Annotated in this window: 56 protein-coding genes, 1 tRNA gene and 1 pseudogene (2 of these 58 only partly in view); 25 read left to right on the top strand and 33 right to left on the bottom strand. The window is 70.2% G+C overall.

Annotated features, from left to right (window positions below; all coding sequences use genetic code 11):
* The 4 genes from AAFF41_RS41055 to AAFF41_RS41040 all read left to right on the top strand — a co-directional run.
* On the top strand, positions 1-107 hold the final stretch of the coding sequence (locus tag AAFF41_RS41055) for an IS4 family transposase (RefSeq protein WP_343326434.1). 1,006 nt of this gene lie to the left of the window's left edge; 107 of the gene's 1,113 nt are visible here — the last part of the coding sequence; its start codon lies off the left edge, out of view; its stop codon occupies positions 105-107.
* A gap of 231 nt (positions 108-338) precedes the next feature.
* Positions 339-1,022, top strand: a complete 684-nt coding sequence (locus AAFF41_RS41050; protein ID WP_343325633.1) for a DUF6192 family protein — start codon at positions 339-341, stop codon at positions 1,020-1,022.
* Between the two features lie 403 nt (positions 1,023-1,425).
* Positions 1,426-1,917, top strand: coding sequence for a DUF6193 family natural product biosynthesis protein (locus tag AAFF41_RS41045; RefSeq protein ID WP_343325632.1), 492 nt, complete (start codon positions 1,426-1,428; stop codon positions 1,915-1,917).
* Between the two features lie 34 nt (positions 1,918-1,951).
* Positions 1,952-2,371, top strand: a complete 420-nt coding sequence (locus AAFF41_RS41040) for a DUF6924 domain-containing protein (protein WP_343325631.1) — start codon at positions 1,952-1,954, stop codon at positions 2,369-2,371.
* Positions 2,372-2,399: 28 nt separating this feature from the next.
* Here the strand turns inward: AAFF41_RS41040 and AAFF41_RS41035 are convergent, their stop codons facing one another.
* Both AAFF41_RS41035 and AAFF41_RS41030 read right to left on the bottom strand, forming a co-directional pair.
* A complete protein-coding gene (locus AAFF41_RS41035; protein WP_343325630.1) occupies positions 2,400-4,778 on the bottom strand; it encodes a tyrosine-type recombinase/integrase in 2,379 nt (792 codons plus the stop codon).
* A 65-nt stretch (positions 4,779-4,843) separates the two neighbouring features.
* Positions 4,844-6,088, bottom strand: a complete 1,245-nt coding sequence (locus AAFF41_RS41030; RefSeq protein ID WP_343325629.1) for a tyrosine-type recombinase/integrase — start codon at positions 6,086-6,088, stop codon at positions 4,844-4,846.
* A 72-nt stretch (positions 6,089-6,160) separates the two neighbouring features.
* Between AAFF41_RS41030 and AAFF41_RS41025 the strand changes: the two genes are divergently transcribed.
* From AAFF41_RS41025 to AAFF41_RS40990, 8 genes are all read left to right on the top strand, one after another.
* A complete protein-coding gene (locus AAFF41_RS41025; RefSeq protein ID WP_343325628.1) occupies positions 6,161-6,490 on the top strand; it encodes a DUF6192 family protein in 330 nt (109 codons plus the stop codon).
* An 82-nt stretch (positions 6,491-6,572) separates the two neighbouring features.
* On the top strand, positions 6,573-7,304 hold the full coding sequence (locus AAFF41_RS41020) for a hypothetical protein (RefSeq protein WP_319752119.1): 732 nt from the start codon (positions 6,573-6,575) through the stop codon (positions 7,302-7,304).
* A gap of 108 nt (positions 7,305-7,412) precedes the next feature.
* On the top strand, positions 7,413-8,546 hold the full coding sequence (locus AAFF41_RS41015) for an acyl-CoA dehydrogenase family protein (RefSeq protein ID WP_319752118.1): 1,134 nt from the start codon (positions 7,413-7,415) through the stop codon (positions 8,544-8,546).
* A gap of 205 nt (positions 8,547-8,751) precedes the next feature.
* Positions 8,752-9,906, top strand: coding sequence for an SDR family oxidoreductase (locus AAFF41_RS41010; protein ID WP_319752117.1), 1,155 nt, complete (start codon positions 8,752-8,754; stop codon positions 9,904-9,906).
* Positions 9,903-11,264, top strand: coding sequence for an aspartate aminotransferase family protein (locus AAFF41_RS41005; RefSeq protein ID WP_343325627.1), 1,362 nt, complete (start codon positions 9,903-9,905; stop codon positions 11,262-11,264). The genes AAFF41_RS41010 and AAFF41_RS41005 overlap by 4 nt, the downstream gene beginning before the upstream one ends.
* Positions 11,265-11,315: 51 nt before the next feature.
* Positions 11,316-11,798: a type II toxin-antitoxin system RatA family toxin gene (locus tag AAFF41_RS41000; protein WP_319752115.1), complete on the top strand. Its 483-nt coding sequence runs from the start codon at positions 11,316-11,318 to the stop codon at positions 11,796-11,798.
* Positions 11,791-12,363 (top strand): flavin reductase family protein, encoded by a 573-nt coding sequence (locus tag AAFF41_RS40995; RefSeq protein WP_319752114.1) that lies wholly within the window; start codon positions 11,791-11,793, stop codon positions 12,361-12,363. Before AAFF41_RS41000 ends, AAFF41_RS40995 begins: the two co-directional genes overlap by 8 nt.
* Positions 12,364-12,467: 104 nt before the next feature.
* Positions 12,468-13,337, top strand: coding sequence for an esterase/lipase family protein (locus tag AAFF41_RS40990; RefSeq protein WP_343325626.1), 870 nt, complete (start codon positions 12,468-12,470; stop codon positions 13,335-13,337).
* A 105-nt stretch (positions 13,338-13,442) separates the two neighbouring features.
* Here AAFF41_RS40990 and AAFF41_RS40985 read toward each other — a convergent pair whose 3' ends face one another.
* The 9 genes from AAFF41_RS40985 to AAFF41_RS40945 all read right to left on the bottom strand — a co-directional run bounded on the left by AAFF41_RS40985 (position 13,443) and on the right by AAFF41_RS40945 (position 21,532).
* Complete coding sequence (locus AAFF41_RS40985) at positions 13,443-14,045, bottom strand: hypothetical protein (protein WP_319752112.1); 603 nt, start codon at positions 14,043-14,045, stop codon at positions 13,443-13,445.
* Positions 14,046-14,064: 19 nt separating this feature from the next.
* Positions 14,065-15,117, bottom strand: a complete 1,053-nt coding sequence (locus AAFF41_RS40980) for a fatty acid desaturase family protein (RefSeq protein WP_319752111.1) — start codon at positions 15,115-15,117, stop codon at positions 14,065-14,067.
* A gap of 63 nt (positions 15,118-15,180) precedes the next feature.
* Positions 15,181-16,140 carry a ferritin family protein gene (locus AAFF41_RS40975; protein WP_343325625.1) on the bottom strand — a complete coding sequence of 320 codons (960 nt, stop codon included), beginning with the start codon at positions 16,138-16,140 and terminating at the stop codon, positions 15,181-15,183.
* A gap of 45 nt (positions 16,141-16,185) precedes the next feature.
* The gene (locus tag AAFF41_RS40970; protein WP_319752109.1) at positions 16,186-17,202 is read right to left on the bottom strand and encodes a DUF2156 domain-containing protein; all 1,017 of its coding nucleotides are present in this window, start codon (positions 17,200-17,202) and stop codon (positions 16,186-16,188) included.
* Complete coding sequence (locus AAFF41_RS40965) at positions 17,199-17,666, bottom strand: hypothetical protein (protein WP_060896278.1); 468 nt, start codon at positions 17,664-17,666, stop codon at positions 17,199-17,201. The genes AAFF41_RS40970 and AAFF41_RS40965 overlap by 4 nt, the downstream gene beginning before the upstream one ends.
* A 2-nt stretch (positions 17,667-17,668) precedes the next feature.
* The gene (locus AAFF41_RS40960) at positions 17,669-18,583 is read right to left on the bottom strand and encodes an SAM-dependent methyltransferase (RefSeq protein ID WP_343325624.1); all 915 of its coding nucleotides are present in this window, start codon (positions 18,581-18,583) and stop codon (positions 17,669-17,671) included.
* A gap of 79 nt (positions 18,584-18,662) precedes the next feature.
* Positions 18,663-20,234 (bottom strand): ABC1 kinase family protein, encoded by a 1,572-nt coding sequence (locus AAFF41_RS40955; RefSeq protein WP_343325623.1) that lies wholly within the window; start codon positions 20,232-20,234, stop codon positions 18,663-18,665.
* 133 nt (positions 20,235-20,367) lie between these two features.
* Positions 20,368-20,982, bottom strand: coding sequence for a hypothetical protein (locus tag AAFF41_RS40950; protein ID WP_319752106.1), 615 nt, complete (start codon positions 20,980-20,982; stop codon positions 20,368-20,370).
* Positions 20,983-21,001: 19 nt separating this feature from the next.
* Positions 21,002-21,532 (bottom strand): RNA polymerase sigma factor, encoded by a 531-nt coding sequence (locus AAFF41_RS40945; protein WP_343325622.1) that lies wholly within the window; start codon positions 21,530-21,532, stop codon positions 21,002-21,004.
* Between the two features lie 759 nt (positions 21,533-22,291).
* On the opposite strand from AAFF41_RS40945, the gene AAFF41_RS40940 reads away from it, so the two are divergent.
* Entirely contained in the window at positions 22,292-22,558 is a 267-nt protein-coding gene (locus AAFF41_RS40940; RefSeq protein WP_319752128.1) for a metal-sensitive transcriptional regulator, read from the top strand.
* A 158-nt stretch (positions 22,559-22,716) separates the two neighbouring features.
* On the opposite strand, the gene AAFF41_RS40935 is transcribed toward AAFF41_RS40940, so the two are convergent.
* On the bottom strand, positions 22,717-25,113 hold the full coding sequence (locus tag AAFF41_RS40935; RefSeq protein ID WP_343325621.1) for a M4 family metallopeptidase: 2,397 nt from the start codon (positions 25,111-25,113) through the stop codon (positions 22,717-22,719).
* Positions 25,114-25,945: 832 nt separating this feature from the next.
* Here AAFF41_RS40935 and AAFF41_RS40930 point away from each other — a divergent pair.
* Genes AAFF41_RS40930 through AAFF41_RS40920 form a run of 3 tightly spaced genes read left to right on the top strand, consistent with a single transcriptional unit; the run spans position 25,946 to position 27,704 of the window.
* Complete coding sequence (locus tag AAFF41_RS40930; RefSeq protein ID WP_054232688.1) at positions 25,946-26,473, top strand: NUDIX hydrolase family protein; 528 nt, start codon at positions 25,946-25,948, stop codon at positions 26,471-26,473.
* Complete coding sequence (locus tag AAFF41_RS40925; RefSeq protein WP_319752127.1) at positions 26,470-27,477, top strand: protein kinase domain-containing protein; 1,008 nt, start codon at positions 26,470-26,472, stop codon at positions 27,475-27,477. The genes AAFF41_RS40930 and AAFF41_RS40925 overlap by 4 nt, the downstream gene beginning before the upstream one ends.
* Positions 27,474-27,704 carry a hypothetical protein gene (locus tag AAFF41_RS40920; protein WP_343325620.1) on the top strand — a complete coding sequence of 77 codons (231 nt, stop codon included), beginning with the start codon at positions 27,474-27,476 and terminating at the stop codon, positions 27,702-27,704. The genes AAFF41_RS40925 and AAFF41_RS40920 overlap by 4 nt, the downstream gene beginning before the upstream one ends.
* Before the next feature lie 89 nt (positions 27,705-27,793).
* Here the strand turns inward: AAFF41_RS40920 and AAFF41_RS40915 are convergent, their stop codons facing one another.
* The 8 genes and pseudogenes from AAFF41_RS40915 to AAFF41_RS40880 all read right to left on the bottom strand — a co-directional run bounded on the left by AAFF41_RS40915 (position 27,794) and on the right by AAFF41_RS40880 (position 36,737).
* Entirely contained in the window at positions 27,794-29,161 is a 1,368-nt protein-coding gene (locus AAFF41_RS40915) for a tryptophanase (protein ID WP_343325619.1), read from the bottom strand.
* 328 nt (positions 29,162-29,489) lie between these two features.
* A pseudogene (locus tag AAFF41_RS40910) lies at positions 29,490-30,386 on the bottom strand (tryptophan dimethylallyltransferase family protein); the annotation flags it as partial.
* 298 nt (positions 30,387-30,684) lie between these two features.
* Positions 30,685-32,031, bottom strand: a complete 1,347-nt coding sequence (locus AAFF41_RS40905) for a cytochrome P450 (RefSeq protein WP_319752102.1) — start codon at positions 32,029-32,031, stop codon at positions 30,685-30,687.
* A gap of 8 nt (positions 32,032-32,039) precedes the next feature.
* Positions 32,040-32,633 carry a GTP-binding protein gene (locus tag AAFF41_RS40900; RefSeq protein ID WP_095851307.1) on the bottom strand — a complete coding sequence of 198 codons (594 nt, stop codon included), beginning with the start codon at positions 32,631-32,633 and terminating at the stop codon, positions 32,040-32,042.
* The gene (locus AAFF41_RS40895; protein WP_054232691.1) at positions 32,608-32,985 is read right to left on the bottom strand and encodes a DUF742 domain-containing protein; all 378 of its coding nucleotides are present in this window, start codon (positions 32,983-32,985) and stop codon (positions 32,608-32,610) included. The genes AAFF41_RS40900 and AAFF41_RS40895 overlap by 26 nt, the downstream gene beginning before the upstream one ends.
* A complete protein-coding gene (locus AAFF41_RS40890; protein WP_054232692.1) occupies positions 32,982-33,383 on the bottom strand; it encodes a roadblock/LC7 domain-containing protein in 402 nt (133 codons plus the stop codon). Before AAFF41_RS40890 ends, AAFF41_RS40895 begins: the two co-directional genes overlap by 4 nt.
* Complete coding sequence (locus AAFF41_RS40885) at positions 33,380-34,564, bottom strand: sensor histidine kinase (protein WP_054232693.1); 1,185 nt, start codon at positions 34,562-34,564, stop codon at positions 33,380-33,382. Before AAFF41_RS40885 ends, AAFF41_RS40890 begins: the two co-directional genes overlap by 4 nt.
* Positions 34,565-34,922: 358 nt before the next feature.
* Complete coding sequence (locus AAFF41_RS40880; RefSeq protein ID WP_319752100.1) at positions 34,923-36,737, bottom strand: ABC transporter ATP-binding protein; 1,815 nt, start codon at positions 36,735-36,737, stop codon at positions 34,923-34,925.
* A gap of 478 nt (positions 36,738-37,215) precedes the next feature.
* Here AAFF41_RS40880 and AAFF41_RS40875 point away from each other — a divergent pair, with 478 nt between their 5' ends.
* Positions 37,216-38,172, top strand: coding sequence for an MFS transporter (locus AAFF41_RS40875; RefSeq protein ID WP_343325618.1), 957 nt, complete (start codon positions 37,216-37,218; stop codon positions 38,170-38,172).
* Positions 38,166-38,714, top strand: a complete 549-nt coding sequence (locus AAFF41_RS40870) for a cytochrome P450 (protein WP_319752097.1) — start codon at positions 38,166-38,168, stop codon at positions 38,712-38,714. Before AAFF41_RS40875 ends, AAFF41_RS40870 begins: the two co-directional genes overlap by 7 nt.
* Here the strand turns inward: AAFF41_RS40870 and AAFF41_RS40865 are convergent.
* A tRNA-Pro gene (locus AAFF41_RS40865) sits at positions 38,677-38,753 on the bottom strand. The genes AAFF41_RS40870 and AAFF41_RS40865 overlap by 38 nt on opposite strands.
* 207 nt (positions 38,754-38,960) lie before the next feature.
* Here AAFF41_RS40865 and AAFF41_RS40860 point away from each other — a divergent pair.
* Together AAFF41_RS40860 and AAFF41_RS40855 are read left to right on the top strand one after the other, a co-directional pair.
* Positions 38,961-39,665 carry a transketolase gene (locus tag AAFF41_RS40860; protein ID WP_319752096.1) on the top strand — a complete coding sequence of 235 codons (705 nt, stop codon included), beginning with the start codon at positions 38,961-38,963 and terminating at the stop codon, positions 39,663-39,665.
* Between the two features lie 89 nt (positions 39,666-39,754).
* The gene (locus AAFF41_RS40855; RefSeq protein WP_319752095.1) at positions 39,755-40,672 is read left to right on the top strand and encodes a transketolase family protein; all 918 of its coding nucleotides are present in this window, start codon (positions 39,755-39,757) and stop codon (positions 40,670-40,672) included.
* 29 nt (positions 40,673-40,701) lie between these two features.
* Here the strand turns inward: AAFF41_RS40855 and AAFF41_RS40850 are convergent, their stop codons facing one another.
* Positions 40,702-41,061 carry an MmcQ/YjbR family DNA-binding protein gene (locus AAFF41_RS40850; protein WP_319752094.1) on the bottom strand — a complete coding sequence of 120 codons (360 nt, stop codon included), beginning with the start codon at positions 41,059-41,061 and terminating at the stop codon, positions 40,702-40,704.
* Between the two features lie 249 nt (positions 41,062-41,310).
* On the opposite strand from AAFF41_RS40850, the gene AAFF41_RS40845 reads away from it, so the two are divergent.
* The 3 genes from AAFF41_RS40845 to AAFF41_RS40835 all read left to right on the top strand — a co-directional run bounded on the left by AAFF41_RS40845 (position 41,311) and on the right by AAFF41_RS40835 (position 42,783).
* A complete protein-coding gene (locus tag AAFF41_RS40845; RefSeq protein WP_054232698.1) occupies positions 41,311-41,490 on the top strand; it encodes a hypothetical protein in 180 nt (59 codons plus the stop codon).
* The gene (locus AAFF41_RS40840; RefSeq protein WP_343325617.1) at positions 41,487-41,972 is read left to right on the top strand and encodes an RNA polymerase sigma factor; all 486 of its coding nucleotides are present in this window, start codon (positions 41,487-41,489) and stop codon (positions 41,970-41,972) included. Before AAFF41_RS40845 ends, AAFF41_RS40840 begins: the two co-directional genes overlap by 4 nt.
* Before the next feature lie 139 nt (positions 41,973-42,111).
* Positions 42,112-42,783, top strand: a complete 672-nt coding sequence (locus AAFF41_RS40835) for a hypothetical protein (RefSeq protein ID WP_319752091.1) — start codon at positions 42,112-42,114, stop codon at positions 42,781-42,783.
* A gap of 23 nt (positions 42,784-42,806) precedes the next feature.
* On the opposite strand, the gene AAFF41_RS40830 is transcribed toward AAFF41_RS40835, so the two are convergent.
* From AAFF41_RS40830 to AAFF41_RS40780, 11 genes are all read right to left on the bottom strand, one after another.
* A complete protein-coding gene (locus tag AAFF41_RS40830) occupies positions 42,807-43,343 on the bottom strand; it encodes a GNAT family N-acetyltransferase (RefSeq protein ID WP_343325616.1) in 537 nt (178 codons plus the stop codon).
* Complete coding sequence (locus tag AAFF41_RS40825) at positions 43,340-43,915, bottom strand: helix-turn-helix domain-containing protein (protein ID WP_054232702.1); 576 nt, start codon at positions 43,913-43,915, stop codon at positions 43,340-43,342. The genes AAFF41_RS40830 and AAFF41_RS40825 overlap by 4 nt, the downstream gene beginning before the upstream one ends.
* A gap of 67 nt (positions 43,916-43,982) precedes the next feature.
* Positions 43,983-44,888, bottom strand: coding sequence for a LysR family transcriptional regulator (locus tag AAFF41_RS40820; RefSeq protein ID WP_343325615.1), 906 nt, complete (start codon positions 44,886-44,888; stop codon positions 43,983-43,985).
* Positions 44,889-44,901: 13 nt separating this feature from the next.
* Positions 44,902-46,113: a glycine C-acetyltransferase gene (locus AAFF41_RS40815; protein ID WP_319752088.1), complete on the bottom strand. Its 1,212-nt coding sequence runs from the start codon at positions 46,111-46,113 to the stop codon at positions 44,902-44,904.
* Positions 46,114-46,162: 49 nt separating this feature from the next.
* Complete coding sequence (gene tdh, locus AAFF41_RS40810; RefSeq protein WP_343325614.1) at positions 46,163-47,191, bottom strand: L-threonine 3-dehydrogenase; 1,029 nt, start codon at positions 47,189-47,191, stop codon at positions 46,163-46,165.
* Between the two features lie 165 nt (positions 47,192-47,356).
* Positions 47,357-47,947, bottom strand: coding sequence for a GAF domain-containing protein (locus AAFF41_RS40805; protein WP_319752086.1), 591 nt, complete (start codon positions 47,945-47,947; stop codon positions 47,357-47,359).
* Positions 47,948-48,052: 105 nt separating this feature from the next.
* Positions 48,053-48,640, bottom strand: a complete 588-nt coding sequence (locus AAFF41_RS40800) for a GTP-binding protein (RefSeq protein ID WP_054232707.1) — start codon at positions 48,638-48,640, stop codon at positions 48,053-48,055.
* Positions 48,618-48,989, bottom strand: coding sequence for a DUF742 domain-containing protein (locus AAFF41_RS40795; RefSeq protein WP_054232708.1), 372 nt, complete (start codon positions 48,987-48,989; stop codon positions 48,618-48,620). Before AAFF41_RS40795 ends, AAFF41_RS40800 begins: the two co-directional genes overlap by 23 nt.
* 2 nt (positions 48,990-48,991) lie before the next feature.
* Positions 48,992-49,432 carry a roadblock/LC7 domain-containing protein gene (locus AAFF41_RS40790; protein ID WP_319752085.1) on the bottom strand — a complete coding sequence of 147 codons (441 nt, stop codon included), beginning with the start codon at positions 49,430-49,432 and terminating at the stop codon, positions 48,992-48,994.
* A gap of 92 nt (positions 49,433-49,524) precedes the next feature.
* A complete protein-coding gene (locus AAFF41_RS40785; protein ID WP_343325613.1) occupies positions 49,525-51,591 on the bottom strand; it encodes an ATP-binding protein in 2,067 nt (688 codons plus the stop codon).
* A 357-nt stretch (positions 51,592-51,948) separates the two neighbouring features.
* A complete protein-coding gene (locus AAFF41_RS40780) occupies positions 51,949-53,181 on the bottom strand; it encodes an MBL fold metallo-hydrolase (protein ID WP_319752083.1) in 1,233 nt (410 codons plus the stop codon).
* A 389-nt stretch (positions 53,182-53,570) separates the two neighbouring features.
* On the opposite strand from AAFF41_RS40780, the gene AAFF41_RS40775 reads away from it, so the two are divergent.
* Positions 53,571-55,208 (top strand): 5-guanidino-2-oxopentanoate decarboxylase, encoded by a 1,638-nt coding sequence (locus AAFF41_RS40775; protein WP_319752082.1) that lies wholly within the window; start codon positions 53,571-53,573, stop codon positions 55,206-55,208.
* Positions 55,205-55,873 carry the 5' portion of a Glu/Leu/Phe/Val dehydrogenase dimerization domain-containing protein gene (locus tag AAFF41_RS40770; protein ID WP_319752081.1) on the top strand. It continues 558 nt past the right edge of the window, so the window shows 669 of its 1,227 coding nt (coding positions 1-669); the start codon lies at positions 55,205-55,207; the stop codon falls past the right edge of the window. The genes AAFF41_RS40775 and AAFF41_RS40770 overlap by 4 nt, the downstream gene beginning before the upstream one ends.

Below are 55,873 nucleotides of genomic sequence, written 5' to 3'. Positions count from 1 at the left end.
GAACGGCTGCCACCCGTGGCCTGGACCCTGACCGGGTCATCCTTCACCGAAACCCTGCGCTCTGCCCGGCGCAGCGTGACCGTCACGCCGGGCAGATTTTCCCCTGACCTCCTGGTCAGAGCACTGGCGATGCTCGAGCAGGACCTCCTGGAACGGCTCCTGCCCGTCAGACGCCTCCGCAGCCGGCCCCGCGTGGTGAAACGCAAGATGTCCAACTACCACCTCAAGCAAACTGAACACCGTTCCTGGCCACAGCCGACCCGCACCGGCCCTCAAGCGGTCCTCATCACAAGACCCCAACCCGCAAGCCCGTAACGCAACGGCATTGCATCTAGATCATGTACTCAGCCTCGACCCATCTGTCGCGGCTTTGGCCAGCCTGCCGCCTAGCCATATTGCTGAGCGGGTCTCTCGAGACGAGCCGTGGTCAATTCGTTCGTGGACCTACGAGGACGAGACGTCGTCCTGACCTCGGCGCCATCCTGGGTGAGGATCCGGATCCGGAGGAGCTCGAACGAGGCCCGATACCTTGTCCTCCCCGCGCATGCGGAAGTAGCTCCCGAGTCGCGCCCGTTCCGCGCGCCGAGGGGCGCCGCAAGGAGGGTGTGTCGTTCACTGTTCACCGCATCCTGGCGTCGGTCGCGGACGAGGACGAGCGGTGGGCGGCGATTGAGGACGCGCCGTTCAACCCGCGCACCGGGGCTCGGCAGTGGACGCCGGACGGCGCGAAGCGGGTCGTCGGCCAGCGGGTCGACCGGCCGGTCACAGTGGATGAGAAGGTCCAGGCCGTCGCTGACCTGACCCGGGACGATGAGGTCGCAGCGCAGGTCGCCACCGACCTGCTGAAGCGTCCGACGGTCACCGAGCACGTCACCTCGGCCGAGAGGGTGCGGGTCGTCACGGAGCTGACCAGGGACGACCCCGTCGCCCAGCAGGTGACCACCGACCTGCTGCGCCGTCCGGCCGTCGCCCGCAAGACGATGCGGGACGATTATCCGGACTACGGGTTGGCTGCTGCCTGATCTCAATGAGGCCAGGTCCGCAGCGGTACGCCTGGATGGGTCGTTCTGCAGACGGGCTACTCGTGATGACTGCCTCACCGGGTCGTGTCCCGGGTCAAAGAGTGGAGCGTGTGCCTGGTCGCAACGCCCACGAGATGATCGCTGGGGCAGAATCAGATCCATGGCCACGTCAACTGATCCCGCTGCTCTGTATCCCGACGTTGCTACGGAAGGGAGCCTCGCTGCGGCGCTCCGAGCCGCCGCGCTCAAGGACGGCTTCTCGGTCCCGCTCACCGCCTCGGAATCCGACCCGCTGCGCCATGCCGCCGTCGCAAGCACCGTTCCGCAACGGACGACCTTGGAGATCACCGCGTGGGTAGCCGAACGGCGGTGGTCAATCCGCGGCTGCGAGTCATTCCAAGGCATGGCACTGATCGACGGAACCACGCAGGACCTGGCCCAGCTCGCCCGGGCGGCGCAAGCCTGGCATGACGGGGCAGCGCTGACCGACATCTCCGGAGCCGCGCCGTTCGTGCACCTCACTGGCCGCTTCGAGGTGGCCGACCACGATCCGGGGCGACTTGCCGAGTCCGAGTGGCAGCACCTGCTCACGGAGGCGGACGAGGTGGACTGGCCCGAGTACCGCGCGCTCGTGGAGGCGGCATACGCCGAGCCGGCACTGCGGAAGCTCTACCCGTTCACGAGCCACTGGACCCTGCGATTCTCCACCAGTACCCGCCCTCGCCTCACGGTCATTCCGCTCTGCTTGGACGCGCATCGGGACAGCCGCTACACCCTCAGTGCCAGCTTCATGGGTGAGGTCCTTGTCGATACGACCACGGTGGCGGACGCCGTGTCGACAGCCGTGCGCCATCTGCCCTCCGGCCTTGGACCTGTCACTTCTGGAGCCGCCTGAGAAGCGCCTGGTCTCGGGTGGAAGGATGACGTGCATGCACTTGCCTCAACCTGATGATCTGACCTCGCTGGTCCTTCGCACCGACTTCAGCAGCGAGGCGGCATGGGAAACGGTGCAAGCAGCGATTGATGGCTCGGGCTACCGCAATGCGACCTTCGTCAGTGACTCCTCCTTCACCGATGTCAGTGTTCAAGCGCTGGTCGACGCGGATGCCGCCGCTGATGACGACGACAAGCTGTGCTACGTGTTCCTCGCTGACGCGACCACCATGACCGGCGAGGAGCATCCACTCCTGGCCGTCGACCTGTATGACGAACCCGGCCGGACATTCCGGGTTCCACCCCGTTGGTACGCCGATGTCTCCAACAACCTGACCATCGGCAACATGGACTTCTCCGAGTTCGCCGACGCCACCAACGAATCGGACACGTACTGCGGCTTCGAGGACGGCTAAGCACGCACGGTAGGTTTCGCCCACCTCCTCAGGCAGGACCCGGCCGTGGCCTGGTAATGACGGGCATGCCGAGCTCGGTTGGACCGCCCCGACCGTTGTTGTGTGTCCGCTCCAAACTGCGGTCGAGAGCGACGAGTTTCTCCTTGGCCTTGGTGAGGCTTACTTGGAGTCCTTGGACTTCGCCGAGCCAGCCGTTTGTCCGCGCCTCCGCGATGCGTTCGGCGAGGTTGCGGATGATCTCGATGAGCCGGGGCCGCTGCCTGGGAGAAACCCGCAGCATCGGGCAGCGCAGGCATGAGTGCTCATGCTGGCATGGGGTTCCGTAGGGCCGTGCGCAGTCACCGAGCTCCAGCTTGCGGGTGTGGAAGTGTTCCTGGAACTCGCGCCATTCGTCGGTCGTGGGTTCGCGGTATTCCTCGGCGGGCCGTGTTGCCCGCCGCTGGTCGAGGAAGGCCCGGTAGGAGCGGATGAGGTCCTCCTGGAAAACGGCCAGGTACGCCTCCGTGGTACTCGTACTGGTATGGCCGAGCAAACGGGCGGCGATATGGACGGGCAGTCCGCCGGCGACAGCCTCGGTGGCGAAGATCCTGCGGAAGTCGTGCGGCGTGAAGTGCAGGGGCTCGCCCGACTGGCTGGTGAGGGCGGCTCGGGCCAGGGTGTCGTTGAGCAACTGGTAGAGCGTGTTCGTGCTGATAACGTCGCGTTTCCAGCCGATCCGGCGCTGGAAGAGGTGCGGGAGCGGCGGCCCGGTGACCAGCTCGTGGTAGTCGTAGCGCGCGACGAGAGGGATCGTGCCGGCGTTGTCCCCGCGGAGTCGGGTGATCACGGTGGCGAGGACGCTGGCAAGCTCGGGGCCGACCAGCAGGAGCCGCTCCTCGTTTCCCTTCGACGGGATGATCTGCAGCAGGGGCACGATCTCACCGGTATCGGGGAGCTGATAGGACACCAGCGCGAGGTGCGTGATCTCCAGCAGCTCCTCCAGCCGCACGCCTGTGTGCCAGAGCGTTTCGATGATGGCCCAGGCCCAGAACGCCTCGTCCTCGTCGCGGGTGACGTCGAACTGCTCCGCCGTGGCCATGTCTTCGATCAACACCATCTCAGACCGGTACTGAAAGCGCTTTTTGGTTCGGTCCTCCCGGCGGCTGATGCGGCGATATCGCCGGCCTCCGTGATCGAAGATCTCTCCGACCGAGGTGGCCTGAGCTGCGGCCAGCAGTTTGTTCTGCGTGCTGTGATGTGCCTCGGTGGTGTCCACCAACTCGGGGAGCCGGGGCAGCCGTTCGCGCACCCGCTGGTGCATCCTGGCCCGGACCTTCTTCTTGACCTTGGTGAACCCGCCGGTGTCGGCCTTGCGGACAGGACTGGGGACCGCCCAGGCCGCCCAGCTCGACTCCTCCAGTGCCCATTGCTGGATATCCAGGTAGAAGGCCCGGACTCCGGTCAGCACAGCAGTCCGGGTCTGGCGGGGAATGGGGTCCTTGCCGTCCCGGGTGATGAATCTGATCCGTTCCTTCCACGCCTCGGCGACCTCCGTGGGCAGGTCCAGGGTGTCGATGCCCGGGTGGTGCTTCTCGATGTCGGCCCAGAAAGCGCCCACCAGCCGGCTCGCCAGGTGCTGAAGCGAGGTGTAGTCGAGGCTCGGGCGGCGTTCCTCCAGATAGCGGACCAGGACATCGCGCACCGGTCGGCACTGGATGCTGTACCGGTCCACCATGGCCGCCGTGGAAAGCTGTCCCCGCGCCACTGTCCGGCGCAACGGCAACACGGCGGACAGCAGACCGGCGTCGCACATCAGGTCCCAGGCGGCGTGAAGCCCTGTGGGCGCCCTGGCGAAGGTTTCCCTGCTCCACTCGTGGTAGGCGATCAGGTCCTCGGCAGTGAGCCGGCCGAGATCGCGGCCGGTCCGGAAGGCGACCTTCACCAGGCTGTTCTCGGCCGTGCTCAGCTGGCTGGGGATCATTCCCCGGGCCAGGCCGGCCTGCCGGATCATGTCGAACTGCTCGGCACCGAACTCCTGCTTGGCGTGGCGGTAGAGCCCCGAGGTCCGGTAGCCCTGCAGGAATTCGTAGCTCGGCCGCACCACCCTGGCAAGGAGCACACAGCCCAGGCCCTCCGTCGTCATTGCCCGCCGGGGCGCCTCGGCGGACCCGTATTCGGCCGTGACGAGGTCGATCCAGCCCCAGTCAAGGCCGCTGTCAACACCGGAGACGAGCCACCGTTCCTGCCAGCCGTCCCCGGGGAAGGACAGCAGCCAGTGGAGGATTCGGGCGGTCCCGCGCGATCGATCCGCGCGCTTGCTCCTGCTGCGCCTGCTCGTTGCCGGCGGGAAGGTCGTCAGCGACGGCAACAGCTCCAGAACACCCTCGACCGGGAGACCATCGAACGGACCGCGGTCGGCAGTGAGCATCCGCTGGTGATCGAGGGAATCTCGTGGCGAGGGAGTGGAATCCGCTTGTCTGATGCTGGTCACGGTCATCTCGGAAGACCTCCGAACAGCACAGCCAGGTCGTCGGCCTCGTAACCGACGGCAACCGGTGGCGGGGCCTGCTGAGCTCGGAGTTCACGCTCGGCCAGGTGCTCGGCGACGCGGCGGATCACCGCTGCTTCGTCTTCCAGGAGGTAGACGTCCGCGGTGGTGCTCAGGTGTGCGTGACCGAGGATGGTCTGCACGTCGAGCAGCGTCAGGTTCTTGTCCCGGCTCATGCGCAGGGCGGCGGTATGTCTGAGATCGTGCATCGTGTAGTTGGTGCCCAGGACAGCGTTGATCCGGCGGAACACGGCCCGCAGGGCCTCATAGTTCATCGGCTGAAGCCGCAGTCCAGCTCCGCGGTCACGGCGTCGAAGCGTCCACCAGATCGGGTCGCTCGGCTCCAGCGGGGCAAGTTCCGCCAGGTAGAGGCGGAGCCAGACGAAGGAGTCCGGGCTGGCCGGCAGCCATTGCGCATCGTCGCTGCCCTTGCGGCTGACTTGTACCAGTTGGTCGCCCCAGTCTAGGTCGACGCCCCGGATGCCGAGTACCTCGCTGGCCCGGGTCGCGTTGCTGATGTCCAGGGAGAGGATCGCGCGGTCCCGGTTGGAGCGCAGGGCGCCGAAGAGGTCGTTCCACCGCTCGTCGGGGATCTCGCGCGGTCTGGCCTTGGGAATCTTGGGGTTGTAGCGGATCCGGCCTTCGGGCCCGAAGGGGTCCAGCGGATTGTGGTGAGCGTGCGGGCGGTTGCCCCTGCGATCGAGCGGCACCGGGTTGACCAGCGGGCCGTGCCCGGTCTCGATCCAGAACTCGTAGAAGCTGCGGACGACCGCGTTGCTGTGCCGGATCGTCCGGGGCTGGTACTGATCTCCGGGGTTCCGCTTGCGGGTGATCGGGTTGACCGTCCCCGCGGTGGACGCTGACTTCGTCCGGGGCGAGTTGCGTGGCTTGGTCGTCTGCTTCAGCCAGAGCACCAGATCCCGCACTTCCGCCGACGTGGCCCTGTCCCACTCGACCTGAACAACGCGCAGCCACCGCCACCACCGCAACAACGCGTACGCGTAACTGCGGACGGAGCCGGGCCGGTTCCGGGCGACAAAGTCTCGCAGGTACCGCTGCACGGGCTCGATCGGCACACCCTCCGGATCGACCACGAGCCAGGGCACCACGCCGTCCGACGGCACGACCTTGCCCCACCGCGGCAGCCGGATCGAACCGAGATCCCGTTCCACGTCATCCAACGACCTCACGCAGCTCTCCTCCTATATTTGCTGCCTGAGATCTACCGGTCAGCCCCTGCCCGACCCCTCCAATGCCTCGGTGTGTCGTCTGGTAGTCCGGTCAACAGAGACACCACCCGGATGCTCGTCAACCGCGCCCAGTTCGACAACTCCGCCGAGACCCGGGACCGGATCCGGGAACGCACCCCAGCCGTCCGCGCGATCCAGCACACCATCGAGTACCTCGACCTGGTCGGTTCCTGCCACAGCTTTGTGGCCACGCTCGGCCGCCTGGTCCCGCAGCTGCGTGGGCAGGAGTTCACCGAGGACGAGCGCGAGACCGTGCGCCGGCAGATCGCCGGTGAGGGGACCGCCCTTCGCCAGTTGTGCCCGGCAGTGACACGTCACCGCCGGCTCCGCCCATCCCGGTAGACCGCCGATGACCTTGAGCTTGTACCGTGCGGGCGGTGGCGACCGGGGAAGCGGGAGGCGGGCTGTGGGAGCGGATCACCGTGTGGGGGATGTCCTGTTGGTCTCGTGCCCGTACACCGACGCACGGGTCACCCGTCTCACCCGACGGGAAGTGGTCGTCGAGTGGCCGTGGTGGGAGGTGGACCCGGAGTGCGACTGGATCGAGTGGAACGGCCAGGTGGCCCTGGCCGGCGATCCTGCCTCGTACGACTGGGACCTGGAGCTGTTCCGCACCGAGCCGCCGCCCCGGCACCTCGAGGTCGGCGCGGTGTGCAAGGTCGGCATCCCTCCCACGGTGGTGCATGTGATGAGCGTCGAACGGATGGATCCACCGCTGGAGACAGGACGTCTCCCTCGTCCGGGGACGCAGGTGATGGTGCTGCGCACGGGGCAGTCGCACGATCCCGACCTGGAGTGGCAGGGCTACGGGATCGACCCCGACGACGGGATCCCGATCGCCCTCGACCTGCTGTTCCGCCCGTACGCCTGCCTCGTGGCGGGTGACGAGGTCGCGGACGCCGCGGGGCGCGCCTGGCGGTTCGACGCGCCGTGGGACTGGCATCCGTTCGACGGTCAGGAGCCCTCCGAACCCGCCTGGCCGCTCAGTCTCCTGACCCGCGACGGCCACCCCGACGACGCGGCGGCGACCGTCGTGGCGCGGGCGACGCGCAGCGGTTCGCACGAGCAGGAGCTCGCCCGCTGGGTGGAACTGACCCAGGCCAGACCCACCCGCCTTGTCGTCGTACGGGACTCGGTCCGGCAGCCGAACCGCTGACCGTCGATCGTTCCAACATCCCTTTTGCCCCGAGGGGTTCCGCCGGTTCGCGCGTAAACAGAAACGACGCTGCCGGCGACACCCGAGGATCAAGGAGCAGGGGACGACATGAGATTCCTGGAGCGTGAGCGCGCGGCCCTCGCCAAACTGCTGCCCGGTCTCGACGAGAGTCTGAGGGCCGTACCGCTGATGACACTGGAGGGACCGAAGAGCCCCGGCATCGGGTTGTTCCGGGAGGCGGGCGGGCCGGGTCTGCTGGCCCCGACCGCCTTCCAGGGCCGGGGTGCCACCGCGTTGGAGACCCTGCGGGTGCAGCGCGCGCTGGGCAGTCGTTCGCCCTCGCTCGCGGTGGCGACGACGATGCACCACTTCTCGATGGCCACGCTGGTCGGACTGAGCGACTCCGGCGAGGGGCTGGAGTGGATGCTCGTGCAGGGCGTCGCGTCCGAGAACCGGCTGATGGCGTCCGGCTTCGCCGAGGGGCGCAGCGGCACCGGCATCCTGTCGCCCTCCATGTCCGCCACGGTGACGCCCGAAGGGGTGCGGATCACCGGCGTGAAACGGCCGTGCAGCCTCGCCCGTTCCATGGATCTGCTCACCGCCAGCGTGATGGTGCCGTGCGAGGAGGGCGAAGGGGAGGAACTGGCCGTGGCGCTGGTGCCCGCCGAGAGCGCGGGGCTGAGCGTCAGCGGCTTCTGGTCGAGCACCTTCCTGGCGGGCGCCGAGAGCGACCAGGTGACGTTGGACAACGTACTGGTCCCGAAGGAACTCCTGGTGCGCACGGCCTCGCCGGCCGGGGCCCGCCTCGACGAGGTGCAGACCGCCGGTCTGGTCTGGTTCGAGCTGCTGATGACCGGCAGCTACCTGGGCGCCGCGAGCGCCCTCGTCGAGCGGGTGCTGCTCAACGACCGGGTGCCCGACGCCGAACGGGTCCGGCTACTGGTGGAGATCGAGGGCGCGACGGCGGCGGTCGAGGGCCTCGCCCGCCGCGTGGACGAGGGCGCGCCCGACGAGTCCGCGCTCGCCGACTCGCTCTACGCGCGGTACACCGTGCAGGACGCCCTCGCCCGGCTCGTGCCCCGGTCCGTCGAACTGCTCGGCGGCCTCAACTTCATGACCTCGGACGAGGTCGGATACCTCGCCGCCTGCGCCAACGGCCTCTCCCTGCACCCGCCGTCGCGCTCACGGATGACCGGCCCGCTGTCCGCGTACCTCGCCGACGAGCCACTGACCATCGCGTGACCCCGGCCGGCCCGAGCGCCCCGACGGGGGCGCGAGGAACGGCGCGACCAGTCGCGAACACCCCGCAGTCGCCGTCGAACAACAAGAACCGAGCTCATAGGCGCCCGGCGCGCGCAATACCCCAGCACCCGAACACCCACCCGCCCGGACACCCGCCCGCCCGTCCGGCAGGACCTACGCTCACTCGACCGAGGGGATCACCGCCATGCCTCTGTCCCGGCCCCGGCCCAGCGCTCCGACCAGCCCGCAACCGCCCGCGAAACGCCCCACGATTCTGCTCACCGGCGGCGCCGGGGTACTCGGCAGAGCCCTGATCGAGGAACTGTCGCCCGATTTCGGAATCGTCTGCCTGCGCCATCGCACGCCGGTGAACGACCACCGGGTCCGTGAGGTCCGCGCCGATCTGCTGGAACCCGGACTCGGCTTGACCCAGGCGGACTTCACCCAACTCGTCGCCGAAGTGGACCTGGTGGTGCACTCCGCCGCCGCCACCAACTGGAAGGCGGAGCCGGACCGGATCCAGCGGGCCAACCTCGACGGCACGATCGCGATGCTCGACCTCGCCGCTCGTGCCGAGGCTCCGTTCTTCCACATGAGCACCGCCTTCGTCGCCAACCCGCTGGCGCCGGAGGAGCAGGAGCGCTTCCCGGGTGCCGCCGCGTACCTCGCCTCCAAGACGGCGGCCGAACTGGTCGTGCGCGACGCCCCGGTGCCGGGCGTGATCATGCGCCCGTCGGTGGTGATGGGTGACTCCGTCACCGGCCGGATCGCCGGGATGCAGGGGCTGACGCGGGCACTGGGCGCCATCGTGAAGGGGCAGGTGCCGGTGCTGCCGGGAGCGCCGGACGCACGGATCGACATGGTTCCCCAGGACATCGTCGCGCGCGCGGTGGGTGACCTGGTGCGGGCCGGTGTCACAAGCGGCGAGTACTGGCTGACGGCCGGCACCGAGGCGCTGCTCCAGCGTGAAGTGGTGGACACCTGCCTGGAGTTCGCCGACCAGTGGGGACCGAGGCCGCATCCGCCCCGGCTCATCCCGCTGGAGTCGGTGCACCGGCTGCTGCTGCCGCTGATCGAGGGCCCCACGTTCCCGGAGTCGCTGCGCCGCCGCTTCCAGACGTACGCGGAACTGCTGCTGGTCTTCCAACGGGCCCTCCCCTTCGAATCGTCCCTCGGGTCGTCGCACTGCGGCACGGCCCTCTCGAAGGACGACCTCCGGCGGGCGCTCGTCCGCAACCTGGCCGCCTGGTCCACCGGGCGCGGCGGTATGCGCACCCGCCTGCGTACGGGGCCCGCGCAGGACACGGCGGCGAGGTCCCAGCCCTCGCAGGCCACCCACACCCGGGAACTGGCCTCATGACCGCGGCCCCCGCCCCCGTCGAGGCGCCGGACACCGGAACCGTGAAACCGGCCGAGGGATCCTCGGCGCCCGCCACCGGATGCGTGACATCGGTCGCCGACCCCGCCACGGACCGTGCGCACATCGCCCGGCTCTACCGCGAGCACCTCTCCTCCGGCCGCTCCGTCCTCGGCACGGTGCTCGGCGGCATGCTGGAGACGGCGTCCGACGGCGCGTGGGTGTTCACCGAGGACGGCCGCCGCTACCTCGACTTCGGCGGTTACGGGGTCTTCATCCTCGGTCACCGGCATCCCCACGTGACCGCGGCCGTGCACCGCCAGGTCGACACCCATCCGCTGGCCGGGCGGGTCTTCCTGGAGCCCGTCGCGGCCCTCGCCGCCGAGGCACTGGCCGCACGGACCCCACCGGGCCTCGACCACGTCCACTTCGTGAACTCCGGCGCCGAGGCCACCGAGGCCGGTATGAAACTGGCCCGGGCGCACGGCCACACCGCCCTCGTCTCCACCATCGGCGGCTACCACGGCAAGACCCTGGGCGCGCTGACCGCCACCGCCAACCCCAAGTACCAACAGCCCTTCCAGCCGCTGCTGCCGGACAGCACGGCGATCCCGTACGGGGACACGGCCGCGCTGGAAGCGACGCTCGCCGAACTCGGCCGCCGGGCCTGCGTGATCGTCGAGCCGGTGCAGGGCGAGGGAGGTGTACGCATTCCACCGCCGGGCCATCTGGCGGAGGTGAGCCGACTGTGCCGGACGTACGGGGCCTTCCTGATCGTCGACGAGATCCAGACGGGCCTGGGCCGACTGGGCGCGTGGTGGGGCATGGACGCCGACGCCGCGAGCGGCCTGCCCCCACAGGCCGACGTACTGCTCGTCGGAAAGGGACTGAGCGGCGGTGTCGTGCCCGTCGCGGCGATGGTCGCGACCGCGGCGGCCTACGGGCCGTTCTCCCGCGACCCCTATCTGCACACCTCCACCTTCGCGGCCTCCCCGATCGCCTGCGCCGCCGCGCTCGCCGCGGTCGAGGCCCTGGACCGGGAGGGCGTCGTCCCGCGTGCCAAGGCCCTGGGCGAGCGGCTGCTCGCGGGCGTCCGGGCCGCCTGCGCCCCCTACACCGGCGGCCTCGTGCGCGAGGTCCGCGGGCGGGGGCTGCTGATCGGCCTGGAGTTCACCGAGGAGCAGGCCGTGGGTGAACTGATCCTCGAGCTGGTCGGGCGCGGCGTCCTCGTGAACCACTCCCTCAACGCCACCCGGGTGCTGCGGCTGACACCGCCCGCGATCGTCGGCGAGGAGGAGGTACGGCTGTTCCTCACCGCGCTGACCGAGGCACTGCGCGTGGTCGCGACCCATATCGGCTGACCCGTCCAGCTACCGCCGACCCGTCCCTCCCGTGGAAAGGCAACACCTCCCATGCGTCACGTGACCGTACGGCTGACCGCCCACGACGTCGACCCCGAGACCGCCTACCAGCGGATCCGTGATTTCCGCCGGTATCCCGAAGTCACCGAGACCGTCCGCGAGGTCGTGGTCCATCCACCCCATGACGACGGCACGGTGGTGTCGGACTGGACCGTGCGCTTCAGGAACGGTCTGATGCGCTGGTCGGAGCGGGACGCGTTCTTCCCGACGACGCGGACCATCGGTTTCACCCAGCTCACGGGCGACTTCGAGCTGTTCGAGGGCACCTGGCGGTGCGCGTCCGGCGAGGACGGTACGGCGGTCACCTTCGACGCCGTCTTCGACCTGGGGATCCCCACGCTGGCGGAACTCCTCGACCCCGTCGCCGACTCGACGCTGCGCAGCAATATCGAACGCATCCTGCGCGGGCTGCTCGGCAGGGTCACGCCCGCCCCGGCCCAGCTCGCCGACAGCGTCGCCCCCGCGCATGGCTGACCTCACCCTCGTGCCCCGCCGGGCCCGTCCCGACGGCCCGGCCGCCGCGGGCTGGGACACCCTGCGGGACGAGCCCGGCCCCGACACGGTCCGCTGTCTCGGTCTCTACGCCAAGCTGACGGCCGGCGTCACGGTCGTCACGGCGCTGGACGGGGCGGGCCCGACCGGGATGACGGTCTCCGCGCTGACCTCCCTGTCGGCGCGGCCGCCGCTGATCCTTGCGTGTCTGCGCGGCAGTTCACGCACGCTCACCGCTCTGCGCGAGCAAGGCGCCTTTGCCGTCAGTCTGTTGACGGAGCATCAGAGACCGGTCGCGGAACTCTTCGCCGACGCCTCCGTGCCGCCCGCCAGGCGGTTCGAGGGCAGCCCGGTGCGCCGGGTGCTCGGCCTGCCGGTGCTCGCCGACGCGCTCGCGTGGTCGGTGTGTCTCGTCGAGGACGTACGACCGTACGGGGATCACCACGCCGTCGTCGGACGGGTGATGGCGGTGGAGGTGAACGGCGGACGGCCGCTGCTCTGGCACGACCGGGCGTTCCACGCGCTGCCCGCGGCGACCACCGACTGAACCCACCAGAAGTCAGGACGGAGGCCCGGCCGGGGTTCGCCCCGGCCGGGCCTCCCTCGTATCCACGACCACTCCGTACGCACAACCGAGGCCAAGGAGGCCCCATGTCCCTGCCCCGCATTCCCGGCGTGAACTCCGAGAGCGCCGCGGCCGAACTGCTCAGCACGCCCGAGCGGCTGGCCGGCAACACCCAGTCCACTGCGCACCGGCTGGTCGCCGGACTCGACGGCGACCCCGAGACGGACGACTGGGGCCTGCCCCCGACGCCGGAGCGTCCTCACCCGGTCGTCCTCGTGCACGGCACGCTCGGCGACCGGGAGTCCGTCTGGCGGAAACTGGCGCCCGCGCTCCGAACGGCCGGACACCGCATCTTCCGCCTCAACTACGGTGAACTGCCCACGCTCCCCCGCCTGTACGGTCTCGGCGACATGCGGAAGTCCTCCCAGGAGCTCGCGGACTTCGTGGACCGGGTGCTGGTGGACACCAAGGCGTCGAAGGTGGACCTCGTGGGCCACTCGCAGGGCGGGATGCTCCCGCACTACTACCTCAAGTACCTCGGCGGGACCCGGAAGGTGCGCCGTGTCGTCGGGATCGCGCCCAGCAACCACGGGGTCGAGGTGGCGGGCCTGACGAAGCTGGTCCGCCAGGTCCCGGGCGTCCAGGCGGTCGTGGAGGACAAGGTGCTCTTCCGGATCAGCCCGGCCTTCACCCAGCTGCTGCACGACTCGGAGTTCGTGGGTGAGCTGGTGGCACCGGGCGACACGGTGGACGGGGTCGACTACACCGTCATCTGGTCGACCCGGGACGAGCTGGTCCAGCCTCCGGAGGCCCAGCAGCTGAAGCCCGCCCGGCCGGAACACCCGGTCACCAACACCTGCCTTCAGCTCCTCGCCCCGAAGAACCGGACCACCCACCTGGCCATGCCGTACGACCCGATCGTGGTGCGGGAGACGCTCAAGGCGCTGGCCGACTGAGTCCCGTACGGCGGCGAAGCACCCGTACGACGACGGAGAGCACGAAAGAAAGGGGGTGGTGCGGGCCCGGTCGGCCCACACCACCCCCTCCTTCGCGCGGTCGGCTCAGAACGCCGTGCAGCGGCCCTTCTCACCCGGCCAGAAGCAGACCTGGCCGATGACGTCGAAGCCCGCGACCCCGTCCGGGGTGATCTTGTCGAACCGGGGGGTGGGGATCTGCAGGCCGTTGATTCCGTCGCCGGCGAGCGGGCCGCTCGTCACGGTGCGCTCGGGCACGGGGCTGCCCTGCTTGAGGTCACCCTTGAAGTAGAGACTGCCGACCTCACCCGTGTTCCAGGTGCCCACGCCGTTGCCCTCCACGGAGAAGGTCGGCGGGAACACACCGAATCTTCCGGTGCCGTCGACACCGAAGACGATGTCGGTCAGCTCCGGCGCCGCTCCGCTGGGCGAGCGGCAGTCCAGGTACCCGATGTGCCCGGTCACCTCGGCCTCCTCGACCCGCACACCGAGCGGCGGACTGAAGTTCACCTCGGCGTCGAGGCGGCACACGAGGTCGGGCACCGGTGCGGCCCGTACCCCGGCCGGTTCGGCCTGGGCCGCGGGGGCGGCCAGGGCTGTCCCCGCGAGGAGCGCGGCGGCCAGCACCGGCCTCCGGCCGAGGCGGGACAGCGGGGACATCTTCGCTTTCGCCTTCACCGAGAACGTCACTGCGTCTGATTCCTTTCCTTCACGCCGTGGTCGTGGTGCCACGGAGAACCTCGCTCGCGGAGCCCAGATGCTCGGCGAGGTCGCGGTACGACTCCAGGACGCCCGTCTCGACGTACGGGATATCCCGCTCGACGCAGAACTGCTTGACGAGCGGATAGGCGCGGCGCAGCGCCGCCCTGGGCATGCCGGGGAAGAGGTGGTGCTCGATCTGGTAGTTGAGGCCGCCGAAGAAGAAGTCGCCGATGTAGCCGGTGGGCAGGGTGCGCGCGGTGAGGACCTGGCGCTCCAGCCAGCTCCACTCCTTGCCCACGCGGGTCGGCAGGCCCTTGTGATTGACGGCGAAACCGAGGCCGAGCAGATACCCGAGGAGGACCTGGTGGACGGCGAGGAAGAGCAGGACGGACGGCCAGGGCAGGAGCACGAAGAGCGCACCGAAGAACAGCACCGCGTGCAGCACCATCAGGCCGCCCTCCAGAAGGGGCTTGCGCAGCGCCCGGCGGCGCAGCGCGATGACGCCGGCGATACGCAGCACCAGGGCTTCGAGGCCCAGCAGCGGGAAGAACAGATAACGCTGGTTGGCGGCGAGGAAGCGGGCGAATCCCTTGCGGTCCTGGGCCTGTTCGGGCGCGAAGACGGCCACGCGGCGCAGGATGTCGGGGTCGAGCTCCAGGTGGTTGGGGTGATTGTGGTGCCGGTTGTGGTGCTGCACCCACCAGCCGAAGCAGACGCCGAGCATCAGGTTCCCGTGGACCAGGCCGAGGGCCTGGATGAACCTGCGGGACCGGGTGATCTGACGGTGTCCCGCGTCGTGCACGATGAAGGCGAGCTGCTCGTGCCAGACGGCGAGCCAGACCGCCGCCAGGACCACCTTCCACCAGGTGCCGCCGGAGAAGGCCAGCGCGGCCCAGCCGAGGGCGTTCATCAACCAGACCACCGCGATCCCGGTCACGTACTGGCCCGTGCGGGGCCGCATGAGCCCGGCGGCCTGGACGCGCCGGGTCAGTTCGCGGAAGTCCTCGTCCTGCGCGGCCGGTTCATACGGTGAGGAGTTGACTGCCGGGCTGTCGGTCATCGGTGTGCCCCCGACCCTTCCGTTGTTGGACGCCCGCGATGCGGGCGGGTGTGCGCGGCCTGTTCACGAGGTCAGGCCCATGTCGGTGAGGCGCGCTTCCTGGGTGACGCGCGACCATTCCGCGGCGGCGAGCATCCGTTCCTCGGCGGTGGTGTCGACCAGGCGGCGGCCCGGCCACACCTCGTAGTCGCCGACGAGGTCGCGGTGCTGGTCCAGCCCTTGCTGATAGAGCTGTTCGCGGCGGAAGGTCATCTGCTGCACCGGGAGTTCGGACCACAACCGCATCCCGCGCGCGACGAGTTCGCCGATCCGCTCCAGGTCCTCGGGGTGTTGCCGGACATGGCGGCGCACGATCGTGGTGCCCACGGACAGATGCCGGATCTCGTCGATGCCCGCGGCGCGTTCGATCTCGGCGGCGGGCGCGTCGAAGGGCCGCCATTTGCGCTCGCTCAGCTCGGCGGTGGGCGCGAGGACCCCCTCCACCAGGACGGTGAGGGTGATCACGCCGCCGATGTAGTCGCGTTCCTTCTCCATGACGGCGAGCCCGAACTCCTCCAGGGGGTTCAGGACGGCGTCCCGGTCGACCCCGGCGAGCGACTCCATGGTGGCTGCCAACTCACCCTGCGATACGCCCAGTTCGAGCAGGTGACCGCGGAAGGCGTAGGCGTGGCGGGCCTCGTCCATCAACTGGGAGCTGTAGAAGTCCATCCCGGCGAGGTCGGGGGCGTACGCGACGAGGAAGGAGATGGCGCGGGCCGCCTTCTCCTCCGCCATCGAGCGGAAGGCGAGCTCCTGCATGACGGCCTGGCGCAGCGGCCCGTCCACCATCATGTGGTCCGGCACCGGCACGTCCGGGGAGCGGCCCAGGGGATCGCCGCCGAGGGTGCCTTCCGGCACGGCCCGGAACCAGTAGCCGAGGTCGCAGCCCTCCGGTGTCAGTTCGGTGCGCAGCGCGCCTTCCAGGAGACCCGGGGCGCGGTGGCGGTCGGCCTCCACAGGGAACTTCTCGATGGATGTGGTCATTTCAGCCTTTCTGAGTCATGGGGACGGCCGGGACCCTGGAGCGGGTCAGACCGACTTGGTGAGGCGCATCAGCTGCCAGACGGCGCCGGGGCTCACCCGGCCCTGGAAGGCCAGGTACTCCGGTTCGATCAGCTGTGGGCGCCATTTGAGCTTGAAGGACTCCTGGGCGGCCGCCGGATAGATGGCGCGCCCCTTGGCCGCCAGCACCTCCACGCAGCGGTGCAGGAAGGTGCTGGTCGGGCCGGGGGCAGCCGTGTCCGGGCCGAGCTGGACGAACGGGGTGAAGCCGAGGTGCAGCCAGCCGCAGCCCTCGTCCTGGAACTGGCGCAGGGCGGTGGCGAACAGCAGTTCCACCGTGCCGGGCGGTGCGTCCGGGAGCCTCCGTGTGAGGTCGTACAGCCAGCCGGCGTGTTCACCGAAGACCGGTGAGTACGACACGTAGCCGACGGTCCGTCCCGCGTGGACGGCCGTGAACAGGCGCCGGTGCGGTGCGCCGGGGCCGCCGCGTTCGCCGATCAGGAACTCGAGTTCCTTGACGTGCCGGCCCTTGGCGCGCAGCCACGCGGCGTCCACGGCGTCGAGGGCCGCGGTGACCTTCGCGCCGTCCCGCTCCTCGGCGGGCACCTCGGCGACCGAGACCCCTTCTCTGCGGGCCCGGTTGACCATGTTGCGCACCTTGACCATGCGTTGTCCGCCGAGGCGGTACCCGTCGAGCGCGATGCTGAAGGAGGCGCCGAACTGGTTGACGACGAAGCCGTGTCCGGCGTGCAGTTCGGCCTGCGGGCGGGAGAGCTGGACGGCGGCGACCCGGCGTCGCTCACTGCCGGCCCGTGCGAGCAGCGCGGTCAGCAGGCTCGGGCCGTCCTCCACCGCGCATACGGGTCCGCCCAGTTGGAACAGGTGTCGTCGGCCGGCCTCCCGGTACGGGACGAAGCCGTCGACACCGTCCGTGTGGAAGCGGCGGTTCCCGCTGTTCATCGCGAGGAAGGCGCTGCTGTGGCTGCCGTACCGGCGCAGCATCTCGTACGCCTCCGTGTCGGCCGGCGCCTGTGCGGCGTTCACCGCACCGCCGCCTCGTGCCAGGGGACGGTGGCGAAGTCCCGCAGCGGTCCCTGCACGGCGGGGTGCGGAACCGGCTCGAAGGACACGGTGAACGACTTGGCGAAGTTGCCGAACAGCGCCCGGTCCCCGAAGAGATGGATGGGCAGGACCAGCAGCGCCCACTCCCAGCCGTGGGCCAGGACCCAGGCGCCGAGGACCGCGCCCTGCACGCTCAGGCTGTGCATGGTGTTGTACAGCACGTAGTAGACGCGGGAGACCTGCTGGTCGGGACTGCGGTGGTAGGCGAGCGCGCCCGGCAGATAGCCGATGACGTCGACGTAGACGAACAGGACGACGGCGACCCACCAGCGCACCTCGGCCAGGTGCGCGAGGAAGAACCCCGCGGCCACCAGGAGCCCGAGCAGGTATTCGAGGCGCAGCAGCCGGTAGGTGGTGGGGGTCTGGCAGAGATTGTGGCCGTCCACGGTCACCGCCCGCCGACCGGGCTCGTCCCGTCGTCCGGGCTCGTCCCGCCGTCCGGGGTCGTCGCGGTGACCAGGATCATGCTGTCCTTCTCGACCCCCGAGAACGCGGCCAGATGCGGGGCGAACCGCTCGACGGCGTACGGCAGCGCCAGCAGGTCCGCGACGCGCGCCTGCCAGCCGTAGCCGCCCCACCAGCGCTCCGCGTCCGCGAGGTGCCACACCCACGGCGTCCCCGAGCCGGACAGGGCCTCCAGCCAGGGCTTCACGAAGGGCGAGTCGGCGGTGTCGGCGTTGAGGCACTCGGCACCGAGGCTGCTGCCCGGTGCGGAGAGCGTGCTCACCGTGCCGATCAGACGCTCCACCGCCTCGGGTGCCAGATAGAAGAGCAACCCCTCGCACAGCCAGGCGGTGGGCCGGCCGGCGTCGAACCCGGCGGCGAGCAGCGCGCCGCGCCAGTCGCCCAGCAGGTCGGCGGCGACCGTGGTGCGCCGGGCGGTGTCCGGTGTACGTCCGTCGACGACCCGCGCCTTGAAGGTGTGTACGGCCGGCAGGTCGACCTCGAAGACATGGGTTCCGGCGGGCCAGTCGAGCCGGAAGGCACGGGTGTCGAGTCCCGCTCCCAGCAGGACGACCTGCGTGCGTCCCTCCCGCGTCGTGGCGAGCAGGTGGTCGTCGAAGAAACGGGTGCGGACGGCCAGCCAGTCGGGCAGCACCTTCTGCAGGACGCCGGCTCCCGGCGGGGCGCCGGCCACCCCGGCGGCGTTCAGGAACTCGCCCGCGAGCCGGTCGTCGAAGAGGGCGTCCGCCCGCGCGGATTCATGGGCCCGCATGCGGACGGTCCACAGGGCCGTCTCCGAGACCCCGTCCAGGGCGCGGGGGGCCGCTTCGCGCTGAGCGTCGTGTTGCTGCATGGGCATGGGTCATTCCTTCGTGCGTGCGGTTGACATGGGCGGTGGATGGGGCCGTTGTTGAGGGTGGATCGGATGGCGGGGTGGGTCAGCGGGGCGTGCGGCGGCGGTCGAGGAACAGGGCCGCGGCGCCCAGCGCCATGAGCCCGCGCGAGGGTGACCAGGGCCGCTGTCCGCCCATGGACGAGGGCGTGTGCGGCTCGTGGAGCTGGAGCGCGAACTGACGGTTGGCCGCGTCGGAGAGCAGCCCGCGCCACTGTTCGGGGGCGGACGCGGCGGCCGAGAGGAGGTCCATCGTGTTGCGGGCGACCTGGTCCACGGAGAAGTACTCGCGGATCAGGGCCAGGATGATCCCGCGCGCCTCCGCCTTGAAGACCTCCGCGAGGGCGATGTCCGGCGCGAGACAGCGCACCGAACCCTCCAGGTTCGCGAAGGACTTGCCGAGCAGGGAGATGGCGGGCGCCGAGCCGATGCCCCGCCGGGTCGCCTTCTCCAGGACGGTGGTCAGGGACACCCCGAAGTTGATGTCCTCCAGGGACGCGGTGGCGACCTTGGGGACCAGCGCGGCCATGTCGGCGGCGAACGCGGGCAGGTTCGACCAGGCGGTGACCCGGCCCATGTCGGCCCACGCGTGGGCGAGACCGTGGCCGTCGTTCTGCGCGATGGCCATGAGCAGGGGCAGCAGCTGGAGGCTGGTGCGCCGGTCGAGGCGGCCGACCATGCCCCAGTCGATGAGGGTGGCCGGGCCGCCGGGCAGTGCGAAGACGTTGCCCGCGTGCGGGTCGGCGTGGAACATCCGGTCGACGAAGTACCCGCGGTACATGAAGCGCAGCAGGTCCTTGCCGATGTCCGTGCGCTCCCGGTCGCTGAACGTGCGGCGGTCGAGATGGCGTACGGAGGCGCCGGGTGCCAGTGACTGGATCAGCACCTTGGGGGTGGCGTGGACGACCCGGGGCACGGAGAGCGACGGGTAGCGGCGGATGTTCTCGCGGGCCTCGTCCATGTTGCGGGCCTCGCCGGTGAAGTCCAGCTCGGGTTCCATCGCGTCGAAGATGGAGCCGAGCATCGCCTCGACGTCGATGACCTCGTTGAAGCGGGGTGCGGTACGGGCGACGATCCGGGACGCCTTGCGCATCAGGGCCATGTCCGCGCGGACGGTGTCCCGGATCCCGGGCCGCTGGATCTTCACCACGGCGGGCCGGCCGCCGGGCAGGGTCACCCGGTAGACCTGGGCCAGTGAGGCCGCCCCGAGCGGGCCGACCGTCTCGATGTCGTCGAAGCGGCGCTTCCAGTCCAGTCCCAGCTCCTCCTGGAGCACGGGCTCGAAGAGGGCGAAGGGCTGGACGTCGACCTGGTCGTGGAGGTTCTGCAGTTCGCCGATCATGGAGGCGGGCACCATGTCGGGCCGGGTGGAGAGGATCTGGCCGAGCTTCACATAGAACGGGCCGAGGCTCTCCAAGGCGTGCCGCACCGCCTTCGCACGGCGTGCCCCGTCCACGGAGTTGGTCCCGTCCCCGGCGGAGGCCTCGCCTTCCGCCGAGGAGTTCGGGTCCTGCCGGGACCGCCGGCGCTCCCGCGTCACCTGGCCGACCTCGTCGGCGACGAGGCTTCCCAGCACCTTCACAACCAGCCGGAGCCGACTGCCGAGCATGGCACCCATGTGTCACAACCTCCTGTGCCTGACGAGTTCCGTCGGTCATCCGTGCGATCGCCCACGCACGTGGGTCATGCGGCGCGATCGCTCACCCGAGGTGCGGCGGTACGCGCCCGGTGAGCCCCGGATCAGCGGCGGATCAGCCGCTCTTCCTCGCCGCCGGTGCCCGCCCGGCGCCCGCCATGGCGCCGGCCACCCCCTGGACGCCCTCCAGCACGTTCACCAGGGAGGCGACGAGCTCGGACAGCTGGGCGATCTGCCGGGGCAGCGCGGCCAGGCCCTCCGCCATGTCGGCCGCGCCCGAGACGGCCGAGGCCGCCCCGCCGGCGACCTGTCCGAGCGCGCCCAGCGGATTGGCACCGCCGAGGGCGCCGAGCGGGTTCGCGCCGCCGCCCGTGAGGGCAGCGAGTGGATGGGGCGCCCCACCGCCCAGTGCGGCCAGCGGGTTGGGGGCCGCGCCGGCGAGAGCGGCCAGCGGGTTGGCGGCGCCGAGGCCGGCCGCGGCGTTGGCGGCGTTGGCGAGTGCGGCCACGGGGTTGGCCACGCCGCCGAGGGCGGACAACGCGCTGACCGTCCGCAGCACATCGCCGGGAAGCCCGTTCAGCGCCTGATACGGATTCCCCGGGGTGAGCCAATCCGCGGAATGCGAATCATCGCCCTTCCGGTCGAGGATTTCATCGAATGCCTTCTTGGTGCTGTCGGCGATATCGCCGATGAAATCCTTGATGGTGTCCTGGGTGTTATTCTTGCTCACGGTCACTACCCTTTCCATCTCATCCGCACTCCCGGAATTCGGGAGCCGTTTTCTTCCCCACCCCCGGTCTGCGCCGGACGCGGAAGGAAGGCGGAAGTCCGTTATGCCGCGGCGCCGTCGAGGGCCCTGGCGCAGAGCAGCCGCAGCCGAGCCCGCCCCGGGTGAACGCGCCTTCGGCCGCCTTGACCGAGATCTGGTGCATGCGGGCGAATTCCAGCGTGGAGATCCCATGGGCACGGGCGAGGACCACCTGCCGCTCCCGGCCCCGCAGCAGGTGCACCTGACCGAGCAGCCAGCGTCCGAAGTCCTGGTCGCACACGCCTTCGTCCGGCAGCTCGGGCCCGCCCACGTCCGCCGCGCGGCGCAACAGCCGTCGTCTCCGCTCCAGTTCGCGGTAGTGGTCCACACAAAGACGCAGGGCGACCGAGGTCAGAAAGGGACCGATCCGGTCCTGGTCGAGATTGCCGTGGGCCGCCGCTCTGAGCATCGCTTCCTGAACGCAGTCCTCCGCGTCCTGGGCATTCGGCAACCGGCGGCGGACCAGTCTCATCAGTCGCTCCCGGTGGCTGGCGATCACATCCCAGGAGAACTCGCGCCGCACCTCTTCCTGGGATTCGCGGCTTCGATCAGTCCCTCGACCGGCGATTCCGCACTCATCTAAGTGGTCTAGCAATTCCCTGTGATTCATGGCCCCGAGCTTGATTCCCTGGTGCGAATCGGAATATTCGCACAGCCTATCCCCACCCGTCGCGAAGGTTCTTTTCCGAGTCAACGCACCAACAAACCAGGGGGAATACGGACCACTCATCCGCATGGAAAACGGAGGACCGCGTTCCGGCGCACCCCATACCGTGCTACACATTTCATGCATGCACTTGCGGCGCCTCACGTCTGCGGAAACGTCACGCCATGAGCGGGGCCGCCCCAAAAGGGGGCCGAAATCACATCCGCCTCAGCGGCGCGTGAGGCGATCGCGCCAAATTCCTCGACGGCGGACGGGCACCCGGGGACCGGCCTCGGACCATGGTGAGGGCCAGGGAACGGGCCGGGCCGCCGCGAGGGGCCACCGCCATCCCGAAAGCCGTCGCGGCCGCCTGGCTCGTTCTCGCCGCCGGGCTCGGCTCCCTCACCTCCTCGGCGTCCTCCGCCCAGCGGTCGCCCGGCCGAACCGGCCGGCGGACGATCCCGCGATAAAGAAGGTCATCGGACCGGACGGGCGGACCGGTGGAGGCGATCGGAGGGCCGCTCCACTGATACCCCAGGGGGTAAACTGAACAGCACCACCCCGAGGAGGACCCACCCCATGGCCATGTCCGTCGACGAGGAAGCCGGTACCGCGATCCTCAACCGCCTGCGCCGCGCCCAGGGGCAGCTCGCCGGCGTCATCGCCATGATCGAGGCCGGCCGCGACTGCAAGGACGTGGTCACCCAACTCGCCGCCGTCTCCCGCGCCCTCGACCGCGCCGGATTCAAGATCGTCGCCAGCGGGATGCGCCAGTGCATGACCGCGGCCGACGACGAGACGCCCCCGATGTCCGAGGCCGAACTCGAGAAGCTCTTCCTCGCCCTCGCCTGAGCCGGCACGGGAACGACGACTTCCCGGGAACCACGGACATCACGGGAACACGGACATCACGGGAACGACGACACACCGACGCGACGTGGGCCACCCTGGCGGGTGACCCACGTCGCGGCTGTTGCCGGGGAGGCGTCAGACGGTGTCGATCGGATCGATCAGCTGGTCGTGACGGCGGTGTCGTCGACGACGAAGCTGGTCTGGAGCGAGGAGTCCTCGACCCCGCTGAACTTCAGGGCGACGGTGGTACCGGCGAACGAGGACAGGTCGAAGGTCTTCTGTGTGTACCCCGTGGCCTTGTTGAGGTTGGAGTACGTCGCCAGGGTGGTGGTGCCCGCGGTGACCGTCAGCTTGTCGTACGCGGTGCTGGTGGTCGTCTCCGCGCTGTCGATGTGCAGGTAGAACGTGAAGCTGGCCTTGCAGCCGGACGGGATCGTCACCGACTGGGAGAGCGTGTCGGTGTGCGTCGAGCCGTAGCCGTCCAGCCACGCCTTGTACGAACCGGCGTGCGCCGCCTGGCTGCTGGAGTTGGTGATCACGCCGCTGCTCGCGGTCCAGGTGGTGTTGCCCGACTCGAAGCCCGGGTTGCCGAGCAGCTGGGTCGAGGTGCAGGTGCCGCCACCCCCGGAGGAGCTGACGGTCCAGGTGAAGGACGCCGTTCCGGTGGCTCCGGTGCTGTCGGTGACGGTGACCGTGGTGCTGTACGTCCCGGCGGTGGTCGGCGTCCCGGTGATCGCTCCGGTGGAGCTGTTGATCGACAGGCCGGTGGGCAGCCCGGTCGCGGCGTAGCTCAGCGAGCCGGTGTTGGTGCTGCTGGCCGAGATCTGCAGGCTCACCGCGGTGCCGACGGTGGAGGACTGGCTGCCCGGGTTCGTGACGGTCACCCCGCTCGACGGCGGCGTGACATGGCTGCCGACGTTGATGCCCGCGAAGGCGTTCGCCACCCCCGCGTACTGGGTGGAGCCGGCGCCGTACAGGGCGGTGGCCGCGTTCAGGGCGGCGGTGCGGGCGCCCGCGTAGTCGGTGCTGGACGTCATGTACGACGTCAGCGCCTTGTACCAGATCTGCAGGGCCGCGGCCCGGCCGATGCCCGCGACGGCGACTCCGTCGGAGGTCGTGCTGTTGTACGTGACGCCGTTGATGACCTTGGTGCCGCTGCCCTCGGAGAGCAGGTAGAACATGTGGTTCGCCGGGCCCGAGGAGTAGTGGACGTCCAGGTTGCCGACGCCGGAGTACCAACTGTCCGCGGAGCCGCCGTCCTTGCTCGGCTTGTCCATGTAACGCAGCGGCGTGCCGTCGCCGTTGATGTCGATCTTCTCGCCGATGAGGTAGTCGCCGACGTCGCTGGAGTTGTTGGCGTAGAACTCCACGCCGGTGCCGAAGATGTCGGAGGTCGCCTCGTTGAGGCCGCCGGACTCACCGCTGTAGTCCAGGCCCGCCGTGTTGGAGGTGACGCCGTGGCTCATCTCGTGCCCGGCCACGTCGAGCGAGGTGAGCGCGTGGGTGCCGCCCGAGCCGTCGCCGTAGGTCATGCAGAAGCAGCTGTCGTCCCAGAAGGCGTTGACGTACGCCGAGCTGTAGTGGACGCGCGAGTAGGCCGCGACCCCGTCGTTCTTGATGCCGCTGCGGCCGAAGGTGTTCTTGTAGAAGTCCCAGGTCTCCTGGGCGCCATAGGCGGCGTCCGCGCCGGCGGTCTGGGTGTTCGAGCCGGCTCCGGTGCCCCACGTGTCGTCGGAGTCGGTCATCAACGTGCCCGTACCCGACGTGCCGTTGTTGAGGCTGTAGGTCTTGTGGCCGCCGCGTGTGGTGTCGTACAGCTGGTACGTCGATCCGGACAGCGTGGTGTTCAGCGTGACCGTGCCGCTGTACTGCGTGTTGCCCGTGCCGGTCTTGATGCCCTGGTAGCGGTAGAGCTCCTGGCCGGTGGTGGCGTCGGTGATGACGTGCAGCTGGCTCGGGGTGCCGTCGTCCTGGAGGCCGCCGATCACGGTCTCCCAGGCAAGCTTCGGGGTGCCGCTGCCGGCCCAGATCACCTTGCGGGCACTGTCGGTGGTGGGCTTCTCGGCGGCCAGGGACTTGGCGGCCTTCAGCGCCTTGCTCGCGGCGGCGGACTTGGTGAAGGTCGCGGTGGTGGAGGCGACCTTGATGGTCCGCTTGTTGTTGAAGGTGCTGCTCACCGTGCCGGCGGCGAGGGAGGCCGGCGGAGTGTGGACGATCACGTCGCCGCCCAGCACCGGCAGGCCGGCGTAGGTGCGCTCGTAGCGGGTGTGGAGCGTGCCGTCCTGGTCCTTGACGACGTCCTTGACGACCAGCTTCTCCTTGGCTCCGAGGCCCAGGGTGCCGGCGGTCGTCGTGGTCTTCTGTGCCGCGCTCTTCAGCAGTGCCGAGTGCTGGGCAGGGGTGAGCTTGGCCTCCAGGCCTCCGGTGCGCAGCGGACTGGGGTGGGGGGCGGCAGGCTTGGCGGCCGCGGGGACCGTCTGTATGCCGACGGCCAGGAACGCGGCGGTGGCCGCCAGCGCTCCGGCCGCGACCGCCTGACGGGGGATTCGTCTCACTCGTACTCCTACTGCTGCGGCCGCGCGTCGACGGCCGGTGACAGACCCGGGCAGACGGGATGTGCTGGCCGGGACGAGCTGAGCAGTGCGGGGCCCCTACGCGGACCGTGTGAGGCCTGTCCGGCAGGTGAGGAAGAAGAATGACAGCTTGACAGATACATGTCATGCAGGTCGGGAGCAAACGAGGGTTAACCCTCGACGACGTTCACGTGGGGCGCACGGACGAGGTTCAGCCGGGGCGCACGGGAGTCCGTCTTCACTCAAATGGCGGCGCCCGGCGAAGTCGCGGCCGCCTCGGGCACGTCCACCTCAGCGGCCGCGACTTCGCCGGTGGCACGGCGACGGAGTACGCGAAGGCGGAATGGGGATAAGCCCGGAGAGCACGGCTCGCGCCGGACCGTGCCCCAGGGTCGGCATCCCTCCTTGGTAGTACGACCGGGTCGCGCGTCTGCTCCTCAGGGAGAGGTACGGGTGACCCGTGAGCACGACGCGCGTGAGCGTGGCGGCGTGGAAGCTGGTTGTACGAGTCCGAGGAGGCCGCCATGAACCGCCAGATCCGCATTCGCCCCAGCCGTCGCCCCGCCACCGGGCGCGAGGTGACGATCGACCGCAGGACACCGTCGGGTCGCCTGCTGCCCTACTGACGCGACGGCCGGCCTCCTGACCCGACGGCCGCCCTGCCCATCCGGCGGCTTTCCCTAACGATCCGGACGGTCGGCGTATCCGTTGCACCGCGCGCACGTTGTGGGTGATGACAATGGCCACCAGACACCATGGCGAGCACTGCGCGCGGATCCGGAAGGGTTGAAAGTATGATCACCCAATGTCTGACATGACCGAGACCACGCCGGGCTGGCTGACGTCCGACGAACTCGAGAGCGCGCGCGCACGCATGCCGATCCTGTACGTCGAGGCCGTGCCGGTCCGCGTCGACGACAACGGCGAAGTCACCAGCATCGGACTGCTGCTGCGCATAGGGCCGGACGGGACGGTCAGCCGCACCGTCGTCTCGGGCCGGGTGCTGCACCACGAGCGGGTCAGGGACGCCCTCCTGCGCCACCTGGAGAAGGACCTCGGCCCCGTGGCGCTCCCTCGCATCCCGACCTCGCTCCAGCCCTTCACCGTCGCCGAGTACTTCCCCACGGTGGGCGTCACGCCGTTCCACGACCCCCGCCAGCACGCGGTGTCGCTCGCCTACATCGTCCCGGTGACCGGCGACTGCCGCCCCCGGCAGGACGCCCTCGACCTGGTCTGGTTCAGCCCTGAGGAGGCCTCGTCGCCCGCGGTCCTGGGCGAGATGCCGGGCGGCCACGGAGCCCTCCTCAAGCAGGCCCTGGCCCATGTGGGCCGGCTGTCCTGACGTACGCCTCCGCTAGAGTCGGCGCGGTCCCCGGTCAGACGTGCTGCCGCGGGGGTGGTCCTGCGCTGGGGGATGACGGGCACGATGCGGTCAAACCCGGCAACATCCTGATCAACCGGTACGGCGGTGTCGCACTCGCCGACTTCGGCCTGGCGGCCATGCCCCGGCCGGACCGGGAACTGTCGGTCACCCGGGAGGCGTTGACCCCCGCGTACGCTCCGCCCGAGGCGTTCCACCTGGCCGAACCGACCCCGGCCGGCGATGTCTACTCGCTCGCCGCCACGGTCTACGCACTGCTGCGGGGCCGCCCGCCGCACTTCCCCGAGGACGGCACCGAGCTCAGCCTCCCGGAACTCATCGTGCGGCACACCTGGCCCTACCCCGACCTGCCGGGAGTGCCGACGGCGCTCAACGAGGTGCTCGGGCGGGCCCTGGTGGCGGACCCGGCGCGCCGGCTGTCCGACGCCGGGGCCCTGCGGGACGCGCTCGCCGCCGTCGACATGGACGGCGGCGACCGGGCCGGCTTCGGTCCCGTACCCGGCAGCCGGACCACCACCGTCCCCGCGCGGCGGGACACCACCCCGCCGCCCGAACCCGGTCGGCCGGGCACGACCACCGCCCCGGCGCCGCAGGACCGGCAGAAGACGAGGCGGCGCTCCCAAGTGATCGCCGCGGTGGCGGCGGTGGCGGTCTCGGTGAGCGTCTCGGTCACCGTGATCAGCTACCGGGGTGGGGGTTCCGACACCCCCACGTCCCCCTCGACCTCGTCCCGGCCGTCCGTCACCACGTCCGCCGCGAACACGGGGTTCGGTGGGGTGTCGACCACCGCCCGGGACTGCCCAGCCGCCGCGGTCGACGGCGCGGGCGGCCGGTGCGTCACGACCCCCGAGTGCTGGAGCGGCATCACCGACATCTCGGGGACGATCACCGTCAGCCTCGCGGACTGCCGGGTGAAGCACGTGTGGAGACCTTCGCCATCGCTCCGCTGCCCGAGGACGGGATGACGAACAACGCCCGGGACCTGATCAAACACCCCACCGTCAAGGCGCTGTGCTCGCGGGAGGTCATGCTGAAATCCAGGACCGCCACCGGGCGAGCCGTCACCGGCCGGTGGAGCACGGACATCCTGCCGCCGACCGCCCAGCAGTGGTCCGACGGACTCCGCGCCTTCCGCTGTGTCGCCCACGCGGACACGGAGGACGGGAAGATCACCGACAGCCACTTCGGGTAGGAGCGGCCGAGCGCCGGCGAACCGCTGCCCGGTCACGTCGTTGACGACGTGACCGGGCAGCGGCCTCAGGACGGCGTTTCCCCCGCCCGCTAGACGGTCACCGGCTGGAGCTTGGCGCGGAAGTGCCGCAGGATCGGGGACTGTTCCACGATCCGGTAGCCGTGCACGGACTCCGCGTTCTTGGCGATGGTCTCCAGGGTTCTGCCGACGTGGTCGTAGTGACTGCGCGTGTAGACGCGCCGCGGCAACGCCAGCCTCACCAGCTCGTACGGCGGGCTCTTGACCGGGTTTCCGTCCTCGTCCTCCTCGCCGAGGTACAGCGACCCCAGTTCGGCCGACCGGATGCCGCCCTCCAGGTAGAGCCGGCAGGCGAGAGCGTGGCCGGGGTACTGGTGGGGCGGTATGTGGGGCAGCAGCCGGCCCGCGTTGAGATAGATGGCGTGCAGACCGGGTGGCTCCAGTATGTCCACGCCGGCGGCGCGAACCCGCTGGGCCAGGTGGTCGGCGCTCTCCGCCCGCTCCGCGAGGTAGGAAGGTTCGGTCACCTCCTGGAGACCCTGGGCGATCATGTCGAGGTCGCGTCCGGCCAGACCCCCGTAGGTGGGGAACCCCTCGGTGGCGATGAGGAGGAGCTCGCACTTCTGGGCGAGTTCCGGATCGTTCAGTCCGATGAAGCCGCCGATGTGGACGATGCCGTCCTTCTTCGCGCTCATCACACAGCCGTCGGCCAGACGGAACGCTTCTTCGGCGACCTGGCGAGGGGTGCGGTCCTTGTAGGCCGCCTCGTGCCGGGTGACCAGCCACGCGTTCTCGGCGAACCGGGCGGCGTCCAGGATCAGGGGGACACCGTGCCGGCGGCAGAGTTCGGAGGTCCGCCGCAGATTCTCCATGGAGACGGGCTGACCGCCACCGCCGTTGTTGGTGATGGTCATGACCACCGCGGCGACACGCGAGCCGGTCGTCTCGGTCAGCCCCCGCTCCAGGGCCTCGAGGTCGATGTTCCCCTTGAAGGGCTCCGAGCTGTCCAGGTTCCGCGCCTCGGCGCAGGGCAGGTCGCGGGCCACACAGCCCGCCAGCTCCACATTGGCGCGGGTGGTGTCGAAGTGCGTGTTGGACAGGACGGTGTCGCCGGGCTTGAGGAGGTTGGAGAACAGGAGTCGTTCCGCCGCACGTCCCTGGTGGGCCGGCAGGATGTGGCTGAAGCCGGTCAGTTCCGCCACCGCGTCCCGGAAACGGTAGAAGGATCGCGAGCCCGCGTAGGACTCGTCACCGGCCATGCCCACGGCGAGCTGCGCCGAGGACAGCGCACCGGTCCCCGAGTCGCTCAGCAGATCGATGGTCACCTCTTCCGCGCGCAGATCGAACAGGTTGTAGTGCACTCGTTCGAGTGCCGCCTTGCGCTGCTGGGGGGTCGTGAGCGGGATAGGTTCGACGACCTTGATCCGGTACGGCTCCATCCTGATTTCTGCTCCTGCCTTTCCGTTTCCTACTGAGTGGAGGGTCTCGCGCGGCTCGGTACGCGCCGTGCGACGGGGAGAACGTCTGATGGGGCGGCTGGGCCGGCAGCGGGGGCCGTACCGCGTACGCCTCCGAGGAGATGTACGCGGTCACACGGGGCGGTCTGCCCCGCTCGTACACCAGCGCCAGATAGGCGATGAGCCCCACGCCGTCGTGCAGCAGCCGTGAGGTGACGGTGGCCAGCGACCGGTCGAGCACCGCGGTGTCCATGCCGTGTCGGCGCAGCACGGCCACCGCTCGCGCATAGGCCTCCCCGTCGTGCCGGACGTAGTCCCTGACCGGTACGTGGAGGGTGAAGCCGCTCGGCAGGCCGGTCCCGGACTCCGTGAAGGAGTGGCAGGAGAGCACGGGGCGCCCCTCCAGCCGTACGCCGTTCCCGGCGCCGGAGTGCCGCGGCGAGCTGTCGAGACCCGCCACGACCCGCAGGAACTCCCGTACGGTCTCGGGCCGTGGCCCGGGGTCCGTGCGGGGCAGTTCACCCGCGTCGGCGGCGGCCAGGTTCCGATGGGTGACGTAGACCTTCACCCGGGGTGTCTCCCAGTCCCCGAGGTCGAGGGCGAAGAACGGATAGCCGTCGGCCCGGGGCAGCGCGGCGAACGCCTGCCGGTGGCCGAGCCTGTCCAGTGCCTCACGCACCGTCTCGGCGGCCCGGTCCGCCCCGGACGCCGCCGGGTTCAGATAGACCTTGACCTTGGGGACTCCGCCGGGCCGCAACTCCAGGGCCAGCCACAGCGCCAGCGGGCCCTCGGGGTCCGGCGGGAAGAACAGGTCCTCCAGCCGGTCGAGTTGGTCGGTGGCGAAGCCCCAGCGCTCGGCCATGGCCCGCACCACACGTAGTCCGACGCGCCCGTTCTCCGCCAGGCCTTCGGCGCCGTACCCCGGTTCCAGCAGCACGCGCAGGGTCGGGGGCGCGTCCGGCACGAAGGCGAGTGAGTACTCCACCGGCGTGTGGTCGTCGGACAGGAAGCTCGGGTAGGACGGCGGTTTGTCCAACGGGCGCTCCGCGACAGGACCGAGACAGTCGGTCAGGACACGCGCGTAGATCTCGCCGTCGGACGGTTCGAGACCCGTGGCTTGGCACAGTCGGAGTAACTGGTCGGCGACGTAACCGCCGAGCGGTTGCGTGGCCGTGACCGGTCCACCCCCTGTACGGGAGGTGATCATCGGCCCTCCCGGCGAGTGGGCCCGGGAAGGAGGGCAAAAAGATACCCGCCTGAGGGGGCGGGTATCTCGCCATCCGGCGCGTGTGGTGCGACGGGTATGGCGCGGGGGTCGAAGCTCCCTTGGGAGGTCTGTCGTCGGGGGCGGAGCATGGCTGCGGAGTGCTGTGCTGAAGTGGCGTCGGTGGTCGAGGGCTCCACGACACCTCCTTAACTTGTGATCAACACGATTGCCGCGCTCTTCCCTACCCCTCCGGTTGAATATTGATGCAGTGCGAGGATGTTGGCGGCTGTTGCGTATCTCACGCCTTCCACCAGGACAGGAACGAACTCCACAGCCCGCCGCGCTCCTGCCGGCCCTGCGCACCTCCCTGGTCGCTGCGCGCCGTGGTCTCCGGGCGGTGCTGCGGGTCGGGCTGCCGGGCGGCCCGTACGGGGGTGAAACGGGCCGGAAGCGCGGCCAGCGCCCGGTTGAAGGGACCCGGACGCCAGGTCAGACTGTCCTCGGGGACGGCCAGTTCGACGTCGGGCAGCCGGTTGAAGAGGTTCTCGATGGCCGTCACGGTGATGAGCCGGGCGGGGTCCTTGGCCGGGCAGGCGTGCGGTCCCGCGCTCCACGCCAGGTGGGAGCGGTTGCTCGAGGCGTGCCGGGACGCCGTGAGCGCCGGGTCGGTGTTGGCGGCCGCGAAGCTGACCAGCACGAGGTCGCCCGCCGCCAGCTTCTGTCCCCCGAATTCCATGTCGGCCGCCGGGTAGTGCGGCGCGTAGTTCGCCATGGGCGGGTTCTTCCACAGCGTGGTGTCGATGGCCTCTTCGATCAACCCACCTGCCGCGTAACGGTCGTTGGTCAGCAGCAGGTGCAGGGTGTTGGAGATGAGGTTGCGAAGCGGCTCCGCGCCGGCGCCCAGCAGCAGGACGAGCTGGTGGGCCATCTCCTCGTTGGTCAGGCGCGCCTGATGCTGCATCAGCCAGGAGGTGACGTCGTCGCCGGGCCGGGACCGCTTGAGGGCCACCAGCTCGCCCACGGCCTGACCCAGTACCTCGTTCGCCTTCTCGGCATTCACACCGTCGAAAATGCCGGATATACCGAAGAGGACCCGGTCGCCGATCTCCGCGGGGCAGCCGAAGAGTTCGTTGAACACGAACAGCGGCAGCAGCTTGGCGTAGTCGTTGAGCAGATCGGCCGAGCCACGGGTGTGGAACTGGGCGATGAGGTAATTGGAGACCCGCTCGGCGCTCTGGCTCAGCCAATGCGAATCGACACGCGCGAAGCTGTCCGTGATGGCCTGCCGCAGCCGCATGTGGTCGGCCCCGTCACTGAACATGGCGTTGGGCCGGTACACCAGAAGCGGAAGCACCGGACTGTCCGGACTGATCTCACCTTCGTTGAAATCCCGCCAGCGGCGCGAGTCCTTACGGAAGGCACCCGCGTTCTGGAGCAGTTGGAGCGCAGCCGAGTAATCCGTGACCAGGGTCGCCTCGACACCGGGGGCGAGTTCGACCGGAGCGGTCGGCCCGTAGTGACGCATGTACTCGTAATAGGCTTGCGGATCGGCCGCGAACTCCGCCCCGTGCAACGGCACCGGCTCACCCGTGGCATGAGCCGGGCAGCCGGGTGGTGGCACGGGGGCGGTGGATTCAGTGTTCATGCTTGCTCCTAGCGGGCACGGTCCTGCAAATAGTGAACGAGGGTGATCAGGGCGCTTGCTGATGAGTTCTCGTCGCGAGCGTCGCAGGTGACGACCGGGGTGTCGGGGAGCAGGTCCAGCGCCTCACGCAGCGCCTCTTCGCCGCGAAGGGGCGTGCCGTCGAAGTGGTTCACGGCAATGGCGTAGGCGAGTCCGTACTGCTCGATCAGGTCGATGACGGCGAAGGAGTCCGCCAGCCGCTCGGGGTCGACCAGCACGAGCGCCCCGAGAGCGCCACGCGCCATGTCCTCCCACATCTGCACGAACCGCTGCTGGCCCGGCGTACCGAACAGGTACAGCACGACGTGATCACTGATCGTGAGGCGTCCGAAGTCCATGGCCACCGTGGTGGTGGTCTTGCCGCGGACGCCCTTGAGGTCGTCGATCTCCTCGCCGGCCTGTGTCATCGTCTCCTCCGTGGACAGCGGAGGAATCTCCGACATCGTCCCGACGAAGGTGGTCTTGCCCACCGCGAAGTGCCCGACGATCAGGATCTTCACGGCGGTCTGAGCCGCTCCACCGCGGACGTACGCCTTCTCATCCAAAACGGGCCCGGAGACCATCCAGCACCTCCTGAAGAATCTGCTCGTCGACCAGGCGGGCGCGCGCCACCGGCGCGCGCGTGATGAGGTAACCGCCTTCGGCGAGGGCATTGAGAAGGATCTTCACCACGCCCATGGGCAGGCGCAGGTGTCCCGCGATCTCGGCGACCGAGAGGTAGCCGCCGGAGCACATCTCCAGCAGGCTCTGCTCCTCCGGGGAGAGCCGGGCCGGCCGCTGCTGATGGTCGGCGGCCGCCGTGACCAGCGTGATCAGGGAGAACTGGTCGCCGTCGGGGAGGTCCCGGCCATTGGTGATGACGTACGGCCGCACTAACTCCGCGGCCTCGGGCTCCTGCCGCTCGGAATCGGTCACTGGCGTGCGCCGATGTTCTCGCGCGGCGGAGTCGTCAGCGCCTTGCCCAGCTGGCCGACGAGCTGCTGCATGCGGAAGGTGATCTCCCCCATCTCGACGTCGGGAGAGGCCGAGACCGCGAGGTACGCGCCGTCACCGGCGGAGATCAGGAAGACCCAGCCACCGTCGAACTCGACGAGCGTCTGCCGCCACTTCAGATCGGACCCGTCGCAGAAGAACCCGATCGAGCGGCTCAGTGACTGCACACCGCTCATCGCGGCGGCGACGGTGTCCGCGTGGTCCCTTCCGACGCCCTTCGAGGACGCCATCAAGAGCCCGTCGGCGGAGACCAGGACCGCGTGCAGAGCCCCGGGAATCTCCAGGACGCCGTCAAGCATCCATGACAGATCGTTGTTCACGAAACCTCATGCCCTTCGCTGCTTGCGTCATGTGCGTTGCTCGTGCGGCCCGCAGGCTCCGGGAGCGCGGCTCGACCGGACTGCGTGCCGCGCTGGAAGGCACCCATGATCGAGGCGGTCTCCTCTTCGGAGCGGATCGGGGTGCCCGTGGTCATGGGGGCACCCGTGGTTTCGGTCGGCGGCACGATGGCCATGGCCCGCCTGCGGCGGCGCTTGGGAAGACCGTCGGCGGTCGTGGACACGGCCGCGGCGGGTTCCGGGCCGCTCGGGTTCAGCGAGGGAACAGTGCTCACAGTCTGTGCTCGCTCCTTTGGTTGCGGCATGCTGGTGAGCAGCTCGTCCGGCAGCAGGACCACCGCTCGCACACCCCCGTAGGGAGAGGTCGAGTCGACGGACACCGTGAAGCCGTAGCGCTCACAGAGCACACCGATCACGGCGAATCCGAACTGCGGAGGATTGCCGAGCCCGGAGACACCCGAGGCCCGCTCACTCGAAAGGAGTTTCGCCGCTCGGGCCTTCTCCTCCTCGTTCATGCCGACACCGGCGTCGTCCACGACGATGCAGATGCCCTTGGGTACGGCACGGACATTGATCTCGACACTGGTTTCCGGTGCCGAGTAGCTCGTGGCGTTGTCGAGCAGTTCGGCAAGGGCCAGCGCCACCGGTTCGACAGCCCGGTTGGTGACCGCGAAATCGACCTGCGAAAGAATTTCGACCCGCTGGAAGTGCCGGATCCTGCCCTGCGCGCTGCGGACCACGTCGTACACCGACGCGACGTCACGCTGCCGTCCCAGCCAGCCTTCGCAGAGCACCGCGATGGACTGGGCGCGCCGCCCGAACTGCGAGTTCATGTGGTCGATTTCCAGGAGGTCCTGGAGAATCACCGACTCGCCATACTTGCTCTGCAGTTTGGAAATGGCCAACTGCTGTTCGGCGGCGAGACCCTGAAGCGTCCGCATCGCCGATTTGAGCGCGGTTCTCGTTGCTTCTTCGGCTTGCTCCTGAGCCTTCTTCACCGAGGCCGAATATTGATTCTCAAGCTCAGCGTAGTGATCCCTGAGTTCTTGATTTCCCTGCCTTAAACTCCGCGCAGACCGCTTTCCGCGAATAATGGCGGTAGCTGCAAGCGGAGTACCAGCGATAAGAGCCCAGAGAGCCGGGTCCTGCATGTATTGCGTCATAAGACTCTCTTCAAGCGACTGACAGCCAGCTACTGAATTCCGTCAGCGCGGCGGGCCGGCAGCCCACTGCGCAGGGTTTACCGTCCGGGCCGCACAGTTGGCCAGAAGAGTCGTTTGGCCAGAAGAGTCGTTTTGTGCCCATAGCCCGCTCGGCAAGTGCGGCGATCGTATCATCGCCCCAACTCATGACGGACCGTCAATATGAGGAGCACTTGCGAACATTGATGAGTAGTCAGATCCTCAACGACATCCGAAAAGGGGGCTCTGCGGCTTTCGTCAATCGGTGCCCGGAGTGGACATCGGGGAGCGGGTCCCGCGGAGCGGGCGCGGGGGGACCCGACGCCCGCCGGGTTCGCGTTCAGTGCAGGTCGGCCGGCTCCTGACTGTCGTCGAGGAAACCGCCCGACTGGTGCTGCCACAGCTTCGCGTAGGCGCCTTCCGACGCGAGCAGTTCCTGATGCGTGCCCTGCTCGATGATTCGCCCGCGGTCGAGGACGACGAGCCGGTCCATGGTGGCGACCGTGCTCAGTCGGTGCGCCACGACGAGCGCCGTCCGGCCCTCCATGAGCCGCCACAGCGCTTCTTGTACGAGGATCTCGCTCTCGGAGTCCAGCGCGCTGGTCGCCTCGTCGAGCAGCAGGATCGGTGCGTCGCGCAGGATCGCCCTGGCGAGCGCGACCCGCTGGCGCTGCCCGCCGGACAGCTTGACCCCGCGCTCGCCCACCATGGTGTCGAAGCCGTCCGGCAGCGCGTCGGCGAACTCCGTGACATGCGCCGCCTCGGCCGCGCGACGGATCTCGGCCTCGGTGGCGTCCGGCCGGGCGAAGGCGATGTTGTCCCGCAGTGTGCGGTGGAACATCGCCGGGTCCTGCGGCACGTAGGCCATCAGTCCGCGCAGGTCTGCCTGGCGCAGCCTGCTGATGTCCTGCCCTCCGATCAGGATGCGGCCGGAGTCGATGTCCGTCATCCTCAGCAGCAGCCGGGCCAGCGTGGTCTTGCCCCCGCCGGACCGGCCGACAAGACCGATCTTCGCCCCGCTGGGCACCGCCAGGTCGAGTCCCTCGAAGAGCGGCTGCGCGCCCGCGTGGGCGAAGGTCACCTGCTCGAAGCGGACGTCGGCGGCCCGGGACAGCAGCGCTTCCGGCGTCTTCGGGTCGAGCACGGTCGGCGGCTTCAGCAGCAGTTCGGTGAACTGCGCCGCCTCCGTCATCGAGCTCTCCAGGCGGCGGTAGATCTGGTTGAACTCGAACATGATCCGCGTCGCGTTGCTGTAGTACGTGAAGGCGACCACGACCGCCTCCACGCCGTGACTGCCTCCGCCGAGCGCGACCGCGAGCAGCAGGCCCAGCGCGTTGGTCAGCACGGACATCGGCGCGACCAGTGTGTCGATGCGCAGGTTGCCGTAGTCCCACGACCTCAGCATGAGCCGCCGCGAGGCCGCGACACGGGACCGGTGCTCGGCGGCCTCACGCTCCTCGGCGGCGAACGCCCGGACCGTGTCCATGTTCATCAGACTGTCGGCGACATGGCCCGACACCCGGGCGATCGCCTCCTCGCGCTGATCGACGAGCGCCTGACGGCGGCGGATGAGGGGCAACACGCACAGCGCCGTCAGCGCGATCATCGCCAGGAGCCCGACGACGAGCAGCGGTTCGTAGCGCCACAGCACCACCGCCCCGAACACCAGCGGCACGAAGCTGCCCACGACCTGGAACGTCATCGTGTCGACGAACTCCTCGAAGCGGGAGGCGAAGCTCAGCACCCGCTTGGTCAGTGACCCGGCGAAGTTGTCGTGGAAGAACGCGGCGTCCTTGGCGAACAGCTCGTCCATGCCGATGACGTACAACTGCTCGATGCCGAGGGCGTCGAGACGGTTCAGGCAGTGCAGGCCGAGACGCCACAGCATCTCCGCGAGGAGCAGGACGCCGGCGAAGCCGAGGACGTACGGCAGCGTCGAGCCGATGGAGATACCGGCGTCGCCGGCGATCCGACCGACGAGCTTCGCGACGATCAGAGGCGCGATGTAGTTGATGCCGATGTTGCCGAGCGCCGGCAGCAGCATCGCGGGGGCGGTCAGCCGTCGGAGCCGGGCCAACTCCCGTCCGTAATAGCGAAGGGCGAGGAGCACCGAGCCTTTGCTCGGTGGACCCTCGCGCGATTCAGGCGATCCCATCCCAACCCTGTGTGGTCGTGCGGCAGCCTGCCGCGTGCTTCTCCGGGGAGATTCCGTTGCCTCAGTGGCCGTTGTGGAGCTTCGGTTCCGAGTGAGCACGTTCGCTCGGGTCGTCCTCCGATGGGCGGGGTACGACGACGGGCCCGCGGCGACACCCACGTGCGAGTTCGACGGGCCAGGAATCGCAGTGTCCCGCGAGGGCTCCCGCGCAGTCCAAGCGTTTTTATCGGCCAACGGCGCACGTCGCACGCCTGCGCGACCCGGCCGAACAGGAGTGTGCCCCTGAGTCGAGGCGGCCCGATCACCCCTGCCTCGATGGGCCCGGACGTCTCTTCCACGCGGTCTTTTCCGCGCAGCTCATTAATTTTACCGACCGTTAGGTCTATTTTACCGGTCGCCGCTCTCGCACTGGACGTCCCCCACGCCGCCCGGCCCAGAGCCACTCTCTGGATCTCCGCTCACCCCTGGAAGGCCGCAGATGTCCCAGACCCGAACCTCTCCCCCGCAGGCCCACGAGAGAGCCCGCTCCACCGCGCGCAACGTGCTCGTCGTCGTCGCGCTCGTGTGGATCGTCCAACTGGTCGCGCGCGTCGCCGCGTTGTCCGGCGTCGCACAGGCCGACATCGCGATCCACTTCCGGATCACGGACATCGCCTGGTTCACCCTGATGACCCTGCTGACCGGGACCTTCTTCCTGCCCTTCGCGGTCAAGGCCGCGGCCCTCTTCGGCAAGAAGCGCGTCCTGCTCGTCGCCACCGGTCTCGGCTTCGTCGGCGACCTGGTCGCCGCCTTCGCCACCGACTACCGCACGCTGCTGATCGGGCGCGGCATCGCGGGCGTCTACGCGGCCACCGCCCCGATCGCCTACGCGATCACCCGGGACGTGTTCCCCCGCCGCTGGGTGGGACTCGCCAGCGGGCTCCTGGCCGGCGGGGTCGGCCTCGTCGCCTTCGGCGGGCCGTTCCTGGCCGGCTGGCTCCTGGACGGTTACGGATTCCGCGGCGTGCTGTGGTTCACGGCCATCAGTACCGCCGCGAGCTTCGTGCTGGTGGCCGCCTTCGTGCCGGAGAGTCCGGTCCGTGAGGCGGGCGGGCGGATGGCCTGGATCGGCGGGCTCCTTCTCGGCGGAGGGATCACGGCGATCGTCTACGCCGTCGGCGAGGGATCGCAGTGGGGCTGGGGCAGCGCCGAGTTCGCCGCCTACATCGCCGGGGCGCTGATCACACTGGCCGCCTTCGTACTCGTCGAGCGCCGGGTCGCCGACCCCCTGTTCCCGCCGTCCATGACACGGCGTCGTCCGGTGTGGACCGTCCTGCTGGCCACCTCCGTGGCAGCCGGCTCACTCAGCGCCGTGGGCGTGGTGATGCAGATGCTGGTGCTGATGCCCAAGATCCCACCGACGGCGCCGAACACTCCCGGTGGCGCCGGATGCTGACGAGCTCGTTCACCCGCCACCGCATGGAGAAGCTCCGCCCGGCGATCCAGCAGATCACCGACGACCTCATCGACAAGCTGCTCGCACGACGGGCCGTTGTCGAGGACATCGAGATCGACGGCGAGACCATCCGCGCCGGCGAGGGCTTCATCGCGGCCCTGCCGGCCGCCAACTGGGATCCGCTGGCGTTCCCCGAGCCCGAGAAGCTCGACCTCGCCCGTCGGGCGGCGCACCATGTCGCGTTCAGCCGGGGCCCGCACCAGTGCATCGGGCAACAGCTGGCCCGTATCGAACTCCACATCGTGTTCAGCACGCTGTTCCGTCGGGTGCCGACCCTGCGGCTCGCGGTCGACGTCTCGGAGCTGAAGTTCAAGGAGGACTCACAGGCGTACGGCATCTACGAGCTGCCCGTCACCTGGGAGCTCCTGGAGGTCCGTGAAGCAGCGGATACGACAAGGCCGTCTCCTCATCGCCGAGAAGACGGCCTCCGACCTGCTGTGAAGCTGGTCGGGACGACAGGATTTGAACCTGCGACCCCTTGACCCCCAGTCAAGTGCGCTACCAAGCTGCGCCACGTCCCGTTGCCCGCCTGACCTGGGGTTTCCCCTGGCCGAACGCGCACGGAAACAATACCGCACTCGGGGCGATGGTCGCGCATCCGTTTATTCGGGGCCGACCGGGGCGCGTTATACGGGGCCGACCGGGGCGCGGGGCGACAGGGCCAGGCGGGAAAAGACTTCGAGACGGTGCTTGACCTGAAGTTTGATTGAGGTTGCACGATCGTCGGCATGACGATCATCGAGGCAGAACGCCGGCACCAGTACCAGGACCTGCCCCGCCTGATGGGGCTGATGACCGGCGACGAGAAGCACGGACCCGCGGCGACGTCCACGCTGGACGCGCTGTGGGTGCTCTACGACCGGGTGCTGCGGGTCGGGCCCGAGCGGATGGACGATCCGGAGCGGGACCGGTTCCTGCTCTCCAAGGGGCACGGGCCCATGGCGTACTACGCGGTGCTCGCGGCCAAGGGCTTCGTGCCCGTGGACTGGCTGCCGGACTTCGGCGCGTACGACTCACCGCTCGGACACCACCCGGACCGGGTGCTGGTACCCGGCGCCGAGATCGGCAGCGGGTCGCTGGGGCACGGGCTGCCGATCGCTGTCGGCACCGCGCTGGGCCTGCGCGCGCAGGGGCTGGGCGAGCCCCGTGTGTGGGTGCTGATCGGCGACGCGGAGCTGGACGAGGGCAGCAACCACGAGGCGATCGCGTACGCCGGGCCGGCCGGTCTCGACCGGCTGCACACCGTGGTGATCGACAACTCCTCCGCCAGCCATGCCCGGCCCGGCGGTATCGCCGCCCGGTTCGAGGCCGCGGGCTGGTCCGCCCTGACGGTCGACGGCCGTGACCACGAGGCGCTGTACGCCGCCTTCACCGCGCCCCACCCGGGTCGCCCGCACGTGGTGGTCGCCCGGGTCGAGCCCAAGTCCGCCTGAGACACCAGAGGCGTCCAAGACACCCGAGGCACCCGCGGCTCCGGACCCTCCCCTCTCCTCATCCCGTACCCCCCGAAAGGGCCCCTTCCATGGACACCATGCGTGATCGTTTCGCCCCCGTCATGACGCGGCTGCTCGACGAGGACCCTCGGGTCGCGGTCGTCCTCGCCGAGATCGGCAAGGACGGTTTCACGGAAGCCCGACGCAGGCATCCCGATCGGGTGATCAACGTCGGTATCCGCGAACAGCTCCTGGTCGGGGCGGGCGCGGGCCTGGCGCTGACCGGTCTGCGACCCGTCGTGCACACCTTCGCCAGCTTCCTCGTCGAGCGGCCGTTCGAACAGGTCAAGCTGGACCTCGGACACCAGGACGTGGGCGCGGTGCTGGTGAGCGCGGCCGCGTCCTTCGACTGGCCCGCCGGAGGCTTCACTCACATGGCACCCGGCGACGTGGCCCTGCTCGACACGCTGGACGGCTGGACCGTGCACGTTCCCGGCCATCCGGACGAGGCCGAGCAGCTGCTGCGACAGGCGGTCGCCGCCGGGGACGACAAGGTGTACCTGCGGTTGTCCGTGCAGTCCAACGCACGGGGCCTGCCGGTCGACGGGGCCCGCTTGCGTACCGTCCGGGAGGGGCACGCAGGGGTCGTCGTCGCCGTCGGGCCGATGCTCGGCGCCGTACTCGCCGCCACGGAGGGACTCGACGTCACCGTCCTGTACGCGGCCACCGTGAGGCCCTTCGACGGGCAGACCCTGCGCCGCGCCACGGAGGCGGCGGGCACCGACGTCGTCCTCGTCGAGCCGTATCTGGCCGGTACGTCCACGACCGTCGCGGGCGACGCGCTCGCCGACGTACCCCACCGTGTCCTCGGCCTCGGCGTCCGTCGGCGTGAGCTGCGCCGGTACGGAAGCGTCGACGAGCACCTGACCGCGCACGGCCTCGACGCGGGATCCCTGCGGGAGCGGATCGGCGGCTTCCTGAGTGCCTCGGACCGACCGCGCCCCTGAGTCCGCCCCCGCCCGTGCGGTCCCGCGTGTCAGTCGGCCTTCGGACGGCCCAGCTCCGGGTAGGCGTCGAGCAACCGGGGCGGAGCCGCCTGGCGCCAGGAGTCGGCCAGGATGTCGCGGAGTTCGTCGCCGTCCTCCAGGGCGGCGAGCCGGACCCTGACCCAGGCGAAACCCGCCTCGTGGTCGGCGATCCAGAACTTGCCGGGCTCCGCCAGGACGAGTTCGTCGCGCTCCTCCTTCGGGCAGCGCACCGCGATGGATGTCTCCTCCTCGGGCAGCGTGGCGAACATCTTCCCCGCGACCCGGAAGGTGGGCATGCTCCAGGCGATCTTCTCCGTGGTGTCCGGCAGGGAGAGGGCGGTACGGCGTACGTCGTCGGCATCCGGCATGGAAGGCACGGTAGCCAAAGGCACTGACATCGACAGGGGTCGGCGGGTTCCGTCGCTCCCGGCTCCCCGCCCGAGATGGTCGATGATTGAACCAGCTGCAATCGGATCGATACTGACCGTAATATTTTTCGAGCACCGGCTGCACGTTCGGGTCGCTCCGGACGCTTCATGGGTGGAGGCGGACGGTGCCTCTGGTGCCGGGGTGGGGACACGGCACCTTCGATCAGCACAGGTACAGGGGAGGGCCCCGTGCAGCAGAGCGCTGCCGCGTGGTTGTTCGAGATCGCGCTTGGCATGAGGGTGTTCGGCCCGGACGTCGTCCGTGGCTGCCGTCGGCTCCTGACGGCCGGCGTACGGATCGGCATCACCGGACTGACCGGCACCCGCGCCCCGTCCCGCTCCGCCGAGTCGACCCGGGACGTCCCGTGAACGGCGACGGCGGGCCGGAGGAGACCGGCGGGGCCGTCGGCGCACCGCGGGCGGTACCCATCGATCAGTGGGACCCCACCGTGCAGATGGCGTACTGGGGTTTCCACCATCAGCGCCGCCAGGACTACATGCGCTACGCCTATCTCCAGCTCGGCTCCGACGCCGACGCGGAGGAGGCCGTGGACCTGACCTTCGACCAGGTCATGGACCGCTGGCCGCGGATGCTGCGGATGGAGAACCTGGAGGGCTACGCCTGGACGATCCTCAAGCGCCGCATCATCGACATGCACCGCAAGCGCCGGCGGCGCCCGGAGCTGATGGAGATCGCCGCCTTCGAGGCGGCGCTCGCCGATCCGGCCGAGGATCCGTACGACACGCTCACCGACGCCATCGCCCTGTACGTCGCGGTCGGCTCCCTGAGCGAGCGGCAGCGGGACGCGATCCTCCTCTACTACGGCATAGGTTTCACTACTACGGCATAGGTTTCACGGCCGCCGAAGCCGCCGTACTCATGGGCAACGAGGAGGCCACCGTCCGCTCCCAGCTCCGTACCGGTCGACGGCGCCTCGCCACCCTGCTCAAACTCCGCTGCCCGGAGCACTCCGACGGGAAGAACCCCTGATGAGCACCCTGCCGTCCGACCGCCGCACCATCGACGAACTGTTGGCCAAAGCGCGTACGCAGGATCGTTACGCCGGCTACGACCTCGCGGCCGCCGAAGCCCGTCTGCGCAGCCGTCAGGCGGCCCGGCACCGCCCGCGCAACCCCGAGGCCGCGCTCGTGCGAGCCGTGTGGACCACCCCCGAGGACGACCGCACCCCGGACGCGGACCGCGCCTGGTGGGACCTGAACGCCGTGAGCCTGCTGGTGTTGTTCGGGCCGGATGCCGACCGGCATCTGAGCGAGTTCATCGACAGCCAGTACGCGGACAAGACCGGCGCCCTGGTCTTCGCATGTCTGCTGCACGTGGCGGGCGACAGCAGCGGGGCGCGCTTCTGGTGGCGTTTCGCGGCCGGGGTCGGCCACCAGGTCGCCGAGTACTGCCTGTTCCTCGAACACGCCCACAGCGGTGAGTACCACGACGCCGACCACTGGCGCACCCAACTGGTGCGCGAGCACTTCGAACCCACCTACATGTGCGGCGACCGCGTCACCGCGCCGTTGGTCAATCCTGCGTTCATCGACCACGTCCACCCGCACATCGCCCGCCCGCACCACCCGGAGATCGGCATCGTCCCGCTCCCCCGGCCGCCTCTCGTGAAGGAGTTGCGCCACCTGACCTCCCTGCTGTGACCGCGGCCGGGAGCGGCGACTCCTCACGCGCCGGGGACCGTCGCTCCCACCCGCTTGTAGAAGATCGTCGTCGGGCGCAGCTCGCCCGACGGCGTCGCCGCGTAGTCGGGTATCGCCCCGAGCCGGGTCCAGCCGGCGGAGCGGTAGAGGGACTCGGCGGGGCTGTCGGTCTCGGTGTCCAGGTGCAGGAGGGTGATTCCGGCGGTGGCGGCCGCGTGCTCGGCGGTGGTCAAAAGGCCCCGGCCGAGGCCCTGTCCGCGGCCGTCGCGGTGCACCATCAGTTTCACCAGCTCGGCGCGGTGCCGGCTGTTGGGTTTGTCGGGGAAGACGAGGCTGACGGTGCCCACGATCCGGCCCGCGGTGTGCGCCACCCACACGGCGAGGCGTCCGGCCGACACCGCGTCCACGCGCTCCTCCCACCAGGCGACGGCCGTCGCCCGCTCCAACGGGGCGAGGAAGCCGATCGAGGCCCCGCCCTCCACGGTGTCGATCAGCAACTCGGCCAGCTCGCCCACCGAGGCGCGAAGGCACTGGGCGTCCAGCCGGGAGACGGTGGTCACGGCAGCACCACCGCCAGCGCGTACCGTACGTCCTCGGGGCCGGGACACCGGAAGCGGGTGGGCCCCCACACCCGCAGCCGCAGACAGTCCCCGGCGTCGAGCCGGTGTTCGACGTCCTGCGCGGTCACCTCCAGCGTTCCGTCGAGGACCCAGATGTGCTGCTCCAGGCCGGGCACGGGCGGCCGGTCGTAGGCGAGGTCGGCGCCGGCCCCGAGCCGCCCCTCGACCAGTTCGCCGCGCAGCCCGGCGTGCGGCGGTGACACCGATCGTCGTACGAATCCGGAGGCCTCGTCGGCCCAGACCGTCTGGTCGGCCGCCCGCACCACCGGAACGGGCTCCGCCTCGACCTCGCTGAGCAGCTGCGACATGGTGCGTCCGTACACGGCGCACAGCCGGTTCAGGAGGGAGGCCGTGGGGCTGATCTCGGCCCGCTCGGCACGGGACAGCGTGGAGCGGCTGACCCCGCTGCGCTCCGCCAACTCCCCCAGGGACCAGCCACGTTCGGAGCGCAGCTCGGCCAGCCGGGCCCCGAGCCGGACATCGACGACATCGAGCTCCCCATCGTTTCCCATATTCGGGATATTATCCCAGATATGAAAACAGGGGGTCCCGCCGGCCACTCCCGTCCGCCCACTCCCCTCAGTCCACCGTCGCGGCCTCCGCCAGCGCATCCAGCACCGGACGGATCAGCGGATGTCCCTCCGCGCCCCGGCGTACGGCCGCGAAGACCCGGCGCGTGGGCGCGACGCCGTCGACCGGTCGGACCTGCACGCCCGTGAGATCCATGCCGCGCAGGGCTGAGCGGGGCACCAGGGCCACACCCGCGTCGGCCGAGGCGAGGGAGACAACGGCCCGGAAGTCGTCGGAGGAGTGTTCGAGACGGGGTTGGAATCCGGCGTTCTCGCAGGCCAGGACGACCACGTCATGGCAGGGGTTGCCGGGGTACGGGCCGATCCACGGGTCCTTGGCCAGCTCGGCGAGCGGGACCTCGGCGGCGTCGGCGAGCCGGTGGCCGAGCGGGACGACCGCGTCGAAGGGCTCGGCGTACAGGGCTACGGGGGTCAGGCGCGGATCGTCCGCGTCCGGGGCACCCCGGTACTCGACGGCGACCGCGATGTCGACCTGCCGGTCGAGCACCATCGGCAGACTGGCGTCGCCCTCGGCGTCCTGGACGCGGACGTGGATGCCGGGTGCCGTGCGGGCGAGCCGGGCCAGCGCGGGGGCCACCACCAGGCCGATGCCGGTCGCGAAGGAGGCGACCGTGACCGTGCCCGCCGAGCCCGCGCTGTATGCGGCCAACTCCGCCTCGGCACGCTCCAGTTGGGCCAGCACCTCGTTGGTGTGGCTGAGCAGGATCTCGCCGGCCGGAGTCAGCCGTACGCCCTTGGCGCCGCGCTCGACGAGCCGGTGGCCGGTCTCCTGCTCCAGCGCGGTCAGCTGCTGGGAGACGGCCGAGGGGGTGAGATAGAGCGCGGCGGCCGCCGCCGTGACCGTGCGGTGGTCGGCCACCGCACGGAGGATGTGGAGCCGCCGCGCTTCGATCATGCGACCGATTCTCTCAGGTCACAGGCGTCTTCCAGCCCTCGAGCTCCGCGCGGGCGGACACGAACGCGTCGACCGCCCGGTTCACGTCCTGCGTCGAGTGCGCGGCCGAGAGCTGGACCCGGATCCGGGCCTGGCCCTGCGGGACGACCGGGTAGGAGAAGCCGATCACGTAGACGCCGCGCTCCAGGAGGAGCTCGGCCATGCGTCCGGCGACGGACGCGTCGCCGATCATGACGGGGGCGATCGCGTGGTCGCCGGGGAGGATGTCGAAGCCTTCCGCGGTCATCCGGGAACGGAACAGCGCGGTGTTCTCGGCGAGGCGGATGCGCAGGTCGTCGGCCGACTCCAGCAGGTCGAGCACCTTCAGGGAGGCCGCCGCGATCACCGGGGCGAGGGTGTTCGAGAAGAGGTACGGGCGGGAGCGCTGGCGCAGCAGCGCCACGATCTCGGCGCGGGCGGCGACATAGCCGCCGGAGGCGCCGCCGAGTGCCTTGCCGAGGGTGCCGGTGATGATGTCGACGCGGTCCATGACACCGTGCAGCTCGGGGGTGCCGCGGCCGCCGGGGCCGACGAAGCCGACGGCGTGCGAGTCGTCGACCATGACCATGGCGTCGTAGCGGTCGGCGAGGTCGCAGATCTCCCTCAGGGGCGCGACATAGCCGTCCATCGAGAAGACGCCGTCGGTGACGATCAGCCGCCGGCGCGCGTCGGACGCCTCCTTGAGCTGGGCCTCCAGGTCGGCCATGTCACGGTTGGCGTACCGGAAGCGGCGCGCCTTGGAGAGGCGGATGCCGTCGATGATCGAGGCGTGGTTGAGGGCGTCGGAGATGACCGCGTCCTCGGCACCGAGGAGGGTCTCGAAGACGCCGCCGTTGGCGTCGAAGCAGGAGGAGTAGAGGATCGTGTCCTCCTGGCCGAGGAACGCGGACAGACGCGCCTCCAGCTCCTTGTGCACCTCCTGCGTACCGCAGATGAAGCGGACGGACGCCATGCCGTAGCCCCAGCGGTCGAGGGCCGCGTGGGCGGCGGCGACGACCTCGGGGTGGTCGGCGAGGCCGAGGTAGTTGTTCGCGCAGAAGTTGAGGACCTCGCCGGGCCGGCCGCCCGCGGTGACGCTCACGGTCGCGGACTGCGGGGTGCCGATGACGCGCTCGGGCTTGTGCAGACCGGCGGCGCGGATCTCGTCGAGGGTGGCGCGGAGGTCGTCGCGCACGGAGTCGAACATGGAGGGGCTCCTAGGGGGTCACGCGGTTCGGAGGGGCTCTTGCGGACGCTCACGCGCTCCAGTCGAGGATGACCTTGCCGCCGCGGCCGCTCGCGGCGTCCGCGAAGGCCGCCTCGTAGTCGCGGTAGCCGTAGCGGCCGGTGATGACCGGCGCGAGGTCGAGGCCGCCTTCGAGGAGGACGGACATCGCGTACCAGGTCTCGAACATCTCACGGCCGTAGATGCCCTTGATCGTGATCATGGAGGTGACGATCCGGGACCAGTCGACCGGGAACTCCTCGGCGGGCAGGCCGAGCATCGCGATCCGGCCGCCGTGCGTCATGTTGGCGATCATGTCGCGCATCGCCTCGGGACGGCCGGACATCTCCAGGCCGATGTCGAAGCCCTCGCGCAGGCCGAGGGCGCGCTGCCCGTCGGCGATGGTCGACTCCGCGACGTTCAGCGCGAGGCTGACGCCGATCTTGCGGGCGAGGTCGAGGCGCTCCTCGCTGACGTCGGTGATGACGACGTTGCGGGCACCCGCGTGCCGGGCCACGGCCGCGGCCATCAGACCGATCGGGCCCGCGCCCGTGATGAGGACGTCCTCGCCGACCAGGGGGAAGGACAGCGCCGTGTGCACGGCGTTGCCGAACGGGTCGAAGATCGCGGCGACGTCGAGGTCGACGGGGACGCGGTGCACCCACACGTTCGCGGCGGGCAGCGCCACGTACTCGGCGAACGCGCCGTCGCGGCCGACGCCCAGGCCGACCGTGGCACGGCACAGGTGGCGGCGCCCGGCCAGGCAGTTCCGGCACTTGCCGCACACGAGGTGCCCCTCGCCGCTCACCCGGTCGCCCGCCTTGATCTCGGCGACGTCGCGGCCGGTCTCGACCACCTCTCCGACGAACTCGTGGCCGAGGACGAGCGGCGTGCGGACGGCCTGCTGCGCCCAGCCGTCCCAGTTGCGGATGTGCAGGTCGGTGCCGCAGATCCCGGTCCTGAGGACCTTGATCAGTACGTCGCCCGGGCCGATCTCCGGTTCCGGGACGTCCGTCAGCCAGAGCCCGGGCTCCGCCTTCTCCTTGACCAGCGCCTTCAAGGTGTGGCTCCCGTGGTGAGATCCCGGAGCAGGGCACACCGAAGGCGCCCGTACCGGGGAGAGGGGTGATTTCCCGGAGAAATCTGCCGCACGGGTGCGCCGTTGGTCCATCGAGGATTTCTTAAGCGCGGCCGCAGCTTTCCTTCACGCCTCCGGCCGCGCGTGTCAGATCCCCCCGGTGTCCGCCCTGCGCTCGATCCGCTCGACCAGTTCCGCCGCCATCGACTTGATGGTCTCCAGGCCGGCCTTCCCCCACGGGCGCGGTTCGAGGTCGACGACGCAGATCGTGCCGAGGGCGATGCCGGTGCGGTCGATGAGCGGGGCCCCCAGGTAGGAACGGACGCCGATCTCGTCGACGACCGGATTGCCGGCGAAACGCGGGTAGTCGCAGACGTCTTCCAGGACCAGCGCCCTGCGGCGGACCACCACGTGGGGGCAGAACCCGTAGTCGCGGGTCATGTAGCGTCCGACGACCTTCACGGTGCCGTCCGGGGCGGCCGGGAGCGGCCGGGTGACCGAGACGTTTCCGTCCGGGGTGTGCAGGCCCGCGAAGAACTGCCGGTTCTCGTCGATGAAGTTGACCATCGAGTACGGCACCGCGGCGACCTCGGCGAGCCGGTCCGCGAAGGCGTCGAAGGCGGGTTCCGTGTGCTCTCCCAGGCCCAGCCGGCGCAGCCGGCCGACCCGGGCGGGGGCGTCCTTGTCCTCCGGGGTCAGCAGCAGACGACCGGCCGGGCGCGGCGGGTCGTAACTCATCTACGGGCTCCCTGGTGTGGGGCGGGCGTCATGGTGTGGGCTCCGTGGCGGGGGACGTGGGTCGGGTGCGGGCTCAGCGGTCGAAGGAGTACGCCGGGTGCGGGCTCAGCGGATGGGTGCGTGCGTCGGTGCGTGGGCGAGGAGGTGGCGGACCAGCGTGAGCAGGGTCTGCACACCCGAACTGGAGATCCGGGCGTCGCAGCGCACGATGGGGATCTCGGGGTCGAGGTCGATGGCCGCGCGCACCTCCTCGGGGTCGTAGCGGTAGGCACCGTCGAACTCGTTGACGGCGACGATGAAGCCGAGACCGCGCTGCTCGAAGAAGTCGACGGCCGCGAAACAGTCCTCCAGGCGACGGGTGTCGGCGAGGATCACCGCGCCGAGCGCGCCCTCGGACAGCTCGTCCCACATGAACCAGAACCGCTGCTGCCCGGGGGTGCCGAACAGGTACAGGACGTGTTCCGGATCGAGGGTGATGCGGCCGAAGTCCATCGCCACGGTGGTCTCGACCTTGTTCTCGACGCCGTCGAGATTGTCGGTCGCGGCGCTGACCGTGGTGAGCAGCTCCTCCGTGCTGAGCGGCGCGATCTCGCTCACCGCGCCCACGAAGGTCGTCTTGCCGACCCCGAACCCTCCGGCCACCAGGATCTTCAGCGCGGTGGGGAAGGGATCAGAGCTGTCGTCGTAGTCCATCGAGCACTGCCTCCAGAAGAGACCGGTCAGTGGGGTTGTGGTGGAACTCGGGCGGCTTGGTGGTCAGTGCCCCGCAGTCGACGAGGTCGGAGAGCAGCACCTTGGTGACCGCTGCGGGCAGCTTCAGGTGTGCGGCGATCTCCGCGACCGAGACGGGCGCCCGGCACAGTTCGAGTGCCTGGGTGTGCTCGGGGCCCAGGTAGCCCAGAGGTGTTGCCCCGGTGGCCATCACCTGCGACAACAGGTCGAGGGCGGTGGTCGGCCGGGTCCGGCCGTTGCTGACCGTGTAGGGGCGCACCAGCCGTCCGGCCGCGTCGTCGAGCCAGGGCCCGTCGCCGGCCGCGGCCACGCTCAAGGCCTCATCGCAGGCGGTTCCACGGCGGCCTGCCGGGGCGCGGTCATCAGATACGGACGGACGCTCTTGACCAGCATCGCCATCTCGTAGCCGAGCACCGCCGCGTCGGCCTCGCGGCCGGCGAGCACGGCGAGACAGGTGCCGGAGCCCGCGGTGGAGACGAACAGCAGGGTCGAGTCGAGTTCGACGACGACCTGGCGTACGTCACCGCCGTCGCCGAAGCGCACGCCCGCGCTGCGGCCGAGCGAGTAGAGGCCGGAGGCGAGCGCCGCCATGTGGTCGGCGCTGTCCGGGTCGAGTCCGTGGACCGACTTCACGAGTCCGTCGCAGGAGAGGAGTACCGCGCTGTTCGTGTGCGGTACGCGCTGTACGAGGCCGCTCATCAGCCAGTCGAGATCGGATACATGGGCGTGGGCGGTCGGCGCGTCGCTCGCCATGGTGGATCGACTCCTTGAAGTACGAAGGTCTGCCGGAGCGGAGGGTGTGGGGGTGTGGGAGGGCGTGCGGGTGGGGGTCGTCAGGGGGGTGGTCATCCGGCCGTTGTGCTCCCGTCGTGCCGGGCCGTGTGGTCGTGTCCGGGCGCGGGTGCGTTGTCGCGGGTCCCGTGTGCCTCGTGCTGGGCGGGGGCGTGCGCCGTGTGGGTCTCGGATATGCGGGGCGCGCCGCCCGTGGACGTCCGGTCGACGCGGATCACATCCAGCGGCGGCAACGGGGCCAGGTGCCGCGGATCCGGGTGCGGCGGGTCCCGGTGCAGCGGGTCCGGATGCAGCAGGTCGGAGTGCGGCAGATCGGGGTGCGGCCGCTCCAGGTGCGCTGCTCCGCTGTGCGGTGCCTCCGTGCGCCGTTCCTCGGCGTGCTGGGCCTCCGCGAGCCCGATCCCCCGCTGGAACGCCGCCATCAGACCGGGGTCGTGGCCGACGACCTGCTCCGGATCCTGGCGGGGCAAGGGCCCGTCGCGCAGTTGGGGTGCGATGTGCTCCTGGGCGCGCCGCTTGGGCAGCTGGGGCTTGCCCATGGTGCCGCGCACCGCGCCGTTGCGAGGGGTGGGCGGCATGGCCGCGTTCTCCGCGACCACGGGCCGGTCGTCGGGCCGGATGCCGGGCAGGGCCTCGGCCGGGTTGGGCCGCTCCGCGCGGGCGCCGCGCACGGGGAGCGGCGCCGGGCCACTGCCGCCCGTGCCGGGCGCGGCGGGCTGCGTCTGGTCCCGCTGTCCCTGTCGCGGCACGGAGGCCACCGTCGCGCCGGCGGACGACACGGGCGCGGTCGGCCCTGTCTGTGGCCCGGCGGGCGGACGCGGGCCGCCGGCCTTGAGCTGCTGCGTCTGCTGGGACTGCTGTGTCTGCTGTGTCTGCTGGGACTGTGCTTGCGATACGTCGCCGATGGCGCCCGGCGGCGCGCCCAACAGCGCCTGCGGTACGACGAGTACGGCCTGGACACCGCCGTAGATGTTGGTCTGGAGCCGTACGTGGATGCCGTGCCGCCGGGCGAGCTGGGACACCACGAACAGACCGATCCGGCCGTCCTGGAGGAGACTGGCTACATTCACCTGATCGGGGTCGGTGAGCAGCGCGTTCATCTTGTTCTGTTCGCCCAGGGGCATGCCCAGGCCCCGGTCCTCGACCTCGACCGCGAGGCCGGAGGTGACGAGGTTGACGCGCAACAGGACTTGGGTGTGCGGGGCGGAGAACACCGTGGCGTTCTCGACGAGTTCGGCCAGCAGGTGGATGACGTCGGCGACGGCGTGCCCGCGCAGGGTGCCGTCGATCGGGGGCACCAGTTTGACCCGCGAGTACTGCTCGACCTCGGCGATCGCGGACCGCAGCACCTCGGTCATGGAGACGGGGTTGCTCCACTGACGGCGCGAGACGGCGCCGCCGAGCACGGCGAGGTTCTCGGCGTGCCGGCGGATGCGGGTGGCGAGGTGGTCGACGTGGAAGAGGCCCTTCAGCAGGTCCGGGTCCTCGATCTCGTTCTCCAGCTCGTCGAGGATCGAGATCTCGCGGTGCACGAGGGACTGAAGCCGCCGCGCGAGATTGACGAAGACCTCGACCTTCTGCTCGCTGCCCGCCTGGCTGGAGAGTTGGGCCGCCTGCACGACGGCGGTGACGGCGCCGTCGTGCGCGCGGGAGAGGTCGGCGGCGAGCAGCTCGAACTCGTCGGCGTCCGGCTTGGGCCGTTGGCGCGGCTTGGGCGTGGGAGGGCTCTCGCCCCGGCGCAGGCCCTCGACGACGGCGCGCAGGTCGGCCTCGGTACGGGCGCTGCCGCGGCGCAGGGCGCCGATGCGTTCCCGCACGGACGTGGCGGCCCGGTCGGCGCCCACGGCGGCGATCAGGATGCCCGCGAGGGCCACGGACCCGGCGCCTGCGAGCACCGCCCACAGGACTACGCCGGGGCGTGCGCCGGTGGAGCGGACCGTGAACAGCACGGCCGCACAGCCGCTGAGCGCCACCGCGATCGGCGGCAGGACCGCCAGGCGCAGTAACTGGGGCCGTAGGCGGGTCTCGGGCTGCGGGTGGACCGTGCGGGCGACCGGCCGCCCGTGCCGCCCGCCCTCACGGCGGTCTGCGCGTGCGGCCGGTGCGCGGAGGTGAGACATCGGCGTCCTCGTACTGGTGCGTCGGGGGCCACGGGGGCTCCCGCGGGTCTGCGCGGCTCGGGCGTGCGCCATCGCGATGCCGGTCGAGAGAGCCGAAAAATTCGGCCCCGCGTCGCCCGACGGCAACTGACAGTAGTCGCCAAGCCATCATGTGCGGTGGGCAGTTGACAAACTCCCCCGGAAGGCGTCCCGCTCTGGTATGAGGCCTCGCACGGCAGACCGATATCCCCTTCGGACGCACGTTCCCTTGCGTCACGGATCCGATCAGAGCTGGTCAGAACCGGTCGCGAACAAACGGCGAGGGTCGGGGAGCAGCTCGCTCCCCGACCCTCGCCGCCAATCGGACATTCAGGAAATTCAGCTCGCGGGCACCGTCTCCGGTTCTCCGGTGCCTTCGGAAGCCTGGCCCACGACATCACCCGGAGTGTCGGAAACGGAGGTATCCGCTCCAGACTTCTCGACGGCGGGCCAGCCACCCCTCGGCGGCATGGCCACACCACGCCACCAGGGCTCGGCCGGGACGGTCTCGGCGGTGGGCTCGAAGGGCTGGCCCGGGCGGGGCAGCGCGACACGGGCGCCCACCGCGTGCGCGGCTGCCATCGTGCCCTCGCCGGGCTCCACCCACGGGTGGGTCGCCAGGTTGAACGTGGCCCAGTGGATGGGCAGCATCACGCCGGTGGGGCGCCCGCCCTGGAGGTCCAGGTGGGTGCGCATGCCCTCCTCGGGCGTCATGTGGATGTCGGGCCAGAACTCGCTGTACGCCCCGATCTGGATCATCGTGATGTCGAACGGGCCGTGCTCGGCGCCGATGTCCTTGAAGCCCTCGAAGTAGCCGGTGTCCCCGCTGTGGTAGATCCGGTGCTCGTCACCCGTCACCACCCAGGAGGCCCAGAGCGTGTGCTGGGTGTTGCGCAGGCCGCGGCCGCAGAAGTGCCGGGCGGGTGTCGCGGTCAGGGAGATGCCGCCGACCTTGGTGCTCTCGTTCCAGTCCAGCTCGCGCACGCGGTCGGACGAGACGCCCCAGTGCTCCAGGTGGGCGCCGACGCCGAGCGGCACCGCGAAGACCGTGTCCGTGTCGGCCAGGGCCTTGATGGTGGGCAGGTCGAGGTGGTCGTAGTGGTCGTGCGAGATGACGACGACGTCGACCGGGCCGAGCGCGGCCAGCGGCAGGGGCACCGGGTGCAGCCGCTTGGGCCCGACGAAGTTGAAGGGGGAACAGCGCTCGCCCCATACGGGGTCGAACAGCACCCGGTGCCCGTCTATCTCGGCGAGCACACTGGAGTGCCCCATCCAGGTGATCCGCAACCCGCTCGCCGCGGGCTTGGCGAGGTCGGCGAGCGTGGTGGGGTACACCGGCACCGTGCCCGCCGGGGCGCGGTGGGCGCGCTCCTCCTTGCGGAAGAAGACCTTCGCGAACTCGAGCATGGAGCCGTCGGGGCGGGTCCGGGCACTCACCGGGTTCTGGAAGACACCGTCCGCGAAATTCGGCGATCTACGGATGCGCTCCATGCGCTCACCGCCGGGGTCCGCGCCGAAGGCGGCGGGCTGCAACGCGCGGAGCCCGGAGCTCAACGTACGGAAACCGGTCACGGTACCTCCCAGTGGAGTCGGTCAGGCCTCCCATTATGGTCGGCCCCTCTGACAGCGCCGGGTCGACGGTGTCACAGCGCGATGTCCCCGGTACACACCGCGAGGTCCGGACCCTGGTGCGACCCGCCCGGGGACACACCCGGGGCCCGACATCACATGAGGTGGCCCCGATGGCCCGCGTCTCCCCAACCCCGCGGCGCACGGTCTTCTTCCGCCACGCGTCCCGCGGTCCGGTCCGGCCTTCGCCGGGCGGTGCGCCTCAGACCCACTACTGATGATCCGTTCAGTAAATTGACAGATTTCGGAGTCACTCCCGATACTGAATGGCGATTCAGTAAAGACACCGGTGGGTCTTCGGTCGCGCCGCTCGTCCCGCACCTGGAGGCACCATGGAGGCCGACCCGCGCAGCGGTGTGCTCACCGGTGGCGAGGCGCTCGTCCGGGCGCTCGCCGCGCATGACGTGACGCAGGCGTTCGGCATTCCCGGCACGCACAACCTGGAGATCTACCGGCACCTGACGGCGTACGGCGTCCGGCACGCGACCCCGCGCCACGAACAGGGCGCCGGGTACGCCGCCGACGGGTACGCGCGCGTGACGGGGCGCCCCGGTGTCGTGATCACGACCACCGGTCCCGCGCTCCTCAACGTCACGGCCGCCGTCGGGCAGGCCTACGCGGACAGCGTGCCCCTGCTGGTCGTCTCCCCCGGTATGCCGCTGCGCCACCCCCGGCTGTCGACCGGACTGCTGCACGAGATGCGCAGCCAGACCGAGGCGCTGCGGGGCGTCGCCGCGTTCAGCCACCGGGTCTCCTCGGTGACCGAGATCGGCGCCGCCGTGGCACGCGCGTTCACCCTCTTCCGTACGCGGCGACCGCGGCCGGTGCACATCGAGGTGCCGCTGGACCTGCTGACGGCGGCCGAGGCCGCCGGGCCGGTGCGGCTCGCCCCGGCCTCCGCGCCGACCCTGCCGGACGCCGAGGCCGTACGACGCGCCGCACGCGCCCTGCGGGAGGCGCGGCGGCCCGCACTGGTGCTCGGCGGTGGCGCGCGCGGCGCCGCGACCGTCTGTCTCGCTCTCGCGGAGGCGTGCGGCGCGCCCGTCGTGACGACCGCCAACGGCAAGGGCGTCGTACCCGAGCGGCATCCGCTCTCGCTCGGCGTCTCGCTGCACACTGAGTCGGTGCAGAAGTGGCTGGCGGGTCGCGATGTCGTCCTCGCCGTGGGCACGGAGCTGGCCGAGTCCGATTTCTGGTCGCCGCCGACCGCCCTCGGGGGCACGCTCGTGCGGGCCGACCTCGACCCGGACCAGATGCACTCCGGGCTGCCCACGGACATCGCGCTCGTCGGCGACGCGCGGGCCTCCCTGGAGGGGCTGTTGTCGGAAATGGGCCTCCACACGCGCGTGCGACACGACATCCCCGACCCACGAGGCGGCATCGACGTCGACGAGGTCGCCGTGGTGCGGGACGCGCGGTTCTCCGGGAGTGCCGCGCGCGACGCGCGCTGGCTCCCGTACCTACGGGCGATCCGCGCCGTCCTGGCCGACGACGCGGTCATCACCTCGGACAGTGCCCAGTGCTGCTACTACGGCGCGCTCCCGCACCTCCCGCTGGGCCCGTCAGGACGCTATCTTCACCCGACCGGCTTCGGCACGCTCGGCTACGCGCTGCCCGCGGCGCTCGGCGCCAAGGTGGCGTGCCCGGAGCGCCAGGTGGTGGCGCTGAGCGGGGACGGCGGCCTCCAGTTCACGGTGCAGGAGCTGGCGACCGCCGCTCAGTTGCGACTCCCGCTGCCCGTCGTGGTGTTCGACAACGGTGGCTACGGAGAGATCCGCGACGAGATGGCCGCCCGTGGCGACCGCCCGACCGCGGTGGACCTCGCTCCGGTCGATCTGCCCGCCCTGGCCCGCGCCTACGGAGGACAGGGCACACGCGTGTGCCACCCCGACGAGCTGGCCCTCGCCCTCACCGAGGCGCTGCGCACGCCTGCTCCCACCCTGATCGCCGTCCCCGAGGAGACCCCATGACCACGCCCCCGACCGCACCGTCGGCCGCGCCGCTCACCCCGCCTTCGACCGCGCCTCTGATCACGCTCACCTGGACCGACCACGTCACGGGCAGACCGGGCTATCTCGTGGTCGACCGGCTCGTCCGGGGCGTCTCCAGCGGCGGCCTGCGGATGCGCGCGGGCTGCACCCTGGACGAGGTCGCGGGGCTCGCCCGCGGGATGACGATGAAGGAGGCCCTGCACTACAACCCCGAGGGCCGCTACATCCCGCTGGGCGGCGCCAAGGGCGGCATCGACTGCGATCCCCAGGATCCGGCGGCGTACGGCCTGCTGGTGCGTTACCTGCGGGCCATGCGCCCCTACATCGAGAGCTTCTGGACCACGGGTGAGGACCTCGGGCTCACCCAGGACCTGGTCGACCGGGCCGCCGAGGAGGCGGGGCTCGTCTCGTCCATCCAGGCCGTGTACCCGCTGCTCGACGACGAGACGGCGGCCCGTCGGCGGCTCGCGGACGCCTTCGCGGTCGATGTGGACGGGATCGGGCTCGACGAACTGGTCGGCGGCTGCGGTGTCGCCGAGTCGGTGCTCGCGGCCCTGGACCGGGCCGGGGTGACACACGCGGGGACGCGTGTGGCCGTGCAGGGCCTGGGCACCATGGGCGGAGCCACGGCCCGCTTCCTCTCC

The organism is Streptomyces mirabilis (assembly GCF_039503195.1).
Lineage (GTDB): Bacteria > Actinomycetota > Actinomycetes > Streptomycetales > Streptomycetaceae > Streptomyces > Streptomyces mirabilis_D.
This window is presented reverse-complemented; position numbering and strand designations above follow the sequence as displayed.

Coding starts and splice junctions, on each gene's coding strand:
- AAFF41_RS40960 (WP_343325624.1), bottom strand. CDS start 18,583: ATGCCCATGCAGCAACACGACGCTCAGCGCGAAGCGGCCCCCCGCGCC.
- AAFF41_RS40975 (WP_343325625.1), bottom strand. CDS start 16,140: ATGACCACATCCATCGAGAAGTTCCCTGTGGAGGCCGACCGCCACCGC.
- AAFF41_RS40785 (WP_343325613.1), bottom strand. CDS start 51,591: ATGTCTCACCTCCGCGCACCGGCCGCACGCGCAGACCGCCGTGAGGGC.
- AAFF41_RS40875 (WP_343325618.1), top strand. CDS start 37,216: ATGTCCCAGACCCGAACCTCTCCCCCGCAGGCCCACGAGAGAGCCCGC.
- AAFF41_RS40990 (WP_343325626.1), top strand. CDS start 12,468: ATGTCCCTGCCCCGCATTCCCGGCGTGAACTCCGAGAGCGCCGCGGCC.
- AAFF41_RS40940 (WP_319752128.1), top strand. CDS start 22,292: ATGTCCGTCGACGAGGAAGCCGGTACCGCGATCCTCAACCGCCTGCGC.
- AAFF41_RS40870 (WP_319752097.1), top strand. CDS start 38,166: ATGCTGACGAGCTCGTTCACCCGCCACCGCATGGAGAAGCTCCGCCCG.
- AAFF41_RS41010 (WP_319752117.1), top strand. CDS start 8,752: ATGCCTCTGTCCCGGCCCCGGCCCAGCGCTCCGACCAGCCCGCAACCG.
- AAFF41_RS40800 (WP_054232707.1), bottom strand. CDS start 48,640: ATGGACTACGACGACAGCTCTGATCCCTTCCCCACCGCGCTGAAGATC.
- AAFF41_RS40860 (WP_319752096.1), top strand. CDS start 38,961: ATGACGATCATCGAGGCAGAACGCCGGCACCAGTACCAGGACCTGCCC.
- AAFF41_RS41005 (WP_343325627.1), top strand. CDS start 9,903: ATGACCGCGGCCCCCGCCCCCGTCGAGGCGCCGGACACCGGAACCGTG.
- AAFF41_RS40820 (WP_343325615.1), bottom strand. CDS start 44,888: ATGATCGAAGCGCGGCGGCTCCACATCCTCCGTGCGGTGGCCGACCAC.
- AAFF41_RS40790 (WP_319752085.1), bottom strand. CDS start 49,432: ATGGCGAGCGACGCGCCGACCGCCCACGCCCATGTATCCGATCTCGAC.
- AAFF41_RS40930 (WP_054232688.1), top strand. CDS start 25,946: ATGACCGAGACCACGCCGGGCTGGCTGACGTCCGACGAACTCGAGAGC.
- AAFF41_RS40850 (WP_319752094.1), bottom strand. CDS start 41,061: ATGCCGGATGCCGACGACGTACGCCGTACCGCCCTCTCCCTGCCGGAC.
- AAFF41_RS40915 (WP_343325619.1), bottom strand. CDS start 29,161: ATGGAGCCGTACCGGATCAAGGTCGTCGAACCTATCCCGCTCACGACC.
- AAFF41_RS40825 (WP_054232702.1), bottom strand. CDS start 43,915: ATGGGAAACGATGGGGAGCTCGATGTCGTCGATGTCCGGCTCGGGGCC.
- AAFF41_RS40855 (WP_319752095.1), top strand. CDS start 39,755: ATGGACACCATGCGTGATCGTTTCGCCCCCGTCATGACGCGGCTGCTC.
- AAFF41_RS40835 (WP_319752091.1), top strand. CDS start 42,112: ATGAGCACCCTGCCGTCCGACCGCCGCACCATCGACGAACTGTTGGCC.
- AAFF41_RS40905 (WP_319752102.1), bottom strand. CDS start 32,031: ATGAACACTGAATCCACCGCCCCCGTGCCACCACCCGGCTGCCCGGCT.
- AAFF41_RS40815 (WP_319752088.1), bottom strand. CDS start 46,113: ATGTTCGACTCCGTGCGCGACGACCTCCGCGCCACCCTCGACGAGATC.
- AAFF41_RS40995 (WP_319752114.1), top strand. CDS start 11,791: ATGGCTGACCTCACCCTCGTGCCCCGCCGGGCCCGTCCCGACGGCCCG.
- AAFF41_RS40955 (WP_343325623.1), bottom strand. CDS start 20,234: ATGGGTGCCATGCTCGGCAGTCGGCTCCGGCTGGTTGTGAAGGTGCTG.
- AAFF41_RS41015 (WP_319752118.1), top strand. CDS start 7,413: ATGAGATTCCTGGAGCGTGAGCGCGCGGCCCTCGCCAAACTGCTGCCC.
- AAFF41_RS40920 (WP_343325620.1), top strand. CDS start 27,474: ATGACGAACAACGCCCGGGACCTGATCAAACACCCCACCGTCAAGGCG.
- AAFF41_RS40805 (WP_319752086.1), bottom strand. CDS start 47,947: ATGAGTTACGACCCGCCGCGCCCGGCCGGTCGTCTGCTGCTGACCCCG.
- AAFF41_RS40945 (WP_343325622.1), bottom strand. CDS start 21,532: ATGAGACTGGTCCGCCGCCGGTTGCCGAATGCCCAGGACGCGGAGGAC.
- AAFF41_RS41035 (WP_343325630.1), bottom strand. CDS start 4,778: ATGCTCACTGCCGACCGCGGTCCGTTCGATGGTCTCCCGGTCGAGGGT.
- AAFF41_RS40980 (WP_319752111.1), bottom strand. CDS start 15,117: ATGACCGACAGCCCGGCAGTCAACTCCTCACCGTATGAACCGGCCGCG.
- AAFF41_RS40900 (WP_095851307.1), bottom strand. CDS start 32,633: ATGGTCTCCGGGCCCGTTTTGGATGAGAAGGCGTACGTCCGCGGTGGA.
- AAFF41_RS40885 (WP_054232693.1), bottom strand. CDS start 34,564: ATGACGCAATACATGCAGGACCCGGCTCTCTGGGCTCTTATCGCTGGT.
- AAFF41_RS41000 (WP_319752115.1), top strand. CDS start 11,316: ATGCGTCACGTGACCGTACGGCTGACCGCCCACGACGTCGACCCCGAG.
- AAFF41_RS40880 (WP_319752100.1), bottom strand. CDS start 36,737: ATGGGATCGCCTGAATCGCGCGAGGGTCCACCGAGCAAAGGCTCGGTG.
- AAFF41_RS40775 (WP_319752082.1), top strand. CDS start 53,571: ATGGAGGCCGACCCGCGCAGCGGTGTGCTCACCGGTGGCGAGGCGCTC.
- AAFF41_RS41040 (WP_343325631.1), top strand. CDS start 1,952: ATGCACTTGCCTCAACCTGATGATCTGACCTCGCTGGTCCTTCGCACC.
- AAFF41_RS41045 (WP_343325632.1), top strand. CDS start 1,426: ATGGCACTGATCGACGGAACCACGCAGGACCTGGCCCAGCTCGCCCGG.
- AAFF41_RS41050 (WP_343325633.1), top strand. CDS start 339: ATGTACTCAGCCTCGACCCATCTGTCGCGGCTTTGGCCAGCCTGCCGC.